Raw genomic sequence first — 57,671 nt, 5'->3', positions numbered from 1 at the left:
GCACCGACCAGAACCGCACCCGCTCCCGCACCACGGCCGCCGCGTCGCACGTCTCCCGCCCGGCCGAGCGGCGGCGCGCCCCGGTGATGACCGCGCTCACCGCCCGCTCCAGCGCGTCCACGCGGGCCCCCAGCCGGGCCGCCTCCTCGGGGTCGCGCAGCGACTCGGCGTCCAGCCGCAGCGCCGTCAGCGGCGTGCGCAGCCGGTGCGACAGGTCCGCCACCGACTCGCGCTCGGCCGTGAGCAGGTCGCCGATCCGCCCGGCCAGGTGGTTGAGCGCGAGCGCCACCGACCGCACCTCCGGCGGCCCGCCTGGCTCGGCCCGCGCCTCCAGGTCGCCGCCCGCCAGCCGGTGCGACACGCGGGCCAGCCCGTCCACCGGCCGCGTCACCGCGAGCGCGAGCCGGTCGGCCAGCAGGATGCCGAGCACCACCAGCGCCAGCCCGAGGCCCGCCAGCGCGCCCCACGCCTCGCGCACCCCGCGCGTCAGCTCGTCCTCGCTCACGAACACCCGGGTCACGACCGTGCCCTGCGGCGACTGGGCCGCGGCCAGCACCTCCCTGCCGCCCGGCGCCTCCGCCGTCACGCTGCGGCCCGTCGCCGCCAGCCGTACCGCCTCGGAGCGCGGGGCGGGGGCGCCCAGGGTGCGCCCGTCCGGCAGGAACACCGTGACCGGCAGCTCCACGCGCTCCACCGCCAGCGGCAGGTCGTCGGTGCCGGCCGCGACGCCGACCGACGCCGCCGCGCCCGTGGCGCGGCTCATCGCGCCGTTCTCGGCCACGGCGCGGATGAGCAGCGCCATCGGCACCAGCAGCGCGATGAGCACCACCGACGTGGTGGCCGCCACCAGCAGCGCGAGCCAGCGCCTCACGACGGATCGACCAGCTTCACCCCGACCCCGCGCACCGTGTGCAGGTAGCGGGGCTCGGAGGCGGTCTCGCCGAGCTTCCTGCGCAGCCACGACAGGTGGACGTCCACGGTCTTGTCGGCGCCGCCGTACGGGAGCTGCCACACCTCCGTCAGGAGCTGCCGCTTGGTCACCACCTCGCCCGGCCGGGCGGCGAGGTAGTGCAGCACGTCGAACTCGCGCGGCGTCAGGTCCAGCGGCGCGCCGTCGAGCGTGGCGGCGCGCCCCCGCGGGTCCACGCTGAGGCCGCCGACGCGCAGCGCGGCGGGCGCGGGCTCGCCGGCGCGCCGCAGCACGGCCCTGACCCGCGCGTCGAGCTGCGCCGCGCTGAACGGCTTGACCACGTAGTCGTCGGCGCCCGCGTCGAGCACCGGCACCATCTCGGCGTCGCCGTCGCGGGCCGTCGCCACGATGACCGGCACCCGGCTCACCGCGCGCAGCATGCGCAGCAGCTCCACGCCGTCGAGGTCGGGCAGCCCGAGGTCGAGGACCACCAGGTCGGGCCGGTCCTCGACGGCCAGCCGCAGCCCCTCGAACGCGGTGGAGGAGGAGGAGACGGCGTGGCCCAGGTCGCGCAGCCCGCGGCTGAGCGCGGTCCGGATCGCCCCGTCGTCCTCGATGAGCAGGATGTCAGCCATATGAGGAAACCGTAGACGGTGCGGACGGGTGGCCCGGCTCTCTTATCCTCGCGTTAACGGCGGCTTAGCGGCGGACGGGGGAAGCTGGGGCGGTGAAGAGGTACGTCGTGGCGTGGGCCGCCACCGCGGCTGCCGCGACCGGCGCCGCCGTGGCGGTGCTCGGCCTGCTGGGCGGCTCCCTGACGGCCGGTTCCGGGCGGGTGCTCGACCGGGACGACGTGCGGGCCGCGCTGGCCTCCGCGACCGCGCGCCCCCACCCCACGGGGACCGGCATCCCCGCCCCCTCGCCGGACACGCCCGCGTCTTCGCCGGCCACCCCCGAGCCTTCGCCGGGCACCTCCGCTCCGGCGGCGGGCGGGCGGCTCCTCCAGACGGCCGGCGGCACGGTCATCGCCTCCTGCGAGGGCGACCGGGTACGGCTGCGCTCCTGGAGCCCGGCGCAGGGCTTCTCCGTGGACGGCGTCGAGCCCGGTCCCGCGCTCCGCGCCAAGGTCGAGTTCGAGCCGGAGGAGGGCGAGGAGGTCGAGGTGACGATCGTCTGCTCCGGCGGCCGGCCCGTGAGCCTGCCCAGGCAGAAGTGACCGCGGCCCGCCGTCTCGTGGGGTGAGACGACGGGCCGCGGTCACCTGAGATCGGCCGCCCGCCCCAGGCGCGGGCGGCCGTCGAAGGTCAGCCGCAGTGCTCGAAGGGACTGGTGTAGGTGGACGACCCGGCGCTGCCGCCCCACTTGACGCACTTGCCGGACGCGCTGGCCTTGGCCGGGCCCGCGTAGTAGTCGAACTTGCCGCTGTCGGTGACGCGGGCCTTGCCCTTCACTTCCAGGAAGGCGCTGGTGGTGGTCTTGGCGCCGAGCGACGTCTTCTTGATCGTCGCCACGCAGTTCTGGCCGTTGCCGCTGTTGTAGGTGAGGTAGACGGTGCCGGCCGTGCCGAGCGCCTGCTGGTCGATCACCTTGAAGCCGCTGCCGCACACGGAGGCCGCGGTGTGCGGGTTGCCCGGGGTGCTGCCCCCGCCGCCGCAGTTCTTGGAGGTCAGCGTCTGGTTCGGGTAGCCGAAGGTGACGCCGTTGAAGACGGCCTTCTGGATGTTCGACGGGTAGCTGCTGCCCTTGCGGATCTCGAAGTGCAGGTGCGGGCTGATGTTGTTGCCCGGCTTGCTGGTCTTGCCGACCGTGCCGATCTTCTGGCCCTGGGAGACCTTGGCGCCGGCCGAGACGGCGCGCGAGTTCAGGTGCGCGTAGAAGGACGTGTAGCCGCCACCGTGGTCGATCTTGACGAGGTTGCCGTAGCCGTTGGTCGAGCCCTGGTGGGCCGAGATGACCACGGTGCCCGCCGCCGCGGCCACCACGGTGTCGCCGAGGTCGGCGTCGGCCGTGCTGCCCCGGTTCCAGTCGATCTCATAGGACCGGTGGGCGCTGCTGTTGCTGGAGTTGCCGGTCCACGACTGGCCGCAGGGGAAGGGAAGCTGGAACTTCGGCGCCGCCAGGGTGGCCGCGAAGGGGACGTTCACCTCGTCCGCCGGGTCGCCGCCCTCGCCCTCGTCCTCGGCGGGCGACGTCGCCGTCGCGGTGGGAGTGGGTGTGGGCGTGGTGGTCGCCGTCGGCGCCCAGACCGTGCTGGCTGACGCGGCGGCCTGGCCCGATGCAAGGCCGATTAACAGGGCGAAGCCCACCGTGAGCATCCCTTTGGATCTCATGCGAATTCCTTCCACGGACGCCGGGGACGGGTCCCGCACGGCGCCCGAGCTGTGTTGGCTCTGTCGAAACGCGCTTGCTGGGGACCAAGATTGCGGATCGCCCGTACAGAGAACGTCCAGAAAATCGCACAAGACCCGCGAACCCGCCCCTGACCGGCGGGAACGGCGTCGGAAACCGGCGATGCCGAGGCCGGCGACCCCCTCAGGACCGCGCGCCGAGCGCCGTCTTCGTCTCCTCCGCCTGCCGCCTGATCCCGCCGAGCACGATCGGGTTGACGCCCTTGTCCTCGAACAGCGCCACCATCCGGTCCAGCACGGCGCCGGCCCGGCCGAGGTCGCCCTGCCGGGCCTCGGCCCTGGCCAGCCGGCGCATCACCATGTTGAGCGTGATGTTGTCGATGAGCCCGCCCGACGCGGCCTCGCGGGCCACGGCCGAAAGCTGTTCGACCCCCTGCTTGGGGTCCGGGGGGCGGACCCGCAGCCGCTTGCCGGCCGTGATCGCCTTGAACTCCCGCTCGGCGTTGAGTCCCTTGACCATCCGGGCGTACACCGTGAGGGGGTGCCCGCCGTACCGGTCGATCAGCTCGTCCAGCGCCTCGTTGCCGGCGCGCAGCTCCGGCGAGTCGGAGCCGAGCAGCGAGAACAGCTTGCCCTGCTCCTCGCCGAGCATCAGCTCGGCGACCCGGTGGTCGTCGGCGCCGGCCGGGTAGCGCACCCGCACCAGGCACGGGTCGGAGACGATGCGCGAGCCGTCGGCGGCGATGTACTGGCCGCGCACGAGGTACTCGCCGGGCTGCTGGAAGTAGTGGCCGTCGCGGCCGTGCCCCACGTACGCGCTGCGGTACAGGGCCGGGTTGCCCGGGTCGAGCCGCACCTCGGCGGAGTCGTCCACGCAGTGGCGCATCATCGGCCGGTACAGGACGGTGCGCCCGCCCGGCCGGGTGATGGCGATCTGCGTGAACTCGGTGTCGGGGTGCAGGTGGCCGTGGGTGACGCGGGGCTCGCCGGTGTACGACAGCTTCAGCTCCACCACGACCGGTTCGCCGAAGCCGAACCGCTCCTTGGCCCGCACCTCCAGCCGCAGCCCCGACAGGTCCTCCACCGGCCGTTCGAACGGCGCGATCTCGGCCGCGCCGGTGCCGAAGGCGTTGGCGCCCATCGCGACGTCACGGTAGAAGCCGTGCCGCAGGTGCACGAGCTCGGCGTCGGTGAACTGGAACGGGAACGCCGCCCAGTAGCCCGGTTCGCCGCCGGGACGGTAGTTCTGGACGTAGTTCATCCACGACAGGTCGCCGAAGCCGCCGTCGGGGCCGAGCGGCTGCGGCGGGGCGGCCAGGTTCTTCTGCCAGGAGTGCAGCAGGTTGAAGGCGTGCCCGAGCTCGTGGACGTACGTGCGCAGCTGCGCCCGCTGGGCCTGCGGCGTGTCGCCCTTGATCGCGTCGTAGAACACGGCCGAGCCCTGCCGCTGGTGGGCGTCGTCGTAGTCGAACATGATGCCGCGGTAGCCGCCCACGTGCCGGCCGGCCACCAGCAGCCACACGCGCCAGGCCGGCGCGTCGGCGAACAGGCTGAACTGCTGCGTCATCGCGTGGTGCAGCTCGGCGTCGTCCCAGGCCAGGTCGGCGCCGGAGCCGTCGGCCGGGATGACGCCCGGCTCGGCCACGGTCAGCCCGATCCCGGCCTCGGCGTAGGCGGCGGCCACGCTCAGCTCGCGGGGCGGGCACCCGGCGGGCGTCGGCAGGGCCGAGGTCGCGTAGGAGGCGAACGGCACCGTCCCGGCGACCGAGTCGACCTCCAGCAGCACCTGCCGGAAGTGGGGCGAGGCGAACGCCACCGGGTAGACGTGACCGGCCACCTCGGCGGTGCCGGAGCCGCCGGTCAGCGTGACGGTGACGTCCTTGGCGGGCGTTTCGAAGGTGAACGCGCCCCGGCCCGCGATGCGCGCCTCGTCGCCCTCGGCCCGGACCGTGGGGGAGTGGACCACGAACGAGCCGGCGTACGTGGTGGTCGAGCCCGCCACGGAGAACAGGTCGCCGCTGACCCGGCCGGTGGGCCGCGCGCCGTCCACGTCGACCCGGAGCTCCAGCCGCGATCCGCCGTCCTGACCCTGATACAGCCCGCTGATCATGGCAGCTCCCTGGGAACCGATGGGGTACACCGGGGAGACTTCTCCCGGCGGGGGCCGCTGTCAACGACCCGCGCGGTCGCGGGCCCGTGGCGGGCGGCGGATCAGCGGGAGCCGCGGACCTTCAGCGCTCCCAGCAGCTCCTCCGAGGCCCGGGTGATCTCCTCGACCGCCCGCTCGAACGCCTCCGCGTTGTGCGGGGCGGGCGAGCGGAAGCCGGAGATCTTGCGCACGTACTGCAGCGCCGCGGCCCGCACGTCGTCCTCGGTGACGTCCTCGGCGTACGGCGGGCGCAGCGTCTTGATGCTTCGGCACATGCCTCAACCGTAGTGGCCGGCACCGTCAGAATCCGTGGTGGCCGGCACCGTCGGAATCCGTGGTGGCCGACGCCGTCAGCGCTCGCCCGTCACCGGCGCCAGCTCCACGCCGAACGCCCGCGCGATGCCCCGCATGCCCTCGGCCAGCTCCTCGCGGTCCACCGCGTCGATCCGCTCGGCCGGCCCCGACACCGACATGGCGGCCACCACCCGCTCGCCGTCGCTGACGGGCACGGCCAGGCAGTGCACGCCCAGCTCCTCCTCGCCCAGGTCCATGGCGTAGCCGAGCGCCCGCACCCGGTCCAGCTCGGCCAGCATCGCCCCGGCCTCGGTGATGGTGTTCGGGGTGCGGCGCGGCATGCCGGTGCGCTCCAGCAGCGTCACCGCGTCGTCGGCGGCGCGGTCGGCGAGCAGCACCTTGCCCACGGCCGTGCTGTGCGGCAGGACCCTCCGGCCCACCTCGGCGAACATCCGCAGCCGCCGCGGCGAGGGCACCTGCGCCACGTACACGACGAAGTCGCCCTCCATGACGGCGAGGTTGGCCGTCTCGCCGGACAGCTCCACCATCCGCGCGAGGTACGGCCGCGCCCACGCGCCGACCATGCCCTCGGCCACCCCGCCGAGCCGCATGAGGCCGGCCCCGAGCGCGTAGCGCCGGTCGGACTCCTGACGCACGTAGCCCCGGGCGAGCAGCGTGCGCAGCAGCCGGTGGATCGTCCCGTACGGCAGGCCGGTCTTGGCGGCGATCTCCGACAGGCCCGCCGCGCCGCCGTGCTCGGCCAGGCTCTCCAGCACGTCCAGCGCCCGCTCGATCGACTGCACGCTCACGCGGCCGTACCCCCGTCCCTCGCCTCGGTCACCGTCACAGCGCTCACAGCGGCACCCCGCGCAGCGAGGCGTCCAGCACCTCGGCCGTGTGCGCCACCCTGATCGACGCCCCGGCCCGGCGCATGGCGGCGGCGATCTGCATGGTGCAGCCCGGGTTGGCCGACACCAGCAGCTCGGCGCCGGTCGAGGCCACTCCCTTGGCCTTGCGGTCGCCGAGGTCGCGGGCGGCCTCGGGCTGGAAGATGTTGTACGTGCCGGCCGAGCCGCAGCAGATGGCCGCCTCGGGCACCTCGCGCAGCTCCAGCTCCGGGATGCCGGCCAGCAGGGCGCGCGGCTGGGCCCGTACCCCCTGCGCGTGGGCGAGGTGGCAGGCGTCGTGGTAGGCCGCGACGAGCGGCAGCGGATGCCGCGTGGCCACCGGACCCAGCTCGGCCAGGAACTCCGACAGGTCGCGCACCCGGAAGGCGGGCTCGGCGCCGAGCAGCTCGCCGTACTCCTTCATCGACGAGCCGCAGCCCGCGGCGTTGACCACCACGGTGTCCACCCCGGCCCGCTCGAACACGCGGACCGTGCGGCGGGCCAGCCGCCTGGCCTGCTCCTCGCGCCCGGAGTGGACGCTGAGCGCGCCGCAGCAGCCCTGGCCCGGCGGGATGACCACGTCGCAGCCCTCCAGCGCCAGCACCCGGGCGGTGGCGGCGTTCACCTGCGGGAAGAACTCCCGCTGCACGCAGCCCGTGAGCATGCCCACGACGGCGCGGCGCGGCCCCCTGGCGCGTACCAGGCGCGGCAGGCGCTGCCGCCGCTCGACGACGGGCGTGAGCGCGGCCATCGCGCCCAGGCTCGGGTGCGCCCGCTCCAGGAACGGCGCCAGCCGCCGCGTCAGGCCGGTCAGCGGCCGGGACAGCCGCAGCCGGCGCGGATAGGGGAACAGGCCGAAGACCAGCTCGCGCACGGCCCGCTCACGCGGCTCCCGCTCGTGGACGCGCTCCACCTCGGCCCGCGTCAGCTCGATCAGCCGGTCGTAGCGCACCCCGGACGGGCAGGCGGTGACGCAGGCCATGCAGCCCAGGCAGGCGTCGAAGTGCCCGGCCATCTCGGGCGTGACCGGTGTGCCCTCGACGTGCTGCTTCATCAGGTGGATACGGCCGCGCGGCGAGTCCATCTCCTCGCCCCACAGCACGTACGTCGGGCACGTGGGCAGGCAGAACCCGCAGTGGACGCAGTCGTCGATCAGCTCCGGGTCCATCTCAGATCCCTCCCGCGAACGGGTCCATGTCAGATCCCTCCCGCGAACCGTCCCGGCGACATCCTGCGCCCGGGGTCGAATTGCTGCTTGACCCGCCGCATCAGCGGCAGCGCGCCGACGGGACCCCACCGGTCCACGCCCTCGTACGGCGCGGCCAGCACGACCGCGGCGTGCGCCCGCTCCCGCAGCGCGGCCACGGCGGCGGCCAGCCGCTCCTCGGTGACCTCGCCCGCGGGGGACAGGCGCAGGCGGCCGGAGACCGGCGAGCCGCGCAGCCGCAGCGCGTGCGCGTCGGCGGCCTCCAGCACCCCGTCCAGCGCGCTCGGCAGGAACCGGGCCTCCACCAGCACCTCCTCGTCCGGCGGCGCGTCCCACCACGAGCTTTCCCACCACGGGGGCGGCTCCGGCGAGACCTCACCCGCTCCGGCGGCGTCGCGCAGGGCGCGCGCCCGCTCCTCGGCGGCCGTGCCCTCGACCAGCGCGGCCATCGCCACCGGGGCGCCGGGGCCGGGCCGGTCGAGCTCGACCGCGCTGGGCTCGGCCTGGGAGGCGGCCAGGACCGCGGCCAGCTCGCGGGGCCGCCGGGCGTCGCCCACCACCAGCCAGCGCCGGTCGGGGGGCAGCGGGTGCAGCCGGAACGCGGCCTCGGCGATCACACCCAGCGTGCCGTACGAGCCGGTGAACAGCTTGCCCAGGTCGTAGCCCGCGACGTTCTTGACCACCTTGCCGCCCGAGCGGGCCACGGTGCCGTCGGCCAGCACGACGGTGACGCCGATGAGCAGGTCGCGCGCCGCCCCGTACCGGAAGGCGCGCGGGCCGCACGCGGCGGTGGCCAGCGTGCCGCCCACGGTGGCCCCGGACGGCGCGTCCAGCGCCAGCTCCTGCCCCTCGGCGGCCAGCACGCCGGCGAGGGCGCCCATCGTCACCCCGGCCTGGACGCGCACCACCAGGTCGCCCGCCGCGTGCTCCAGCACCTCGTTCAGGCAGCACAGGTCGAGCAGCACGTCGCAGCGCTCCGGCGGCGCGCCCCAGTGCAGCTTCGTGCCGCCGCCCGCCGGCGTGAGCGCGAGGTCGCCCTCGGCGCAGGCGCGCAGCACGGCCGAGACCTCCTCGACCGTCTCCGGCAGCGCCACCCAGCGCGGCGTCACCCCCGCCACCGCGTCGTCGGCCACGGCGTCCCTGAGCGTCACGCCGGTCTTCTCCAGCAGCTCGCGCGCCATCAGAACTGCTCCGCCTTCCCCGACTCGACCAGCGGGTGGACGCCCTTGCGCACGCCCGGGACCTCGCCGCACAGCCGCGGCGTCGGGAACACCTTGCCCGGGTTGGACAGCCCCCTCGGGTCGAAGGCGCACCGGACGAGCTGCATGGTGTCCAGGTCGTCGCCGGTGAACATCTTCGGCATGTAGCGGGCCTTGTCCACGCCCACGCCGTGCTCGCCGGTGATCGAGCCGCCGTGCTCGACGCACAGGTCGAGGATCGCGCCCGACACCACCTCGGCCCGTTCGCCCGCGCCCGGCTCGGCGTCGTCGAACAGCACCAGCGGATGCAGGTTGCCGTCACCGGCGTGGAAGACGTTGGCCACCCGGATGCCGTGCTCGGCCGACAGCCGGTCGATGGCGGCCAGCACCCGTGGCAGCGAGGTGCGCGGCACCACGCCGTCCTGCACGATGTAGGCCGGGCTGATGCGTCCCACCGCCGCGAACGCCGACTTGCGGCCCCGCCACACGGCCGCCCGCTCGGCCGCGTCGGCCGCCACCCGCAGCTCGAACGCGCCCGAGCACAGCTCGCGCAGCCGCGCGAACTGCGCCTGCACCTCGGCCGCGGGGCCGTCGAGCTCCACGATCAGCACCGCGCCGGCGCCGGCCGGGTAGGAGCAGGCCACGGCCGCCTCGGCGGCCTCGATGGCCAGCGCGTCCATCATCTCGATCGCCGCCGGCACGATGCCCGCGCCGATGATCGCCGACACCGCCCGGCCGCCCTCCTCGATGCTCCGGAACGCGGCCAGCACGGTCGTCACCGCCTCCGGCGCGCGGCTCAGCCGTACCGTGACCTTGGTGGCGATCCCCAGCGTGCCCTCGGAGCCGACGAACGCGCCGAGCAGGTCGTAGCCGGGGTCCATGCGGTCGAGCCGGACCAGGGCGCCGTCGGGGGTGACGATCTCGCACGCCTCGACGTGGTTGACGGTGAAGCCGTACTTCAGGCAGTGGGCGCCGCCGGAGTTCTCGGCCACGTTGCCGCCGATGGAGCACACCTGCTGGCTGGACGGGTCGGGCGCGTAGTAGTGGCCCCGGTCGCGCACGGCCTCGGTGATGGCGAGGTTCGTCACGCCCGGCTCCACCACGGCCCGCCGGTCCGGCAGGTCGATCTCCAGGATGCGGCGCATCTTCGAGGTGACGATGAGCACGCCGTCCTCGCGCGGCAGCGCGCCGCCCGACAGCCCGGTGCCGGAGCCCCGGGCCACGAACGGCACGCCGTGCTCGTTGCACAGCCGCACCACCAGCGCCACCTGCTCGGCCGTCTCCGGCAGCGTCACCACGCCGGGGACGGCCCGGTGGTAGGTCAGGCCGTCGCACTCGTACGTGCGCAGCCGCACGGGATCGGTGATCACCGAGTCGCCGGGCAGGGCCGAGCGCAGGGCGGCCGTCAGGGGAGCGATCGCGGGGGACGGGCTCGGGGTCATACGGCTCCTTCTACGGCATGCGCGCGTACGCGGGAAGCGTGAGGAACTCGGCGAACTCGTCGTCCAGGGCGACCTCCTTGAACAGCGCCGTGGCCTGAGCGTACAGCTCCTCGTCGTGACCCGGCTCGGCGGCGATCGCCTCCAGCTCCTCGGCGATGATCCGCTCGACGAGCTCCTTGGTCACCCGCTCGCCGGTGTCGGCGAGCGTGATGTCGTTGTGGATCCACTGCCAGACCTGCGAGCGGGAGATCTCGGCGGTGGCGGCGTCCTCCATGAGGTTGTGGATGGCCACCGCGCCCAGCCCGCCCATCCAGGCGGCCAGGTAGCGCAGCGCCACCTCCACGTTGCCGCGCAGCCCCTTCTCGGTGATCTCGCCGGGCGTCTTGGACACCGACAGCAGGTCGGCGGCCGACACGCTGACGTCCTCGCGCTTGCGGTCGAGCTGGTTCGGCCGCTCGCCGAGGACCGCGTCGAACACCTCGCGGCAGACCGGCACCAGGTCGGGGTGCGCCACCCAGGAGCCGTCGAAGCCGTCGCCCGACTCGCGGGTCTTGTCCGCGCGGACCTTCTCCAGCGCCACCGCGTTGACCTCGGGGTCGCGCCGCGACGGGATGAACGCCGCCATGCCGCCGATCGCGTGCGCGCCCCGCTTGTGGCAGGTGCGCACCAGCAGCTCGGTGTACGCGCGCATGAACGGCGCCGTCATCGTGACCGCGTTGCGCTCGGGCAGCAGGAACTCCCGGCCCCGGGTGCGGAACTTCTTGATGACGCTGAACAGGTAGTCCCAGCGGCCCGCGTTCAGCCCCGCCGAGTGCTCGCGCAGCTCGTACAGGATCTCCTCCATCTCGAACGCGGCGGGGTAGGTCTCGATGAGCACGGTGGCCCGGATCGTGCCGCGGGGGATGCCGAGCAGGTCCTGGGCACGCACGAACACCTCGTTCCAGAGCCGGGCCTCCAGGTGCGACTCCATCTTGGGCAGGTAGAAGTAGGGGCCCTTGCCCTTGTCGAGCTGCCGCTGCGCGCAGTGGAAGAAGTAGAGGCCGAAGTCGAACAGCGACGCCGACACGGGCCGGCCGTCCACCTTGGCGTGCTTCTCGTCCAGGTGCCAGCCGCGCGGGCGCACGACGATCGTCGCCAGCTCGTCGTCCGGCCGCAGCGCGTACGTCTTGCCGCCCGACTCGAAGTCGATGGCGCGGTCGAGCGCGTCGCGCAGGTTGAGCTGGCCGCCGACGCAGTTGGCCCAGAGCGGGGAGTTGGCGTCCTCGAAGTCGGCCAGCCAGACCTTGGCGCCGGAGTTGAGCGCGTTGATGGTCATCTTGCGGTCGACCGGGCCGGTGATCTCGACCCTGCGGTCCTCCAGGCCGGGCGCGGGCGGGGCGACGCTCCACTCGCTCTCCCTGACCGTCCGCGTCTCGGGCAGGAAGTCGAGGGTGCCGCCGGCGGCCAGCTCCTCCTGCTTGGCCTGCCGGGCTTCGAGCAGTTCCAGGCGGCGGGGGCCGAACTCCTTCTGGAGCGCCGCCACGAAGCCGAGCGCCTCCGGCGTGAGGATCTCGTCGAACCGGTCGAGGATCGGGCCGTTGATCTCCATATCGCTCCTTTTTCGCATGGTGGAAATTCACTTCCGGGTTATGGAAGCGAAGCTACTTGACGCCCGTTCCAGGGTCAAAGGTGGGGGTACCCCGGGGACCGCTCAGGGGCGTCCCGGATGCCGGAAGGCCCGGCGCGCGCGAGGATCGGGGACATGAAGACGATCGTGATCGCGGGCGGACTGCTCGCCTCGACGGCGCTGCTGACCGGCTGCGGGCTCAAGAGCCTGGCCGGCCCGACCAACCAGGACACCGTGGACTACCAGGTCACCGACAAGGTCTCCCGGCTCCAGGTCAAGAGCGGCTCGGGCGACGTCGCGGTCACCGAGTACGACGGGACCGCCGTGCGCGTCACCGAGACCATCCAGTGGCGCGAGAACAAGCCGAAGACCGAGCACAAGGTCGAGGGCGACACCCTGCTGCTCACCTACACCTGTGGGAGCGGCATCAAGGGCTGGGGCGACTGCGACGTCAACTACAAGGTCGAGGTGCCCAAGGGCCTCGCGGTGACCGTGAAGAACGGCTCCGGCGACATCACGCTGCGCTCGCTCACCGGGCCCACCGAGGTCTCGACCGGCTCGGGCGACATCGACGGCACCGGCCTCGGCGCCAAGTCCACCATCGCCGAGGCGGGCTCGGGCGGCGTCGAGCTCAAGTACGTGGCGGCGCCCGACAGCGTCCAGGTCGACGCCGGCTCGGGCGACATCGGGCTGCGCGTCCCCGACGGCTCGTACGCGGTGACCACCAAGACCGGCTCGGGCGACGAGAGCATCTCCGTCAAGGACGACGACGCCTCGCCGCGCAAGCTCACGCTGGAGGCCGGGTCGGGTGACATCACCGTCTCGCCCGCCTAACCGCGTGTTGCCCCGATAACCAGGTGCTCGCATCGCGGATGTCGTGCCACCATCGGGGAAGACACCACGGTGTCCAGACGTTGCCTATTAGAGATGACACGAATGCACGAATACTCCGCGCTCGAACCGTTCGAGACCGGCGAGATGGACCTTGAGGAGCGCCAGGCGCTGCGGCGCGTGGCCGGCCTGTCCACCGAGCTCCAGGATGTCTCCGAGGTCGAATACCGGCAGCTGCGGCTCGAGCGGGTCGTCCTCGTCGGCGTCTGGACCTCGGGCACGGCGGAGGACGCCGAGAACTCCCTGCTGGAGCTGAAGCTCCTGGCCGAGACGGCCGGATCGGAGGTCCTGGAGGGCCTCATCCAGCGCCGTCAGAAGCCCGACCCCGCCACCTACATCGGCTCGGGCAAGGCGCTCGAACTGCGCGACATCGTCGAGTCGACCGGCGCCGACACCGTGATCTGCGACGGCGAGCTGACCCCCGGCCAGCTCCGCCAGCTCGAGGACACGGTCAAGGTGAAGGTCATCGACCGCACCGCGCTGATCCTCGACATCTTCGCCCAGCACGCCAAGAGCCGAGAGGGCAAGGCCCAGGTCGAGCTGGCCCAGCTGCAGTACCTCCTGCCGCGCCTGCGCGGCTGGGGCGGCAACCTGTCGCGCCAGGTCGGCGGCCGCGCGGCCGGCGGCGTCGGCATCGGCGGCCGCGGCCCCGGTGAGACGAAGATCGAGCTGGACCGCCGCCGCATCCGCGAGCGGATGTCCAAGCTGCGCCGCCAGATCAGCGGCATGTCCACCTCGCGCGAGACCATGCGCCAGCGGCGCGCCAAGCGCGAGGTCCCGGCGGTCGCGATCGCCGGCTACACCAACGCCGGCAAGTCCTCCCTGCTCAACCGCGTCACCGGCGCGGGCGTGCTGGTGGAGGACGCGCTGTTCGCCACGCTCGACCCGACCGTGCGCCGGGCGCGCACGCCGGAGGGCAGGCTGTTCACGATCGCCGACACCGTCGGCTTCGTGCGGCACCTGCCGCACCAGCTGGTCGAGGCGTTCCGCTCCACGCTGGAGGAGGTCGGCGACGCCGATCTGATCCTGCACGTGGTCGACGGCTCCCACCCCGACCCCGAGGGCCAGCTCGCGGCGGTCCGCGAGGTCATCGCCGACATCGAGGGCGCCTCCGAGCTGCCCGAGATCGTGGTGATCAACAAGGCCGACGCCGCCGATCCCGACGTGCTCGACCGGATCTCCCGCCGCGAGCGCGACAGCATCGTGGTCTCCGCGCGCACCGGCGCCGGCATCGCCGAGCTGATGGAGCTCATCGAGCGGCGGCTGCCCCGGCTCGACCACGAGGTCACGCTGCTCGTCCCGTACGAGCGGGGCGACCTGGTCTCGCGCGCCCACAAGGAGGGCGAGGTGCTCTCCGTGGACCACGTCGAGGACGGCACCGTGCTCCACGCGCGCGTGCTCGGCGGCCTGTTCCAGGAATTGGAGCGCGTGGGCAAGCCGGTGGAACGCGTCTCTTCTTGATGGGATGGTTGGGCAGCTCTGTCGAAATAGTTCGCAGGGCTGCCCAAAAGCGACAGTGGCCGTGGAACCCTCGGATTGCTAGGATATGCCGAGCCTTACCACACTAACGTCGCGGGTTTCAGATGACGATTCTTGGTGCCTGCGGGGGTCTCAGGGAACGATCGGGGCATGGTGACAGCTGGGATGATTGGGCTTTCTTCCGAATAACCCTGTACACCGAGCCAGCCTGTGAAATAACGTAACTGAACTGAAATCGCCGGATCATGAGTCCGGCGATACGGTCACCGCACAGCCGAGCGGATGAGATCAGGAGACTCCCCCATGTCGTCCCTACCCGGAGCCGACTCAGTGGGCGCCGCGCGTGCCGTGCGCTGGGTGATGTGCTCGTGCGGGGTGGTGATGCGGTGACCGTTCGGCTGCTGACCAACATCGGCCGCCTGTGGACCGGCAACGAGGTCCTCAGCAACGCGGCCATTCTCGTGCACAACGACCGGATCGCCTGGGTCGGACGGGCTCCCGACCTCCCGCAGAGCGTCCCCGGAGTCGTCGACGACATCGTCGACGTCGACCACGTCGAGAACCTCGGCGGCGCCCTGGTCACCCCCGGCCTCATCGACGCGCACACGCATCCCGTCTACGCCGGCAACCGCTACGCCGAGCTGGCGATCCGCACCAGCGGCTCCACCTCCTCGGCCATCACCGCCGCGGGCGGCGGCGTGGGCTCCACCGTCACCGTGACCCGCGGCACCGACCCGTGGACGCTGTGCAACGGCGTGCGCGAGCGCCTGCGCGGGTGGCTGCTCAGCGGCACCACGACCGTCGAGGCCAAGACCGGCTACCACCTCACCCGCGACGGCGAGCTCGCCGACGTGCGGCTCCTGCGCGAGCTGGAGAAGGAGCCGATGATGCCGCGGGTGCACGTCACGTTCCTCGCCGGGCACGTCGTGCCGCCCGAGTACTTCGGCCGTCAGCGCGAGTACGTCGAGGCCGTGGGCGCCTGGTGCGCCGACGCCGCGGCCGCGGGCGCCGACAGCGTCGACGTCTACTGCGACGAGGGCCACTTCACCACCGAGGAGTCCCGCTGGGTGCTCGCCTCGGGCCGCAACGTCGGCCTGCTGCCGCGCATCCACGCCGGCCTGTTCAGCCGCCGCGGCGCCGTGCAGCTCGCCGCCGAGCTGGGCTGCGCCTCCGCCGACGGCCTGCACCACATGTCCGACGAGGACATCGCGATCATGTCCCGGTACGGCGTGCCGGCCGTGGTCAGCCCCGCCACGGCGCTCCAGCGGGGCAAGCTCCCGCCGGTGCGCCAGATGATCAAGCACGGCGTGCAGATCGCGCTCGGCAGCGACCACAATCCCGGCTACTGCGGCATCACCTCGATGTCGCTGGTCATCGCGCTCGCGGTGTCGGCGTTCGGGATGAGCGTCAACGACGCCCTGCGCGCGGCCACGCTGGGCGGCGCCACGGTGCTCGGCGCGCCCGACCGCGGCGTCCTCGCCCCGGGCCGGCTGGCCGACATCGTCCAGTGGGACGCCGACCACGAGGGCGCCTTCGCCTGGTCCTTCGGCCTCAAGCCGCGCCGGGTGTGGCGGGGCGGCATCCCCGTCCAGTGACGCGGGGACGGCACGTCCTCCGACCGGCGCGGCTGAACGGGCTTTGATCGCCAGGGTTGAAATATCCCGAACTGGCTACTCTCCTGATATGCCGCCCTCGGTCGCCGTCGTCACGGACTCCACCGCCTACCTGCCCCCGACGCCGGGCGTCTCGGTCGTCCCCGTACAGGTGGTGTCGAGCGGCACGTCCTGCGACGAGGGGGCGTTCACCGGAGACCTGCACGCGGCCACCACCTCACGCCCCGCGCCCGCCCGCTTCGCCTCCTGCTACGCGGCCCTGGCCGCCGCGGGAGCCACGGAGATCGTGTCGATCCACCTGTCGGGGGAGCTGTCCGGCACGGCGGAGTCGGCCCGGATCGCCGCCAAGGAGGCGCCGCTGCCGGTGGAGGTGATCGACAGCGGCTCCATCGCCATGGGACTCGGCTTCCCGGTCCTGGCCGCCGCCGAGGCCGCCGTCCGCGGGGAGGAGCTGGAGGGGGTGGTCCGGGCGGCGCTGGGGTGCGCGGCCCGTACGCGGACGTTCTTCTACGCCGACACGCTGGAGTTCCTGCGCCGCGGCGGGCGCGTCGGGACGGCGGCGTCGCTGTTCGGGTCGGCGCTGGCCATCAAGCCGCTGCTGCAGTTCGTGGACGGGCGGGTGACACTGCTGGAGAAGGTCCGCACGGCCACGCGGGCCATCGCCCGCCTGGAGGACCTGGCGGTCGCGGCGGCCGGCCAGGGGCCGGCGCGGGTGGCGGTCCAGCACCTGGCGGCCTGGGACCGGGCCAGGGCGCTGGCGGAGCGCCTGCCGAAGAGGTTGGCCGGGGTGACGGACTTACAGCTCGTGGAGGTGGGGGCGGTGATCGGGGTGCACGTGGGGCCCGGCATGCTCGGCCTGACGGTGTGCCCGGAAGGCCGTCCGTAGGCGCGTGGACGTGTAGACGTGTAGACGTGTAGACGTGGGACGTGTGGACGTGTAGGGCGCCCGTCTGGTCGGCTGCCTGGGACGGCGTTTCTGAGCGGTTCTCCACAACGACGCGCGACGCTCCACCCCCCATCCCCAGAACCTCGTTCGCCCGATCCCGGAGGCGGGGTCCGGCCGTACGTTCTGGGGCGTGCGTTCCCAGGACCTGATCAACGAGCGGACCGTGGCCGAGGCGCGGCTGCGCTCCCTCACGGCTCCTGCCCGCCGCCGCCCCCGCCCCATCTCCGCCCTCCAGGACGCTCCAGGCGCGCCGGCACCCCTCGCCCCTCCGGCGGAGGGGCCCGTCGCGGCGCTCCCGTCCGCTCCGGGGCCGCAGCCCAATGCCGCGGAAGCGCACCAGGACCACCCTCGGTCCGCTGCCTCGATCGCCCCGCCGGTCCGCACCACCGAACGCCGGCACCCGTACAGGCAGCCCCCGAACCACGCCACCACCACCGACCAGCCGACCGCGCACACCGCCGACGCCCATCCCCAGGACGACGCCGACCCCCACCGTGTTCCCCTGCCGCAGACCCGCTCCCACACCCTCCACCCCACCTCCTCCCTTGACACCGTCGGCGCATCGGACGCCGACGAACCACACCGCCGACGTCCCCCCGCCCCGCTACGAGCCGCCCACCCCACAGACCCGCACCCTCTGACCGCTGCCTCCCGGGCCACCCATCCCGGCAACAACCACCCGACGAACGCCGACGCCCATGTCAGGCACAGGCTGAACGCCTATGCCGATGTCCCGCAGCTGGGCGACGCTGAGACTCATGCCGGGCACCCGTTGAACGCCCACGCCGATGTCCCACACGTGGGCGACGCCGACACCCATGTCGACCGGACCTTAGGCCCCCAAGCTCACGTCCCATACTCCTTGGACACCCACGCACCAACGCCGCACGGCCTCGCCCCGCACCGGCAAGACCCCGCCACGCTGAGCACCCATCGCCTGAGCCCCTACTCCCACACCACGCACGCCGTGAGCCCGAACGCTGCGGACCAGCACGCTGTGAGCCCGAACGCTGCGGACCCGAACTGTGCGGACCCGAACTGTGCGGACCCGAACTGTGCGGACCCGCACACTCTGGGGCCGCATGTCGCCGGCTTGCCACATGCCGCGGGCTCGCATCACCAGGGCGCCGGCGCTGCCAGTCTGAGCTCGCATCCTCTGGGCTCGCATGTCCTGAGCCGGCACGTCCGGCACGTCGCTGTCGGCACCGACGCCCCGCGCCATGAGACGACGACACCGGACCCACCCACGCTCCGACCACCAATGCCCCCGACCTTGCCCCCTTCCTTCGAAGCGTTCCGCGCAGCCATCACCGCCAAGGCCCCCGCCCTTGACCCCGGCCGTCCGGGCTTGCGCGTGCTCCTTCTCCTAGCCGTCCTGGCGGCCTTGGCCGCAGGCGTCTTCCTCTGGCGTTCAGCACCGACTCCGGAACCGCTGCCCGTCGCGTCCCCCGCGCCGCAAGAACGGGCGTCCCGTCCTGCGCCGCCACTCCCACCGACCCCCACGGGCGAGGTCACCGTCCACATCACCGGCAAGGTGCGCAAACCCGGTATGTACACCCTCCCGATGGGCGCCCGCGTGGCCGACGCGGTGAAGGCCGCCGGGGGAGTACGTCAGCCCGCCGCCGCGGCCTCGGTGAATCTCGCCAGACGCCTCGTCGACGGAGAGCAGATCACCGTCGGCGCTCCCGGCGTCGGCACCAGCCAAGCCCCGCCTCTCACGGACCCCGCCACCACGGTCCTCGACCTCAACACCGCCACCCCCGACCAACTGGATCAGCTCCCCGGCGTAGGGGAGGTCCTGGCAGCACGCATCGCCGAGTTCCGCACCGCCCACGGCGGCTTCACCAGCGTGACCCAACTCCAGGAAGTCCCAGGCATCGGCGCCAAGAAGTACGAGGAAATCAAGGACAAGGTCCGCATCTGACATGCCCCACCACTCCACCCCCAGGTCAGCCTCCGACATGCCGCGCGACTCCGTCCCCAGGTCGGCCTCCGACATGCCGCGAGACTCCATCCCCGGCCACGTTCCCGACGACCCTCGCGATGCTCCGCCTCGGCCCACCTCCGACGAGCCCCACGATTGCCCGCCCAAGACCGCCCTGGACAGGCCCGGCGATCCAACCACCAGCCCGCATCCAGTCACGACACCAGCCGAGGAAGCAGCCCCAACGGCCGTCGGAGCTCACATCTGGATCCTCACATGCCCTGCCCTGGCCACGTGGGCGGCGACCCTGGCACTCCTTCGCAGTTCGCCCGCCGCCGGCCTCACCGTGTCAGCGCTCGCCGCACTTGGAGCCCTCGCCACGGCGTTGATCACACGCAACCGCGACAACCTCTCCCAGGGAGCCGCTCCTCACCCTGCCGAACCCTCCAGAGCTGCCCGCCACACCGACCTCTCCCACGAAGCCACAAACAGGCCCTCCGGAGACAACACACAGCAGCACTTCGACCAACACCACCCAAACGAGCAGCCCCATACCGCCCAACTCCGCACAGAGGGCACCCCGCATCCAGGCGCCCGCCCGTACGCAGCGGGTCTCTTCCACGCGGAGGGTCATTCGCACATAGACGGCTGCCCGCACCCTCAGGGTGACGCGCACCTTCAGGGCGACCCGCACCCTCAGGGCGACATGCAGCCCCAGGGCGACCCGCACCCTCAAGCAGAAGACAGCCGCCGCGGGGGCATCCCTCACCCACGCGGTTACCGCCAAGATCACGGCCGTCGCCCCCGCCCCTGGCGCAACCTGATCATCGCCACCCTGGTCTGCACGGCCGCCGCCTCCGCGTCCGTGGCCGCGCGGGTTCACGCCGTCACCACGGGCCCCGTCGCCGTGCTCGCCCGTCAAGGGGCGACGATCACCGCCGAGATCACCCTCACCGACGACCCCAAGATCAAGCCTGGCCGGTTCGGGCAGGAGCAGGTCGTCGTCCATGCCACCCTCGACGCCTACCGGACAGCCCGTCGCCGCGAAGCCGTGAGTCTCCCCGTCCTCGTCCTCGCCCACGGCCCCGCATGGCGTCCCCTGCTCCCCAGCCAGCGCGTCCGGGTGACCACGCGCCTCGCCGAGCCCACCCCGGGCGAACTGACCGCCGCCGTCCTGCTCGTCCGCGGAAACCCCAGCGTCCTCACACCCCCGAGCCACGTCCAAGCCGTCGCCGGAACGCTGAGACAAGGTCTGCGCACGGCGGCCGACGTCCTCCCCGCCGATCAGCGGGGCCTCCTGCCCGGCCTCGTGGTGGGCGACGTCTCACGCATGGACCCCCAAGTCAGTGCGGACCTCAAGGACTCCGGCCTGAACCACCTCAATGCCGTGAGCGGCACGAACCTGTCCATCGTGGCGGGCGCGGCGCTCGCCCTCTCCCGCCTCGCCGGACTCCCGCTCACCGTCAGGGCGCTCTTCGCCGCCGTGGCGATGATCGGCTTCGCCGTGGTGGCCCGACCCTCGCCGAGCGTGCTCCGAGCCCTCCTCATGGGCCTGGTCGCCGCCGTCGCCCTCGGTACTGGGCGGCCCAAGGACGGGATCGCCGCTCTCTCGGCCGCGGTGCTGCTCCTGCTCCTCTTCTCGCCCGATCTGGCGATCTCGTACGGCTTCGCCCTGTCCGTCTGCGCGACGGCCGGCATCCTCCTCCTGGCGCCCCGATGGCGTGACCGGCTGAAGCTGAGGACCAGGTTGCCCGGGTGGGCGGCCGAGGCGGTCGCCGTGCCCTCCGCCGCGCAGGTCGCCGTGACACCCGTGCTCGTGCTCATGGCCGGTCAGGTGTCCCTGGCCGCGATCCCGGCCAACCTGCTCGCCGGCCCGGCGGTGGCGCCCGCGACGCTGCTCGGGTTCGCCGCCGCGCTGGTGGCGCCGTTCTGGCCGGAGGCGGCGCGGCTGATCGTCGTCCCCGCCGGCTACGCGGTGGGCTGGATCATCACGGTGGCCCGCTGGGCCGTGGGACTCCCGCTCGCGACCGTGCCCTGGCCCGGCGGCGTCACGGGTCTCGGGCTGCTCGCCCTGGCGGCTGTCGTCGTGACGCTGTTGATCAGGCGCCGAGCCTGGAGGGCCGTGGCGCTGGCGTTGGCGGCGGGCGCGCTGGTCGTGCTGCTGGTCTTCCGGCCGCTCGTCGCTCCCTGGCCGCCGAAGGCGTGGCTGATGGTGGTGTGCGACGTCGGCCAGGGCGACGGCCTGGTCCTGGCGGCGGGCCCGGGACGGGGCGTCGTGGTGGACACCGGCCCCGATCCCGTCACCATGGACCGCTGCCTGCGCCGCCTCGGCGTGACCGACGTCCCGCTGGTCATCCTCACCCACCCGCACGCCGACCACATCGACGGGCTGTCCGGCGTCCTCAGGGGCAGGCGTGTGGGCGCCGTCGTCGTCAGCCCGCAGCGCACTCTCGAACAGCAGGCGTCCCGGCTGTCGGCGGACCTCGCCCGGCGCCGCATCCCGCAGTGGACGGCGCCGCCGGGGGCTCGCTGGCGGCTGGGCCCGTCCGAGCTGACCGTCCTGGCCCCCGAACCCACCCGTGCCGCGCCCGCCGGCCAGGGCGAGGGCAGCGCCGCCAACAACTCCAGTGTCGTCGTCCACGTACGCTGGCGGGCCGGCTCGGCGCTGCTGAGCGGCGACATCGAGACGGAGGCCCAGGACGACCTGCTGCGCGGCGGACTGCTTCCCCAGGCCGACATCCTCAAGGTCCCGCACCACGGCTCACCCAGACAGGACCCCGCCTTCTTCGCCGCCGTGGGCGCCCGCGCCGCCCTGATCAGCGTGGGCGCGGGCAACGACTACGGCCATCCGGCGCAACCCACGCTGTCGCTTCTGCAGCGCCTGGGGGTCCGCGTCCACCGTACCGATCGGTCGGGAGATGTCGCAGTGGTGGAACGGGAGGGACACCTGGCCATCGTGTCCCGGGGCAGGCAGGAGGACGCCCGGCCTCCTCCGTGATGCCGGAGCAGTTCGGTCGGGTGGTGGTCTCGGCCTCTTTGCCTGTCGGGTCGTGATTTTGAGCCCCTGCCTGTCGGGCGCTGGTTTGCGCTTTGCGGGTCAGCAGGTGGTTTGGAGTTCTTGCCCGTCAGGTGTGGTCCGGGTCCCGGTGGACTCACGCTTGCGCCCGGGGGCCCGGGGGCCCGGGGGTCCGGGGGTCCTTCGCCGCCGGTGCCCCTTCCCGGCTGCCCGTCATGCGCTGGTGGGTTCGGAGACTGGCCAGGAGTTCACGGGGGTCGGAGGATCGGCAGCGGTGCGCACGCTTCTTGCAGTACTCCCGCGCACTCGCGTCTTCGCCAAGGGCGGGGGGTGTGGGGGACGTAGTTCTCGCTGGTGGTGTCTCGGGCTCGGGGTGAGGCGCTCGGTGTCCCAGCCCGTGCCCGGCTTGGGTGTCGTGCGCGCCGGCCTGTGAACGGGGCTCGTCCGCAGGAGGGGCGCGGCCCGTGCCCGTCCTGGCGCGGTGACAGCGGCGATGCGGTGGACGGCGTCGCCGAGTACCCGGTTGTCGGTGGAGCGTGGGATGCTGCTCGACATGGCGGGAAGCGATCCAGCACTGGTGACCCTGGTCGTCGGCGACGAGGAGTTGCTGGCCGAGCGGGCCGTCGGCGCCGTCGTGGCGGCGGCGCGGGCCGCCGACCCGGGAGCCGAGGTGCATGACCTCGTGGGGTCCAAGGTGGGGACCGGGGAACTGGTCCAGCTCACCTCGCCGTCGCTGTTCGGCGACCGGTCGGTGGTGGTGATCCGGTCCGCGCAGGACCTGGTCAAGGAGGTCGCCGCCGAGGTCGTCGCCTACGCCGCCCACCCGTCGGGTGACACCGTGCTCGTGCTGGCGCATCCGGGCGGCGCGAAGGGCAAGGCGCTGGTCGACGGGCTCAAGAAGGCCAAGGCGCACGTCGTCACCGTGGCCAAGCCGACCAAGGCGGGGGAGCGGCTCGACTTCATCAAGAGCGAGTTCAAGCGGGCGGGCCGCTCGATCGCCTCCGACGCCGCCCAGGCGCTGCTCGACGCCGTGGGCAACGACCTGCGTGAGCTGGCCGCCGCGTGCAGCCAGCTCATCTTCGACACCGAGGAGAAGACGGTCGGCGTCGCCGCTGTGGCCCGCTACCACAAGGGCCGGGCGGAGGTCACGGGGTTCAACGTGGCGGACGCCGCGGTGGAAGGGCGGCTGGCCGAGGCCCTGGAGCAGTTGCGCTGGGCGCTCGGCACCGGGGTCGCCCCCGTGCTGCTGGTCAGCGCGCTGGCGGGCGGGCTGAGGTCGATCGCCAAGGTCGCCGGGGCTCCGCGCAACCTGCGGGGTGGTCAGCTGGCGAGCCATCTGGGCATGCCTCCCTGGAAGATCGATCGCGTCAAACGGCAGCTCAACGGCTGGGGGCCGCAGGGGTTGTCGCGGGCCATCCAGGCCGTGGCCGACGCCGACGAGCAGGTGAAGGGTGGCGGCGCCGACCCGGCGTACGCGCTGGAACATGCGGTCCAGATCATCGTGGCCAGCCGCACGGGCCGCTAGGGCCTCCATCGAAGTGTGTTCTGCCAGTACCCTCGGGTGCTCGGGTGCTCGGGTGCTCGGGTGCTCGGGTGCGCGCGGGCTCGCGGGCTCGCGGGCTCGCGTGCTCGCGTCAGGGTGCGCAGACCCGCACTCGCCGGCGGATCCCGCGATCGCCCGCCGCTCGCCGGCGGGTTCCATCGATCGAGCGCCGCTCGCCGGACAACGGAGGCCGCCCCGGCCGCCGCGGTATCGGCAGCGGTGGTTCCGGCGCCGCCCGCCGTGCATCGGTCGGGGCGCATCGCCTCGACCGATGAGGTGCCCAGGAGGTCTCCGACAGGCAGGGGTGTTCGTGGGCGACCAACCGGCTACCGGAGACCTCTTCCGTCGTCGATCCACGACCCGGTTGACGCATCAGGCCGAAGCGCGGCTGGGGACTTGGTGCTCGCACGCTCTGCAGGTCAGCGGTGGGACTCCGCCTGTACCAGGAGGCGTTTGAGCAGGGCGTCCAAGGTCTGCTGCTCGCCCGCGTCCAGCACCGACACCAGCTCCGACTCCACCCGTCCCCGGATGGCCATCGCCTCCGTCCACAGCTCGCGTCCCTTGGGGGTCAGCTCCACGTCCACCCGGCGGCGGTCGTCCGCCCCGCGGACGCGACGCACCAGGCCCGAACGCTCCAGCGTGTCGAGGCGGCCGGTCATGCCCGCCGGTGACAGCAGCATCTCGGCCGCGAGCTTCGACGGCGTGGCCGACCCGCCGGCCGCCACCAGCCGGTGCAGCGTCTCGAACTCGAAGTCCTGCATCCCCACCTGAGCCAGCGCCGCCTCCTTGAACTGCTTGAGGTGCTTGACCAGGAACTGCATCCGCGTGACCACGCCCTCGACCCGCTCGTCGTAGGGAGCCTTGCCGCGCCAGCGCACCAGGTGTCGATCGACCGAGTCCTCCACGCGCCCGATCATACGTCGGCCGAGGCGGGAAAGTTCGGTGGCGAAGCGTTCGGCGGCGAAAGATCCGAAGCGTCGTAAGGGTGACGACACCTTACGCCGCCGTAATGTTCGTTGACGAAACATTCGCTGGCGAAATATGCTCGCGGCCCATGACACGTCGCCTGCTCGTCGGGCGCGGGCTGTCCGCCCTGGCCACCGCGCTCATCCCCACGACCCTCACCCTTGCCGTCCTGCGCACCCACGGATCCGAGTCCGGCGCGCTCGGGGCGGTGCTGGCCTGCGAGCTGGTCCCACTGCTCGTGTTCCTGCCCGTCGGCGGGGTGCTGGCCGACCGGCTGCGTCCCGAGCGGGTCATCCTGCTGGCCGATCTCGTACGCTGCCTGGCCCAGGTCGGGATCGGCGCCGAGCTGATCGCCGGGTCCGGGCGCCTGCCCGTGCTCGCCGTGCTGTCGGCGGTGTCCGGCGTGGCCATCGCGTTCGGCATGCCGGCCGTGCCGCGCCTGGTGGCGGCCGTGGTGCCGGGGCCCGACCGGCTGCGCGTGAACGCGCGCATCGGCGTCGTGACGAGCGTGTCGGGCGTGGCCGCCCCCGCGGTGGCCGGTGGCATGGCGCTGGCCGTGGGCCCCGGCTGGGCCGCCGCGCTGACGGGCCTGCTGTTCGCCGGCTCCGCTCTCACTCTGGGCGGCATCCGCACCTCCGGGGACGCCACGCCCGAGAAGCGCAGGAACGCGGAGCAGCCACCGAACGTGGAGGAGCGCCCGAACGGCGAGGAGCGCCGGAGCGCGGAGCAGCGCCGGAGCGCGAACCAGGGCCGGAGCGCGGAGAAGCGGTTCGGGCGGGAGTTGGCCGACGGGTGGCGGGAGGTCAGGGTGCGGCCCTGGTTCCTGCGGAGCGTGCTCGGCCACGGCGTCTGGCACTTCACCGCCGGCCTCTTCCTCACCCTCGGCCCGCTGACCGCCGTCGCGAGCCTCGGCGGCGAGGCCGCGTGGGTGCTGGTCGCGCAGGCCGGCACGGCGGGCCTGGTCCTGGGTGTGCTCGCGGCGCCGCGCCTGCCGATCCGCCGGCCGATCGTCGTGGTGCAGGTCGCCGCCGCCCTGTACGGCCTGCCACTGGCGGCCCTGGCCGTCCCGGCGCCCGCCTGGGTCGTCGCGGGCGCCTACTTCGCGGCCATGTGCGGCCTCGGCGTGCTGAGCCCGCTGTGGGAGACCGTCGTGGCGCAGGAGATCCCGGAGGCTGCGCTCGGCCGGGTACGGTCCCTGGACCAGCTCATCTCGTTCGCGGCCCGGCCGCTCGGGCTGGCCGTGGCGGTGCCGCTGGCCGGGCTGGCCGGCGCGACCGGGCTGCTGCTCGCGGCCGGGGCGCTGGTGGCCGCGGCGAACCTCGCGGCGATCGTCAGGACTCCTGTGGAACCACCTCGCGCAGCACCCCGTCGGCGATCTCCAGCACCCGGTCCGCGAGCGTGATGAGGCCGAGGTCGTGGGTGGCGACCAGCGCCGTCACGCCCTCGCCGCGCACCAGCGCCCGCAGCAGCTCCATGATCTGCCGCCCGGTCTGCGAGTCGAGCTGCGCGGTGGGCTCGTCGGCCACCAGCAGCCGCGGCCGGTTGGCCAGGGCCCGCGCGATGGCCACGCGCTGCCGCTGCCCGCCCGACAGCTCGTACGGCCGCTGGTTGCCGTGCTTGTCCAGCCCCACGAGGGCGAGCAGCATCCGCACCCGCTCCTCCCGCTCGCCGGCCGGCAGCCGGTTGAGCCGCATCGGAACGCCGACGTTCTCCGCCGCCGACAGCACCGGCACCAGCCCGAACGACTGGAACACGAACCCGACCACGTCCCGGCGCAGCCCCACCAGGTCGTCCTCGGCCATCGCCGTGACCTCCTGCCCGGCGACGAGCACCCGGCCGGCGTCGGGCCGGTCGAGGCCGCCGATCTGGTTGAGCAGCGTGGTCTTGCCCGACCCGGACCGCCCGCGGATCGCGATCAGCTCGCCGGGGAACGCCTCGAACGTCACCTCCCGCAGCGCCACGACCTCCTTGGGCCCGGTCCGGTAGACCTTGCGCAGCCCCTCGACCACGACCAAGGGCTCACTGCTCACCCGAGGGCTCCTCTCTGGCCGGCCATACGCCGATATGGTCGGATTCGAGCTCCAGGCGTACCCGGCGCTCCATGTTCAGGGCGTTCATGAAGTCGCGCGGGAGCTGCAGCCGCCCGACCCGGTCGAGCACGGCGTACTCCTCGGCGACGACCTGCCCCTCCGCGCCCTCCCGGCGCAGCGTCTCGCTGCTGGTACGGCCGTCGCGGATGCCGATCGTCCGGTCCACCTGCTCGGCCACGAGCGGGTCGTGGGTCACGATGACCACGGTCACGCCCAGCTCCCTGTTGGCCTTGCGCAGGGCGTCGAACACCTCCTCGGAGGTGTCGCTGTCCAGCTCGCCGGTGGGCTCGTCGGCCAGGATGAGCTGCGGGGAGTTGGCCAGCGCGACGGCGATGGCCACCCGCTGCTGCTCGCCGCCGGACAGCTCGCCGGGTCTGCGCCCGGCCCGGTCGGCGACGCCGAGCAGGTCCAGCAGCTCCATCGCCCGGCCCTTGCCGCGGCGGCCGGCCAGCCGTACCGGCAGCTCGGCGTTCTCGCGCGCGGTCAGGTACGGCAGCAGGTTGCGCGCCGTCTGCTGCCAGATGAACCCGACCACCTCCCGCCGGTAGCGCAGCCGGTCCTTGGCCGTCATCGACAGCAGGTCCATGCCCGCCACCCTGGCCACGCCGGCGGTGGGCACGTCCAGGCCGGACAGCACGTTGAGCAGGGTCGACTTGCCGGAGCCGGACGCGCCGACGACGGCGACCAGCTCGCCCTCGTCGATCAGCAGGTCCAGGCCCTGGAGGGCGACCACCTCGACGCCCTCGGTCTTGTAGATGCGCACGAGGTTGTCGCACACGATGTGGGCGTCGCCGCCGAAGGCGGCCCGGGGCGCGCCGGCCTGGGCCTCCAGCTCGGACAGGGTGGGGTTCATGGCGGGATCACCTGCTCGCGACGTGATGGGGGTGGGGATCGGTCATGAGGAGCCTGCTCGCGACGGTGCGGGGGCGGGACATGAGAGCTTGCGTGGGGAGGCGGGCGTGGCCGGTCATGTGAGCTCGCCCGTCCGCAGGAGCGTCGCCCCGGTGCCGCGTCCGCGCCCGGCCGCTGTGTGGACGTACGCGCCGAGCCCGGCGGCCACCGCGAGCCCCGCCGCCAGCAGCACCGGCACGGCCAGGTCCGGGGCGTACCCCTGCACGGCCACCCCGCCCGCGTACGACGACAGGTCGATGCCGGGCCCGAGCGCCGCCGGGAGGGCGAGCCCCAGCCCCAGGCCGACCAGGGCGGTGACGAGCACCAGAGGCAGGATCTCCAGCGTGGTCAGCCCGCGCGCCTGCCGCTCCGACAGCCCGAGCGGGCGCAGGAAGGCCAGCGCCCGCGTCCGGTCCGCCGCCCCCATCACCAGCATGACGACGACGGCGACCAGCGCGTACGCGGCCAGCGCCACGGTGGTGATCGCGAGGACGGCCCGCACGGTGCCGGTGAGCGGGGCGTCGCGGATCGCGGCTAGCTCGGATGACTGGGAGGTCACGACCGCCAGCGGCTGCCGGACGGCCCGGGCCACCGCCGCCGGGTCGGCGTCGCCCTTGACGAGCAGCGTGTTCACGGACGGCCGCGCGTTGACCCGCAGCGGCGTCACGAGGAACTTGCCGCGGGTGAAGAACCCGGGCACGGCCGTGACCACGCCGGCCTCGGTGATCTTCGCCCGGGCGTGCCAGCCGATGTCCATCGTGCCGCGCCCGTGCAGCTCCGGCGAGACCAGCGCGGGCAGCCCGGAGGCGGACGCGGGCAACGCGGGCAGGCCGACCGGCGAGTCCGCCAGCACCCGCCGCCAGGCGGCCACGTCCACCGCGATGGCCTCGGCCCGCTCGCCGGTGTAGCCGAGCTGCACCTGCCCGGTCTGCGCGGGCACCACCAGCTCCACACCGGGCACGGCCCTGACCCGTTCCACCACGTCGGCGGGCAGCTCCACGCGGGACGTCACCTTGATCGGCGCGCCGACGGCCTGCCAGGCGGCCTGCCGCTGCGCCGTCCCCACGCCACTGGAGATCACCGAGGCGAACACCGACACGGCCAGCGCCGGCAGCAGGATGAGCACCGGCAGCACGCTGGCCGGCCGGGCCCGCGCCGCCCGGGTCAGGCCGAGGAACGGCACGGCCGCCCGGCCGCGCGAGGCCAGCCGTACGAGGAGGCGGAGGGGGTAGGGGTAGCAGCGGATCGTGACCAGCGCGGCGGCCACGGTCAGCGCAACCGGCACGACCAGCAGGAACGGGTCGTCGCCGGCCTCGCCCGCGAGGCTGCGCGAGCGCAGCAGGTACGCCCCGGCCAGCGCGAGCAACACGACCAGCGCCTCCAGCGTGGTCCGGCGCAGCGGCGGCCGGGCGGCGGCCACGTCGTCGCGGCGCTCGCGCAACGGCGTGCGGTGGGCGACGACCGGCCGCCCGGCGGCGTAGCCGAGCGCCACGGCGAGCACCAGCGCCGGCCCGGCGTGGACGACGAGCGTGGGCGGTCCGGGCACCAGCCAGGACAGGGCGTACCCGGCGACGGCGGCCGGCACGGCGGCGAGCGCCACCGGTCCGGCCCCGGCCGCCGCGAGGCGCGGCAGCGACGCGCCGCGCGCCCGGGCGAGCGCCAGGGCGGTGTCCGCGCGTTCGGACAGCAGCCGTACGGCCAGCACGATCACGCCGGCGGCCACGGCCAGCAGCCCGCCGAGGACCAGGATCGTCACGGTCCGCGCCGTGTTCTGCGCGGTGAGGAACTTGCCGAGCAGCTCGGGCAGCCGGGTGTTGAGCTGGTAGCGGCCGGCGGCGGTGCCCGGCTCGACCGTCACGGCCCGCTCGTAGTCGGTGATGGCCGCCTCGACGTCGGCGACGCCGAGCGAGGTGGGCGCGCCCGGGTCCAGCCCGAGCGTCCAGGTGTAGACGAGGTTGCGGTCGTCGCCGTCGAGCCGGGTCAGGCTCGCGGCCGAGACGAGGGCGGTCGCGCGGCGCTCCAAGTCCAGGCCGCCGGGCGGCAGCGTCTCGATCACCCGGGGGACGTCGCTGTGGAGGCTCCAGTAACGGTCGGCCGGGTCCACGGCGGCGAACACGCCGACGACCTTGACGGCCGCGTAGTCGCTCTCGCCGAGGATGTGCGTGGTGCCGACCTTCAGTCCCATCTTGGCGCGGGCGTCCTCGGAGACGCCGACCTCGAACACGGGGATGGTCTCCCGCTCGTACGTCATGGAGCCCGGGGCGCCGGGCGGGCGGCCCTCGGTCCAGCGCACCCGCCGGTCGGCGTCGGACAGCCAGCCGACGTTGAGGTAGCGCTTGCCGCTGGAGCCGTGGACCGGCGTGTCGTACGTCACGGCGCTCATGTGGCTGGTGCCCTGGCCGGCGGGCAGCACGAGCGGCCGCAGCGCCGGGGGCAGCAGGGCGCGCAGCCGCGCGTCGGCGGCGGCGAACTGGGCGGGGTCGCGCAGGCTGTTCTCCGCGGCGGGCGGCTCCACCTGCGCCAGCAGGTCGGTCTGGAGCGCCGGCGCGCCGCGCAGCGCCGCGTGGAGGGCGTCGTCGAAGGACGCCTGCAGGGCGCGCGGCAGCCCGCCGACGAGCAGGCACGCGCTCAGCGTGAGGACGCCGAGCAGCACCACCGGACCGAGGTGGACGCGCGCCGGGACCAGTGACCTCACAGCGGCCTCCCAGGATGGACGCGCGCCGGGACCAACGACCTCACAGCGCCCTCCCACGATGGACGCGCGCCGGCACCAAGGGCTTCACTGCAGCTCCCCGAGGCGGGCGCCGCGCCCGCGCACGCTGCGCGCGAGCCCGGCGACGATGACGAACAGCAGGGCCGTCACGAGCGCCAGCATGCCGGCGGTCGCGGCCCAGGGGACGTCGAGCACCACGTCCGGCGTGACCGCCGACGCCTGCCCGGTCAGCACGATGTGCGGCACGACCAGCACGCCCATGACGGCGGCGAGCGCGGTGCCCGCGACCAGCGACAGCCCGACCACGAACGCCTGCTCGACGGCCAGCAGCCCGAGCAGCTGCCGCGAGCTGACCCCGAGGGCCCGCAGGACCGCGAACTCCGCCGACCGCTCGCGTGCCGCGACCGTGGCGTTGACGAGGAACCCGAGCACCGCGAACACCAGCGCCGCCACGAAGCCGAGGATCAGCGCGCCCTGCAGGCCGCCGGCGAGCGGGTCGTCGCGCAGCGCGGCGGTCACCTCGCGCCGGTCCACCGCGGTCACGTCCCACTGGGGATGGCGGCCGAGGGCGGCGCGGGCGGGCCCGGTGTCGCCCTCGCGCACGGCCAGCCACCACTCGGTCGCGGGCCTCGGCTGCTGTCCCGCCGCCAGCGCGCGGGCCTGGAGCGCACCCCAGTCGGCGAGGACGGCCTGCTGGTCGCCGGCCGTCGTGGGCATCCGCTCGACGATCCCCGCCACCTCCACCTCGATCACGTCCCGGTCCAGCGTGACGCGCCCGATCTGCCCGGTGCGCAGCTTCAGCGACTTGGCGAGCCCGGCGGTGAGCACCACGGGCAGCGGTTCCCGGGCCGGCGCCCGGCCCGGGGTGAAGACGACCGGCCGCGCCGCCGTGACCTCCAGGGTCCCGGCTCCCGGCAGGGCGACCGTACGGCCGCCGGCGACCAGGCCGGACAGCGTCACCTCGGCCGTGCCCTCCGTGACCGGCCCGATGGTCAGGCCGCGGACGCTCAGCGGGTAAGCGATCTTCCCGCCGCGGCCGGCCAGCCCGTCCAGGGACGCCTCCAGCCGGTTGGCGCCGGCCTTCAGCATGCCGAGCGGGAGCTCGCGCCACACGCCGAGCGCGTCGGAGACGGTCAGCCGCAGCGGCGCCGCGGCGTCGGAGCGGGCCTCGACGGCGAGCGCGGCCGGCTCGCCGGGCAGCTCCACCCCGCCGGAGCCCTGCCCGGCGGGCCGCAGGGCGCGCGACAGCTCGCCCGTGCCGCGGTCGGTCAGGTCAGGGCGCAGCCGGAACAGCTCGGTCAGCCGCGCGGCGTCGAGCCCGAGCAGGACCGCGTCACCGCCGCCGAACTCCGCCTGTCCCCGGAACGCGGGGGAGACCGCCGTGACGCCCGGCAGCGCGGCGAACGCCGTCCCGCGCCCGAGGGCGCCCAGCTCCGGCCCGTCGGGCGGCCCCGACAGCCGCAGGTCGGCGCCGGCCCGGTGGTCGGCCTGGTCCTGCTGGGAGGTGCGCCAGGTGGCCGCCGTGGCCATCGACATGACGCCGATCGCGACGGCCATGGTCAGCAGCAGCGCCGGCCCGGAGTACCGCAGCGGGCGCCGGCTCACCTGCCAGGCGCCGAGCGCCGGGGCGAGCGAGCGGCGGCGGGCGGTCAGCCGCTCGGCGAACCGGGAGATCCGCGGCACCAGCCGCAGTCCCAGCATGCCGCCGGTGAGCAGCGCCAGCGCGGGCCCGGAGACGATCAGCGGGTCGATGCCCAGCTCGCCGGTGGCCGTGGTGGTGACGGGCGCGCCGTACCGGCGCAGCTGCCAGATGGCCAGCGCCGCCACGACGAGCAGCGCGACGTCGGCGCCCGCCCGCTCGACCAGGCCGCGCCCGCCGCGCCCGCGGGCCGCCTGCTCCTCCACGTACGTACGGCGGGCGCCGGCGAGCGCGGGCAGCACGAGCAGCACCGCCGAGGCCAGCGCCACGCCCGTGGACACGAGGAACGTGCTCAGGTCGGCCCGCGGCGCCAGCCGCACGCCGGAGGCGGCGATCCACGGCAGCGACCCGACGAGCGACAGCAGCGGCGGGGCCAGGAACGGCGCGACGAGCGCGCACGGCAGCGCCACCAGCAGCGCCTCGCCGGCCGCGAGCGCGGCCAGGCGCGGCGTGCCCGCGCCGCGCGAGCGCAGCAGCGCGACCTCCATCCGGCGGTGGTCGGCGAGCAGCCGCGCGGTGAGCATGAGGGCGTACGCGGCGAGCAGCAGAAGCTGGAGCACCGGGATGAGCATGGTGGAGCGCGCGACCAGCGCGGCCGTGCCGAGCTGGGTCAGCAGCTCCGGCAGGCGGCTGGTGACGGTGCAGGAGCCGCAGCCGCCGTCCTGGAGGGCCTGGCGCAGCCCCGCCACGCGCGCGGCGAACGGCCGCAGCGCCTCGGGGGTGATGCCGCGCAGGTCGGGGACCGCCGTCCAGGTGGTGTTCACGTTGGTGGCGAAGCGGGCGAGGAAGGTCTCGCGCACCACCATGAGCGGGCCGTAGGTGGTGAAGCCGCCGCTCTCCACGCCCCGGCTGAGGAGCTGCTCGCCGGCCCAGCGGTCGCCGAACGGGTCGTCGAGCTGGAAGACGCCGGTGATCCGCACCCGCACCGTCCGGTGGTCGAGGCGTCCCTGGGTGGTGAACTCCTGCCCGCTCTCCCACCCGGCCGCCGACGCCGCCGAGAGGGACACGGCCGCCTCGACCACGGGGGTCCCGGCGGGGGCGGGACGCGGCCAGGAGCCCGTCACCAGCCTGGCGTGCCGGTCCAGGGAGTCGTAGGAGCCGAACCTGAGCAGTCCGGGCCGCTCCCGGTGCTCCTGCCCGGGCAGCACGTACGAGTCGGAGCGGAAGGCCGTCGTGATCGTGACCGGGGCCCCGGCGTAGGCGGAGCCGATCCGCTCGCGCACGGCCGCGTCGAGCCGGGGGAACGTCTCGGCCGTCACGGGGGTGGAGACGGTCGCGGCCACCTGGCGCAACGACGCGGTCTCCATCGCCCGCCGCACGCCCGCCTCGGCCGTGGACGTGGCGTACAGGGTGAGCGAGACCAGCGTGGTCGTCGCCAGGAGGATCGAGCCGAACGCCGCCAGCAGCAGCAACGGCTCGCTGAGCGCGCGCCTGAGCACCCACGGCCCCCGCACCGTGCCCCCCTTCCGCCGGTTTCTCAGAGAACTCTGGGGAACGGCGGGGGGCGGGGCAAGCGATCTTGTCAACGGTGACGGAGCCGATACGGCCCGGCGATACCGATGTGATATCGAAACTGTGACACAGAGCCGCTGGACATCGCCGTCACGGGGCGATATCGCGCGCGGGAACACAAACGCCGCACTTCACGAGGAAGTGCGGCGCTCGGAAGAACCGTCTTACTTGGCGGCCAGGGCGGCGGCCTGCTTGGCGATCGCCGACTTGCGGTTGGCGGCCTGGTTCTTGTGGATGACGCCCTTGCTGACGGCCTTGTCGAGCTGACGGGCGGCGTCGCGCTGCAGCGCCGCGGCCTGCTCGACGTCGCCCTGCTCGGCGGCCTCGCGGAACTTGCGAACGGCCGTCTTCAGGGACGACTTGACCGCCTTGTTGCGCAGGCGGGCCTTCTCGTTCTGCTTGTTGCGCTTGATCTGGGACTTGATGTTCGCCACGAAGAAGCCTCGGTGAAAGTCTGGGTGATGGATGGGGCGCGCGGGCTCGAGAGAGGGCGCGCCACACGCAGTTGAACAGATTACCAATAACCCAGGTGGCTGCTCAAATCAACGACCTGGGTGGGCTCCATTGACGAGCCACCCCGAAGCGTACTCCCTCCAGTCCTGCTCCGTGGCAGCGAAGTCCACGTACAGGGCGAGGCCGAACCGGTCGCGGCGGCCGTGCTCCGACAGGGCCAGCCGGGCGGCGCGCGCCGCGTCGGCCACGCTCTCCGCGTCGTCGCTCCAGGAGATGCCGTGGTCGTGGTAGGCGGGGGCGCCGACGAGCAGCAGCCGGTCCTCCGGCACCAGGTCGAGGGCCAGTTCCGCCTGGCGCGCGACGTACCCGCCGTAGAGCGGGCGCGTCGGCATGCCCGTGTCGTACGTCATGACCGCCACCTGGTCGACGCGCTCGGCCACCTGCCGGAAGTAGTCCTGCGACCAGTACTTGTCGTGGGAGAGGGCGACGCGGGCCGCCGGGCGCATGAGCGGGTACGGCTCGATCTGCGGGGTCGAGGTGGACAGCAGCCTCGTCAGGGGGCGGGTGCGCGTCAGCAGGTCGAGGAACTCCTCGTCGCCGCTGCCGATCGGCTCGAAGTTGTAGTGGACGCCGTCGAACCCGGCCGCGACCACCGCGCGGACACCGTCCAGGACGTTGGCCCGGGACCGGGCGTCGTCCAGGTCGAGGACGCCGTCCACCTTCTGGCCGAGCCAGGCGGAGACGCGGACCCCGGGGAGCGCCTCGTGCACCCATTTCACGAAATTTCCGGCGGCGGGATACTTGGCGGGATCCAGGCGTCCATCGGCCTCGAACGGCCCCGAATGGACGTACAGCTCCCTGATGCCCGTGCCCCTCAGCCGCTCCGCGAGCTCGTCCACGTCGGCCCGGTCACGGCGGCCGTCCACCCACATGTGGCCGAGCCAGAGGGCGTCGTTGCCCGTGCTCTTCGCCCAGCCTGCCGCGTCGCCGGTAAACTGGACGCGGAACGCGGCGGCCAGGAGGCCGACCAGCGCGACCACGACGACCAAGGCAAGCGCGAGCAGGCGCAGGCCGCGGCGGATGACGGTTCGGGAGATCACCCGGGCATGTCACCATGAAAGACGCTTGACCTCAACCCTGTCGAAACGGACTTCGGTGCGCACTCAGCCTGGCCAGACCGACCCCGCGTTGATCCGCAACTTCTGCATCATCGCGCACATCGACCATGGCAAGTCGACCCTTGCCGACCGGATGCTGCAGATCACCGGCGTGGTCGACGACCGGTCCATGCGCGCCCAGTACCTCGACCGGATGGACATCGAACGCGAACGCGGCATCACGATCAAGTCCCAGGCCGTGCGGCTGCCGTGGGACGGCCACGTGCTCAACATGATCGACACGCCGGGCCACGTCGACTTCACCTACGAGGTCTCGCGCTCGCTCCAGGCGTGCGAGGGCGCGATCCTGCTGGTCGACGCCGCGCAGGGCATCGAGGCGCAGACCCTGGCCAACCTCTACCTGGCCATGAACGCCGACCTGCACATCATCCCGGTGCTCAACAAGATCGACCTGCCCGCCGCGCAGCCCGAGAAGTTCGCCGAGGAGCTCGCCGGCCTCATCGGCTGCGAGCCGTCCGACGTGCTGCGCGTGTCCGGCAAGACCGGCGTGGGCGTGCGCGAGCTGCTCGACCACGTGGTCGCCTCCGTGCCCGCGCCGGTGGGCAAGGCCGACGCCGCGGCCCGCGCGCTGATCTTCGACTCGGTGTACGACACCTACCGCGGCGTCGTCACGTACGTCCGGGTGATCGACGGACACCTGAGCAAGCGCGAGCGCATCCTCATGATGTCCACCAGCGCCACCCACGAGACGCTGGAGATCGGCGTCATCTCGCCCGAGCCCAAGCCGTCCGACCTCGGCCTCGGCGTCGGCGAGGTGGGCTACCTCATCACCGGCGTGAAGGACGTCCGCCAGTCACGCGTCGGTGACACCGTCACCTCCGCCGCCAAGCCCGCCGCCGAGATGCTGGCCGGCTACGAGCACCCCAAGCCCATGGTGTTCTCCGGCCTCTACCCGATCGACGGCGACGAGTACCCCGAGCTGCGCGAGGCCCTCGACAAGCTCCAGCTCAACGACGCCGCGCTGGTCTACGAGCCCGAGACCTCGGCCGCGCTCGGCTTCGGCTTCCGCGTCGGCTTCCTCGGCCTGCTGCACATGGAGATCGTGCGCGAGCGGCTGGAGCGCGAGTTCGGCCTGTCGCTGATCTCGACCGCGCCCAACGTCGTCTACCGCGTGGTCATGGAGGACGGCTCCGAGCTCACGGTCACCAACCCGTCGGAGTTCCCGTCCGGCGGCAAGATCGCGCAGGTCTTCGAGCCGGTCACCAAGTCCACGATCCTGGCCCCGGCCGAGTTCATCGGCGCGATCATGGAGATCTGCCAGGGGCGGCGCGGGCAGCTCCAGGGCATGGACTACCTGTCGGAGGACCGCGTCGAGATCCGCTACACGCTGCCGCTCGGCGAGATCATCTTCGACTTCTTCGACCAGCTCAAGTCCCGCACCCGCGGCTACGCCTCCCTCGACTACGAGCCCGCCGGCGAGGCCGAGGCCGACCTGGTCAAGGTCGACATCCTGCTGCAGGGCGAGGCGGTCGACGCCTTCAGCGCGATCGTGCACAAGGACAAGGCGTACGCCTACGGGGTCGACATGGCCAAGAAGCTGCGCGAGCTGATCCCGAGGCAGCAGTTCGAGGTGCCCATCCAGGCGGCCATCGGCGCCCGCGTCATCGCCCGCGAGAACATCCGCGCCATCCGCAAGGACGTCCTCGCCAAGTGCTACGGCGGTGACATCTCCCGTAAGCGGAAGCTGCTGGAGAAGCAGAAGGAAGGCAAGAAGCGCATGAAGATGGTCGGCCGGGTGGAGGTGCCGCAGGAGGCGTTCGTCGCCGCCCTGTCCACCGACTCCAGCGCCGACAAGTCCAAGCGCTAGCCGCCGTCGCGGTCCCGTGGCGGCTCACCGATCGTTCCTGGGCTTGCGGGCTCTCACCAGGTAGGCCGCGAGGGCCGTCGCGCCGGCGACGGCCTGGAGGGTGAGCGGCACGGCCAGGTCGTCCGGTGGCGTCAGGAGGGCGACGAGCGCCGGCAGGCAGCCCGCCAGGGCGACGTCGGCACCCGTCAGCGCCCAGATCACCGGCCCCGTGGGGATGGCCCCGCCCGGGGTGTCGATGATCGGCATGGAGTGGTCGACCGGCCGCCGCCGCGCCATCCGCAGCGCCCCGGCCGCCAGAGCCGGGGCGATCGCCGGCCCGAACGCCCACCACGCCCCGGCCGGCAGCGCGCCCACCAGGGTCAGACCGGTCAGCGCGGCGGCCGTCCAGGCGGCGGCGAGCAGCGCGGGCAGCACCGCGCGGGCGGCCAGCGCCGGCCGCAGGCCGACGGCGGCGAGCCTGCTCAGGGCGGGGTTGTCGGCGTCGCGCCGGGCGCCCGCCGCGACGGCCGCCGCCATGGCCAGGGCTCCGGCCAGCACGGCCCCGGCGGTCACGGCCACGGCGGCCGACGACGGAGCCGCCGCCGTGACGCCCAGGGCCCGGGACAGGACGGCGGGGAGCGCGGCGGAGGCCGCCATCGCGGCCAGGCGGCCCGGACGGCGGGCCAGGCGGCGCCAGTCGTGCCAGGCCAGCGCCGCCGGAGCCGGGAGCGACGGCCACCTCCTGGACCGGAGCCTCCTGGCCCGCCAGTGGTTGTCCTCGGCGATCCAGGTCAGCGCTCCCGGGTCCAGCAGCGCGGCCGCGCGGGTGACGTGCGCCGTCCGGGTGGAGGCGGCCAGCACCGCCCGGGCCGGCATGCGTCCCAGGGTCGCCCGTGCCCGCCGTACGAGGAGGGCGGCGACCAGGGCGGCCGCGGTGGCGACGGCCGCGACGACCGCCGGAGGAGTGGCGGCCACGGCGCCCACGGCCCCCAGAACCCCGTGAACTGCCGCCGGGACGATGCCCGCGGCGCTCGCGACCGTCCCGGTGGCCGACCCGCTCCCGGGCAGCGGGCCGGTCCCGGTGGCCAGGCCGGCGCCGGTCAGTGCCGGGCGGGCCGTCTGGGCGGCGACGGCCGCCGCGCTCAGGACCGCGGCCAGCGTCACCAAGGCCGTCAACGCGATCCCCAGCCAGCCGTCCCAGACCCTCGACGCCTGCTCCAGCACCGCCAGGGCCATGGCGCCCGCCGTCATGGACACGCCGAGCACCAGCGCCCCGGCCAGCCGCCAGAGGAACGCGTCAGGAGCGCCCAGCACCGCGAGCAGCCCCAGCCCGAGCAGCGCACCCGCCACCACGGCGGTCACCACGAGCACGCGGGGCGTCCGGCCGAGGACCCCGCGCCGGTCCAGCGGCGACAGCAGCAGCCAGGACGCGTCCGAGGCGGGCAGCGCGACGGGCCCCGCGGCGCGGGCGGCGGCGACGAACCCGGCGAAGGCCAGCAGGACCAGCGCCAGCCCCGCGCTCATGCGGGCCGGGGCCGGCTGCCCGGCCATGCTCGCGATGAGCGAGGACACCGGCTTCCCGGCGATCGCGGCGACCAGGGCCAGGCCGAACCAGGTGACGTACCGGTCCAGGGCGCCGGCGGAGCCGCGCCGCTGCCGCAGGAACTGCCGGACGGAGGCCGGGGTGGGGGAGTGGGGAGGGTTCACGCGGTGGTCCTTCGAACGGGGGCGTGCAGTCAGGCGGGCGAGTGGGCGGGCCGGGGCGTCACGCCGTCGCCTGGCCGGCGGGGGAGACCCGGCGTGCGCGGTCCGCCAGGGCCGGGTCGTGCGTGGCCATGACCACCGTGCCGCCCTCGGCCGCGTACGCGTCGATCAGCTCCGCGAGCCGTACGCGGAAGGAGGCGTCCAGGCCGCGTTCGGGCTCGTCGAGAAGGAGGAGCCGGCTGGGCCGGAGGAAGGCGGCGGCGAGGGAGAGACGCTGGCGCTGCCCGGTGGAGAGGTTCTGCGGCGGCGCGTCGGCGCGCCCGGCCAGCTCGAACAGGCCGAGAGCCGTCTCGGCTGTCATCCGGGGCGTCCCGTGGACGGCCTCCACGAGCTCCAGGTGCTCGCGGCTGGTCAGGCCCGGGTACCAGGCGGGCTCGTCGGTCAGCAGCGCCACGTCCCGCCAGAACGCGGCGTCGTCGGCGGGCGCGACCCCGAACACGGTGACCCGTCCACGTTCGACCGGCTGCAGCCCCGCCAGGCAGCGGAGCAGGGTGGACTTGCCCGAGCCGTTCGGGCCCACGACGGCGACGATCTCGCCGGGGGCGGTGCTCAGCGAGAATCCCTGGAGCACGGGGTCGCCGCCGAGGGCGACATGGAGGTCGTCGGCGACGACGGACTTCTCGTACACCGTTCGAGCCTAATCGGCGGATCTTGCCGTGCGCGCCCGGGGGCGGGGTTCCGGCGCGCGGATTCTGTCGGTGGCGCAGGCTAGCTTGGGTGTTCCCGAACACCTGTGCGACTGGAGAGTTCCATGCTTGCTGCTGAGAAGTTCGAGCGCGCGGCCGTGCTGGGGGTCGCCATGGCCGAGGAGATGCGCCGGCTGCTGCGGCTGCACCTGCTGCCCGCCGACCGGGCCAAGGACGGCGCCATCGTGATCGACGTGCCGTATCCGGACGCGGCGGTGGTCATGGCCGTGCTCGACGTGGCGGCCGACTGCTTCGGCGAGCGGGGCGAGACCGTGGAGGAGACGCGGCAGGCCGCGCTGGAGAAGCTGTTACAGCTCGCGGGCTTCGACGCCGAGTCGCAGCTCAACTTCGCGGCCCCGGCGGCCCGCGACCGCGACGGCACCCGGGGCTGACGCCCGCCCGTCGGCGGGCGGCCTTCGGGTGAGAGCCGCGGCCGACGGGCCCGGCCCCCGCCTCGCGTCCCGCTGAGGCCGGTCCGGGCGCGACGCGGTTCTGGTGGCGGGGGCGGCTCAGGGGCGCGGCAGCAGGCCGCGGACCAGGGCTCGGATCCCCTTGTCGTACGTGTCGCGGGAGGTCAGCTCCTCCCAGCGCGGGCCGAGCGCGGCCAGGCGGGGCAGCCGGGTCGCGTCGAGGTCCTCGAACACCCGGCCCCGGTGCGTCGGCCGGTCGTCCTCGCGGCGGCGGGCGGCGGCCGAGCGCGCACTGATCTCCCCGGCCGTGTAGTGCCAGATGATCCGGTACGCGTCCACGGCGTCCTCCGGTGTCAGCCCCGCCTGGACGGCCGCGTCGATGATCTCCTCCGGGTACCACAGGGCGCGGGCCGACATCAGGTCGTCGGCCCTGAGCACCTCCACGATCCACGGCACCCTCGTCAGCGCCTCGCGCATGGCCACGGCGGCGGCCACCACCCGCTCGCCCGGCCCCGCCCCGGCCGGCGGCTCCGGCCTCGGCACTCCGGCGGCGTACTCGTCGAGCAGCAGCAGGAGCAGCTCGTCCTTGTCGCGTACGTGGTGGTAGAGCGCCATCGGCGTCGTGCCGACCTCGCGGGCCAGCCGGCGCATGGTCAGGGCCTGCGTGCCCTCCTCGTCGATCACGCGGTGGGCCGCGGTGAGGATGTCCGTCTTCGAGATCTTGGGGGGCCGCCCCGTGCGCGCCGGCATGCTGTCATGTTACTTTCTATACATGTATAAAAAGTCACCGTGGGCGGCCGTGTGCGTCCTCGCCTTCGGCGTGGCCGTCGGCACCCTGCAGATGACGGCCGTGGTGCCGCTGCTGCCCGCGCTGCAACGCGACCTCCATACGTCGATGACGTCCGCCTCCTGGACCGTGACCGCCTCGCTGCTCTCCGGGGCGATCTCCATCCCGCTCCTGTCGCGCCTCGGCGACCTGTACGGGCGGCGGCGCGTCGCCATCGTGTCGCTCGGCCTGCTCGTCGCCGGATCGGTCGTCGCCGCGCTGGCGACCACGCTCGCCGGGGTCGTCGTCGGCCGCGTGCTCCAGGGCTTCGCCGCGCCGCTGCTGCCCCTCGCCATGGGGATCGCCCGGCACGAGGTGCCGCGTGACCGGCTGCCCACGGCGATCGGCGTGCTGAGCGCCATGATGGGCGTCGGCAGCGGAGGCGGCATGATCCTCGCCGGGCTGGTCGGAGGCGGCTACCAGGCGCTGTTCTGGGTGCTGGCCGGACTCGCGGCCGCCGGAACAGGGCTCGTCGCCGTGTTCGTCCACGAGCCCCTCCGGCCCGCGCCGGGCGCGCGCCCCGACTTCGCCGGCGCGGCGTTGACGGCCGCCTGGCTGGTCTGCCTGCTGCTGGCCGTGAGCAAGGGGACGGTCTGGGGCTGGACGTCGGCGGCGACCCTGGGGCTGCTGGCGGGGAGCGTCGTGCTGTGCGCGGCCTGGGTGCTGTCGGCCCGGCGCGTCGCGGCGCCGCTCATCGAGCTGCCGATGCTGCTGCACCGGGGGACCGTCGGGGCGACCGTGGCCTCGCTGCTGCTCGGGTTCGCGCTGTTCGGCGTCATCACCACGCTGTCGTCCGTCGCCCAGGGCCGGCTCGGCGCCTCGGTGCTCCAGGTCGGCCTGTACCTGCTGCCGACGGCGCTGCTGATGCTGGCCGTCTCGCTGCTCGCCGGCCGGCTGATGCGCCGCTTCAGCGCCTCGTCGCTGGTCGGCGCGGGCTCGTCGGTCGTGGCCGTCGCGGCGCTCTGGCTGAGCGTCTCGCACGGGTCTCCGGCGACCCTGTACGGGGCGGCGACCGTGCTCGGGCTCGGGATCGGCCTCGGGTACGCGGCGCTCGGCACGATGGCCGTCCAGCACGTCGAACCCGCCAAGACGGCGGCTGCCGGAGGGGTGAACTCGCTGGTCCGGGTGGTCGGCAGCAGCGTGGCCGGCGCGGTCACGGCGGCGGTGTCGTCCGGCGCGGGGGCGGGGTGGAGCTTCGCCGTCTCGGCGATCGCGGCCCTGGTCTCCGCGCTGTTCGCCTTCGCGCAGGGAGCGCTCGCCCGCACGCCGGCCCTCGTGACGGCGGAAACCCCACGGGCGACGGCAGGCGGGGCGGCGTGAGCGTGAGAGGACAGGACGTGACAGGAGACGGGGAACGCGGCGTGACCGGCGACGAAGAGCCCGGTGTGAGGGGCGACGGGGAGCGCGGTGTGAGGGGCGGCGGAGGAGACGACGTGAACGGCGGCGAGGGGGCCGAGCGCGCGATCGCCTGGGGCGACGAACTGGTGAAGCTGCACGACACGTTCCGCCGCGACCTCGCGGAGCTGCGGAGCGGGTCCATGCGGGCGCCCGCCCTGCGGGAGCACTGCCTGACGTTCTGCGAGGCCCTGCACGCCCATCACAGCGGCGAGGACGACGTGCTCTTCCCGCACCTGGACGGCCTGCACCCCGAACTCGCCGCCGTCCTCGACCGCCTGCGGGACGAGCACCGGGTGGTGGCCCGGCTCCTGGCCCGCATCAGGACCCTGGCCGGCTCAGGCGAACCCCCGGAGGGCGGGGCGGACGTCGCGGCCGAGGTGGGGGAGGAACTGGAGCGGCTCGCCCGCGAGCTGGAGGCGCACCTCGACTACGAGGAGGAGCAGCTCGTCCCCCTCCTCAACGCGATGACCGACATGCCGGAGGACCTCTGACCCCGCCTCCGGCCGCTCCCCGGGCCTGGCCGCGACCGTGCTGACCGGCGGAAAAGGAGTCGCCGTCGGCTGATCGCTCGGTTAGCGTCAGCGCCATGCGGGTCATCTCGGTAAATGTCGGGAAAGTGGTGGATGCTGCCTGGGCGGGCAAGACCGGGCGCACGGCGATCGACAAGTCCCCGGTGCTCCACCGGGTGGAGGCGCGTCCTGAGGGACTGGCCGGAGACGGGCGGGGCGACCTGGTCAACCACGGCGGCGAGGACCACGCCGTCTACGCGTACGCCCGCGAGGACTACGACTGGTGGGAGGGCGAGCTGGGGCGCCGGCTCCGTGACGGCCGCTTCGGCGAGAACCTGACGACCGAGGGACTCGACGTCAACGGCGCCCTGCTCGGGGAGCGATGGCGCGTCGGGTCGGCCGTGCTGGAGGTCAGCGGTCCCCGGGTGCCGTGCGTCGTGTTCCGCAACTGGATGGACGAGCCGGGATGGGTGCGCCGGTTCACGGACGCCGGACGGCCGGGCGCGTACCTGAAGGTGGTGGAGGCCGGCGAACTCGGCGTCGGGGACGGTGTGCGCGTCCTCCACAGGCCCCGCGACGGGGTGACGGTGGCCGAGGCGTTCCGGGCCTTCCACGGCGACAAGGAGCTGATGCGGCGCGTGCTCGCCGTCCCCGAGCGCGCCGCGTTCTGGGACGACGTGGCAGCCCGGGTGCTGGGCGGCTCCCTGGCCTGAGCCCGCGGACGGCGCGGCGGCGCGGCGGTCCGGGACCGGCGGTGGTCAGGGCAGTCGCCGCGGACGGGCAGACTGGAGGCGTGCCATCCACCCTGCCCGACGGCGAAGCCGCGCCCGCCTCGGGCGAGCTGCCCGAGAGCGCGCTGCGCGGCCTCGGCGAGCGCCCGTTCGGCTTCTACGTCCACGTGCCGTTCTGCGTGACGCGCTGCGGCTACTGCGACTTCAACACCTACACCGCCGCCGAGCTGGGTCCCGGCGCCTCGCAGCGCGACTACGCCGACACGGTCCTGCAGGAGGTGCGGCTGGCGCGGCGGGTGCTCGGCGACGCCGATCTCCCGGTCCGGACGGTGTTCTTCGGCGGCGGCACGCCCACGCTGCTCCCCCCGGCCGACCTCGCCCGGATCCTCGCGGCCATCGGCGCGGAGTTCGGCCTCGCGCCGGGGGCGGAGGTCACCACCGAGGCCAACCCCGAGTCCGTCGACCCCGCGTACCTGGAGAGCCTGCGCGAGGGCGGCTTCACCCGCGTCAGCTTCGGCATGCAGAGCGCCCGCGAGCACGTGCTCAAGGTCCTCGACCGCCACCACACCCCGGGCCGGGCCGCGCAGGCCGTCCAGGAGGCGCGCAAGGCCGGGTTCGAGCACGTCAACCTCGACCTCATCTACAGCACGCCCGGAGAGTCCGACGACGACTGGCGGGCCTCCCTCGCGGCCGCCGTCGAGGCCGAGCCCGACCACGTCTCCGCGTACTCCCTCATCGTCGAGGACGGCACCCGCCTGGCGGCCCGCATCCGGCGCGGCGAGCTGCCCATGCCCGACGACGACGTGGCCGCCGACCGCTACCAGATCGCCGACGCGATGCTCGGCGAGGCCGGGTTCCAGTGGTACGAGGTGTCGAACTGGGCCACGTCCGAGGCCGCCCGCTGCCGGCACAACCTGCTCTACTGGACCGGCGGCGACTGGTGGGCCGCCGGCCCCGGGGCCCACAGCCACGTGGGCGGCACCCGCTGGTGGAACGTCAAGCACCCGGCCGCCTACGCCCAGCGCCTGGCCGCCGGCACCTCGCCCGCCCACGCGCGCGAGGTGCTCTCCGAAGACGACCGCGAGACGGAGCGCCTCATGCTGGAGCTCCGGCTGGTGTCCGGCTATCCGCTCGCCGACGTCGCGCCGCGCGCCCGTACGGCCGTCGCCGCCGCGCTCGCGGACGGGCTGCTGCGGCCCGAGGAGTTCAAGGCCGGTCGCATGGTGCTCACCCTGAAGGGCCGGTTGCTCGCGGACGCGCTGGTCCGCGACATGGTCAGCTGACCAGGCGGACGGACAGCGGGTAGCGGTAGTTCTCGCCCCGGTTGGCGGCCACGACCGCCTGCAGGTGGAAGATCAGCGACACGATCCACACGACGGGGAACAGGAGCAGCCCGATCACGAAGATCGACAGGATCCCCGCCACCACGTAGCCGATGAACATCGTGATCTGGAAGTTCAGGGCCTCGGCCGCCTGGTCCCGGACGTAGGGGGCCTCGTCCTTCTTCATCAGGTAGATGATCAGCGGGCCGACCCAGGAGACCAGCAGTCCCAGCAGGTGGGAGAGCATCGCCATCGTGGTGTCGTCCGTGCCGGGACGGGGGCCGTACACGCCGGGCCGGTGCGGCGGGCGCTGGTACGGGTTCGCGTAGCCGGGACCGGGCTGCTGGTGTCCCGGGTCGCCGGGGTAGCCGGGCCCGCTCGGCTGCTGGTAGCCGTAGCCGTAGCCGGGGCCGGGCTGCTGGTGGCCGGATTGTTGCTGGCCGGGCGGCTGGTGGCCGGGCGGCGGGTATCCGGGTGGTTGGTATCCGGGCGGCGGGGGCGGCTGCTGGCCGTAACCGTGGCCCTGGCCGCCGGACCGCGGCCCGGCGCCGTAGCCGGGCTCGGGTTCCGGGCGGGGGACGCGCCGGGTGGCGTCGTCGTCGGGCTGGTGGTGCGGCGGGTCCTGACTCATCCTGCCTCCGTGACGAAGTCGATCAGCTCTTCCACCCGGCCGAGCAACTCGGGCTCCAGGTCCGCGAACGAGGAGACGGAGCCGAGGATGCGCCGCCACGCCTCGGCCGGCTCCACGCCCCAGCCCAGGGCGGCGATCACACCCTCCTTCCACGGCACCCCGCGCGGCACCTCCGGCCAGGCGGGGATGCGCAGCACGGACGGCTTGACCGCCTGCCAGACGTCCACGAACGGGTGTCCCACCACGAGCACGTCCGGCGAGGTCACCTGGGCGGCGATGCGGCTCTCCTTGGAGCCGGGCACCAGGTGGTCGACCAGCACGCCCAGCCGGCGTCCCGGACCGGGGCCGAACTCGTCGACGATCGCGGGCAGGTCGTCGACGCCCTCCAGGTACTCGACCACCACGCCTTCCACCCGCAGGTCGTGGCCCCAGATCTTCTCGACGAGGGCGGCGTCGTGGACCCCCTCGACGTAGATGCGGCTCTCCTTGGCGACCTTGGCGCGCAGCCCCTCCACCGCGATCGACCCGGACGCGCTGCGCCTCGCGCCGCGCGGCGCAGCGGCCGGCCGCACCAGCGTCACGACCTTGCCCTCCAGCAGGAACGCGGCGGGCGCCAGCGGGAACAGCCGCCGCCTGCCGAAGCGGTCCTCCAGCGTCACGGCCTCCTTGTCACAGGCCACGACCGCGCCGCAGAAGCCGCTCTCGGCGTCCTCCACGACGAGGTCCGCTTCGGCGGGCACCTTCGGGATCGTGCCCTTGCCCGGACGCCGCCAGTTTCCCGCGAGAACATCACCGTCGTACACACCGGGGACCGTAGCAAATCACCCGCCCGCGGTGAGGCGCCTGCGGTGGGAGCTGCGCCGTACCAGGACGACCACCGTCACGACGAGCGCCAGCAGGATCCCGGCGCCCGGCAGCAGCACCAGCGCCGCCACGCCGCCCGCGATCCCGCCGGCGTCCACGGACGGGCCCACCGCGAAGCGCGCCCCCACGGACTGCAGGGTGCCGCACTTGAGCACGTAGCCGCCCGTCCTGGACACGTTCAGGGCCAGGATGGCCTGCCACCGGGTCGTGCCCTGGGTGACGGTCATGGTGCCGGGCAGCCTGGCCAGCAGGCCCCTGCCGTCGCCGCCGGTGACCGAGCAGGTGTACTGGACGGGGGTGGCGCTGGCCAGGTACACGACCGGGTCGTCGGCGGGGTCCACGGTCACCGAGACGGTCTCGTCCGCCGCGAACGTCTTCGTCGGCAGCGCGCCGTTCACCGTGGCGCTCACGCCGCCGGCGAACAGCGCCACCCCGGCCACCACGCACACCAGCGCGACCCCCCAGGCGGCCCACGCCCACCACAGCGGGGGACGCAGCAGCTTGGGGCTCACCCACGGCGTGGACAGCGGGCCGCCGCCGTACGGGCCGGACCCGCCGAAGGGCTGCCCGGCGTACGCCCCCTGCCCACCCGCCCCGGGGTACGGGCCCTGCGGCCCTGACCCGGGGTACGGGCCCTGCGGTCCCGATCCGCCGAACGGACCCCGCGGCCCCGGCCCGGCGTACGGACCCTGCGCACCCGGCGGCGAGCCGTGAGGCGGGAAGGGGGCGTGATCGCCCGTCATGGGTCCCGGCCCGTAGGGCGGCGGCGGGTAGGCTCGCTGCTCACCCGACGGCCCGCCGTGGGGCGGCGGCGGGTACGGGGCCTGCGGCGGCGGCGCGCCGTGGGGGTCCGTCCCGTACGGCTGCCGCCCGTACGGCGGGGGAGCGGGCTGACCGGGCTGCGGTCCGGATCCGGGCGCCGGACCGGACGGCTCGGACTCCGGCGGCTGGGACGGGGAATCGTCGGTCATGTCGGCCAGTGTGATCCCTGACCGCGGGCCCGCGCCAGCAGCAGGATGGTCAGCTGTTATCGCACCTTGTGGGTGAGAGCCGTACACTTGGCACTCGGGAACACAGAGTGCTAGACGGTCGTTCCCGCAAGGCAGAGGCAGGAGGTGAGCACGTGCTCGACGATCGTAAACTGGCGGTGCTCCGCGCCATTGTCGAAGACTACGTGTCCACCAACGAACCGGTGGGCTCCAAGGCGCTGGCAGAGCGCCACAACCTCAAGGTCTCCCCCGCCACGGTCCGCAACGACATGGCCGCGCTGGAGGAGGAGGGCTACATCACCCAGCCGCACACCAGCGCCGGCCGCGTGCCGACCGACAAGGGCTACCGGTTGTTCGTCGACCGGCTGTCCCAGGTCAAGCCGCTGTCCGCGGCGGAGCGGCGGGCGATCGAGACGTTCCTGGCCGGCGCGGTCGACCTCGACGACGTGGTCACCCGCACCGTGCGGCTGCTCGCGCAGCTCACCCGGCAGGTGGCGGTCGTGCAGTACCCGACGCTGACCCGCTCGACCGTGCGCCACGTCGAGCTGGTGCCGCTGACGGACCGGCGGGTCATGCTGGTCCTCATCACCAACACCGGCCGCGTCGAGCAGCGGGTCGTCGAGCTGCCGGAGGTCGTCGAGGACACCCGCATCGCGCACCTGCGGGCGGTGCTCAACGCCTGCCTCGACGGGTGCGGCCTGAGCGCCGTGCCCGAGCTGGTCGCCGACCTTCCCGAGCGGCTGCCCGCCGAGGACCGGCCGGCCGTGGCCACGATCCTGTCGGTACTGCTGGAGACCCTGGTCGAACGGCACGACGAGAAGATCGTCTTCGCCGGGGCGGCCAATCTCGCCGGCGCCGACTTCACCACCGGTCTGCGCGCCGTGCTGGAGGCCCTGGAGGAGCAGGTCGTGCTCATGCGGTTGCTCGGCGAGACGTCCGGCGACACCCCGTCCGCGCTCACCGTGCGCATCGGCTCGGAAAACCCCTATCTGCACGGCACGTCCATCGTCGCCACCGGATACGGTTCTGGCGACAACCAACTGGCACGGCTCGGCGTGCTGGGTCCCACGAGGATGGACTACCCCGTGACGATGGGCGCCGTACGCGCGGTGGCACGCTACGTCAGCCAGATCCTGGCTGCATCATAAGAGGTCGATAAGTGGCAAACAGCGACTACTACGCCACCCTCGGGGTGCGCCGTGACGCCAGTCAGGACGAGATCAAGAAGGCCTACCGCAGGCTGGCCCGCGAGCTCCATCCTGACGTGAACCCCGACCCTGAGACCCAGGAGCGGTTCAAGGAGATCACGCAGGCCTACGAGGTGCTGTCCGACACGAACAAGCGCCAGATGTACGACCTGGGCGCCGACCCGTTCGGCGGCGCCGCGGCGGGCGCGGGGGCCGGCGGCTTCGGCGCGGGCTTCCCGTTCAGCGACATCATGGACGCGTTCTTCGGCTCGGCCGGCGGCTCCCGTGGTCCCCGCTCGCGCGCCCGCAGGGGCCGCAACGCGACCATCCGCGTGGAGCTCGACCTGCGCGAGACCGCGTTCGGCACCACGAGGGAGCTGGTCGTCGACACGGCGGTGCTGTGCGAGGTCTGCCAGGGCGCGGGCGCCGCTCCCGGCACCCACCCCGACACCTGCGACATGTGCAACGGCCGCGGCGAGATCTCGCAGGTCACCCGGTCGTTCCTGGGCCAGGTCATGACGTCCCGGCCGTGTCCCCAGTGCGGCGGCTTCGGGTCGATCATCCGCCACCCCTGCCAGGAGTGCTCCGGCGACGGCCGCGTGCGCACCCGCCGTACGATCAAGGTGCGCATCCCGGCGGGCGTCGAGGACGGCACGCACATCCAGCTCGCCGGCGAGGGCGAGGTCGGCCCCGGCGGCGGCCCGCCCGGCGACCTGTTCCTGGAGATCGTCGAGCGCCCGCACGAGATCTTCGAGCGGCGCGGCGACGACCTGCACTGCACGGTGCAGATCCCGATGACGGCCGCGGCGCTCGGCACCGTGCTCACCGTGGAGACGCTCGACGGCGCCGAGGAGATCGACGTGCGGCCGGGCACCCAGTCGGGGCAGGTCATCACGATGTTCGGCCGGGGCGTGCAGCGGCTCAACGAGAGCGGCCGCGGCGACCTGCTGATCCACGTCAACGTCGAGACGCCGTCGCGGCTCGACCCGGCGCAGGAGGAGCTGCTGCGCGAGCTGGCCAAGCTGCGTGGCGAGGAGCGGCCCCCCGGCAAGTTCGCGCCGGGGCAGCAGGGGTTCTTCTCGCGGCTGCGCGACGCCTTCAACGGCCGATGACCCGGACCGGGGCCGAGCGGGGCGGGCGGGCGTGAGCGTTCCCGTCTTCCTGTCCGATGCCCTGGACGGCCCCGAGCTGGTGCTCGACGGCCCCGAAGGGCGCCACGCCGCCGCCGTGCGCCGGTTGCGCGCCGGTGAGCGGGTGGATCTGACCGACGGCGCCGGCGCGGTCGCCGAGTGCGTCGTGCGCGAGGCGCTGAAGGACTCCCTGCGGCTGGACGTGGTCGGACGCCACGACGTGCCGGCCCCCCGGCCCCGGATCGTGGCCGTGCAGGGCCTGCCGAAGGGCGAACGCGGCGAGCTGGCCGTCGAGATGATGACCGAGGCTGGCGTGGACGTGATCGTCCCGTGGTCCGCCTCCCGCAGCATCACGCAGTGGAAGGGCGACCGGGCGGCCAAGGCCCTGGCCCGCTGGCGCTCCACGGCCCGCGAGGCCGGCAAGCAGGCCCGCCGCTTCCACCTGCCCGAGGTGACCGAGCCGGCGTCCACGGCTCAGGTGGAGAAGCTGCTGCGCGCCGCGGCCCTGGCCCTGGTGCTGCACGAGGAGGCCGCCGAGCCGCTGTCGCGCCTGGAGGTCCCGGCCGGCGGCGACATCGTCATGGTCGTGGGGCCGGAGGGCGGGGTCGCGGACGAGGAGGTGGCCCGGTTCAGGGCGGCCGGCGCCGTGCCGGTGCTGCTCGGGCCGACGGTGCTGCGCACCTCGACGGCCGGGGTGGCGGCGGCCTCGGTGCTCATGGCCCGCACCGGCCGCTGGTGACCGCCTGAAGCCAGCGGTGCCCGGAGGCAACGGTGCCTGAAGCCAGCGGCGCCTGAAGCCAGGAGCGCCTGAAGCGTTTACTGCGGCGCGATCGGCTGGGTCTCCAGGATCGTGGTGACGGCCTGGGTGGGCTGCGTCGGCTGCGGCTCGTCGCTCGGGCAGTCGTCGGCCGGGCACGCGACGACCGTCGGCGTCGCGTCCGTCACCGTGAGGGACGGGGTGGGCGTCGGGGACGGCGTCACGTCAGGGCAGTCGTCGCCCCGCGTGGCCGGCACGTCGGCCGTCGAGGCGCACGGGGTCGGGGACGGGGTCGGGGTCGGGCGCGACGGCTTGCTGGTGGACCGCGCGGTCTCGGGGATGCGCCGGGGCGGCCGGGTCGTGGGATCCGGCACCACCACGACCTCGCGCGGCTCGCTGCGCTGCGGCGGCTCGGGCGACACGGCCCGGGTGGTGGAGGAGCCGGCGGGCGGCGTGGAGGTGCTGCGCACGTCCTGCACGGTCTCGCGCAGCACCTGCTGGCGCAGGTCGGGCACCACCATGACGATCGTGCCGGCCACCAGCACGGCGCTGGCGGCGGCGGCGCCGGCGCGCCACCAGAACAGGTTGCGGACCCCGCGCCGCTCGATGCGGGCGCGGATGACCTCCAGTCCGTCCGGCGAGGGCACGACCGTGTCCGCCTCCGCGCGGAGCACACGGCGCAGTACGTCGCCGTACTCGTCGGGGGGCTGGGTCATGACATCTTCTCCAGGACGGAACGCAAAGCGGCCATGCCACGTGCGGTGTGGCTCTTGACCGCTCCCTTGCTGATGCCCATGGCGTGGGCGATCTCAGCCTCGGACAGGTCACCGTAGTAGCGAAGGACGAGCGCCTCTCTCTGACGTGCCGGCAGGGCCCGCAGCGCCTCGATCACGGCCGAGCGTTCGAGCTCGCCGATCGCGCCGTTCTCGGCGCTCGGGGCGTCGGGCAGACCTTTGGGAGCATACTTCTCGACGACCGCGCGGTGGCGCAGCACGGATCGGGAACGGTTGACGACGGACTGACGCAGGTAGGCGAGTGCCTTGTCCGGGTCGCGCAGCCTGCGCCAGGCGCCGTGGATGGCGACGAACGCGTCCTGCACGACCTCCTCGGCGGTCGCCATGTCGCGGACGAGCAACACGGCGAGACGCACCAACGACCGGAAGTGCGCGCTGTAGAGCGCGGTCACGGCCATGTCGGCGTCCCACCCGACCGGCACCGCCCCTAACGACCTGTCGGCCAGAAGGGTCTCGGTGGTCACCTCATGAGGACGCGCGGCCTTCCGAGAGGGTTTACGTTCCTTGAAGGGCATTACCCAGTCGTGTCCTCGCCAGGTGGCCGTGCCCGACCCCGATATGTCCTGCTGTGCTTGAAGTCTCGCACACCCACCCTAACCGCGAGGATCTTCCCTTGCACGGCGCGCTCGGTCACCGATTCGCAACGGGTTCCTGGATGTCGGGAACGGTCCAGGTGGGCCCATCGCGGTGAAGGGCACGGGCCGTCTCGGTAGGGTGAGCGGGTGACCGACTGCCTCTTCTGCAAGATCGTCGCCAAGGAGATCCCGGCCGAGGTCGTCCTGGAGACCGACCGGGCGCTCGCGTTCCGCGACGTCAACCCGCAGGCCCCGACCCACGTGCTGGTCGTCCCCAAGGAGCACCACGCCGACGCGGCGGCGCTGGCCGCGGCCGACGACGGGCTGGCCGACGACGTCCTCAAGGCCGCGCACGCCGTGGCCGTCCAGGAGGGCGTGGCCGGCACCGGCTACCGCGTGGTCTTCAACACCGGCCCCGGCGCGGGCCAGACGGTCTTCCACGTCCACGCGCACGTGCTCGGGGGCCGCGACCTGACCTGGCCGCCCGGCTGACGGCGGCCGGCTGATATTGGCGAGAACGGTTCGCGTGGGCCCGGCTACCATGGGCGAAGAAGCACACACGAACAGACCGGGAGGCATCAGGCCGCTGGCCTGCCCATGTCCGAACTACACGAAACCCGCCGGACCGCACCTCCGACGCGCACACAGGCCAAGGTGCTGATTCCGGACGAATACCCGATGGTCAGCCTCCTGGGCTCCCGTGACGAGCTGCTGCGTGTCATCGAGGGCGCCTTCCGGGCCGACATCCACGTCCGAGGAAACGAGATCACCGTCACCGGCAGCCCCGACGAGAGCGGGGCCGTGGTGCGGCTGTTCGAAGAGCTCGTCGAAGTGCTCAGGAGCGGCGGCGAGCTCACGCCCGACGCGGTCGAGCGGAGCATCGCCATGCTGCGCATGACCTCCGACCGGCCGGCCGAGGTGCTCTCCCTCGACATCCTCTCCTCGCGCGGCCGGACGATCCGGCCCAAGACCGTCAACCAGAAGCGCTACGTCGACGCGATCGACAAGCACACGATCGTGTTCGGGATCGGTCCGGCCGGCACCGGCAAGACCTATCTCGCCATGGCCAAGGCCGTGCGGGCGCTCCAGGAGAAGCGGATCAACCGGATCATCCTCACCCGTCCCGCCGTCGAGGCGGGCGAGCGGCTGGGCTTCCTGCCGGGCACGCTGTACGAGAAGATCGACCCCTACCTCCGGCCGCTGTACGACGCGCTGCACGACATGCTCGACCCCGACACCATCCCCAAGCTGATGGCGGCGGGCACGATCGAGGTCGCGCCGCTGGCGTACATGCGGGGCCGCACCCTCAACGACGCCTTCATCATCCTCGACGAGGCCCAGAACTCCTCCGCCGAGCAGATGAAGATGTTCCTGACCAGGCTCGGCTTCAACTCCAAGATCGTGGTGACCGGCGACGTGACCCAGGTGGACCTGCCGACGGGCACCACCAGCGGGCTGCGCGTCGTGCAGGAGATCCTCGACGGCATCGACGACATCCACTTCGCCCGCCTGACCAGCGCCGACGTGGTGCGCCACAAGCTGGTCAGCGAGATCGTCGACGCCTACGGGCGCTACGACGCCCTTCAGGAGGCGGCCGGGCCCGCCAAGCCGATCCAGCACCGGGGTAAGCGGCGATGAGCATCGAGATCAACAACGAGTCGGGCGTCGAGGTCGACGAGGAGAACATCGTCCGCCTCGCCGCCCACGTGCTCGGCGAGATGGGCGTCAACCCGCTCGCCGAGATGTCCATCATGGTGGTCGACGAGAACGCCATGGCGGAGCTGCACGAGAAGTGGATGGGCGAGCCCGGTCCCACGGACGTCCTCGCCTTCCCCATGGACGAGCTGCGCCCGGGCGGCGGGGCGCGCGGCGACGGCGACGCGCCCGCCGACCCGGCGCTGCTCGGCGACGTGGTGCTCTGCCCGCAGGTCGCGGCCCGGCAGGCCGAGGAGGCCGGCCACACCACCCGCGACGAGCTGGAGCTGCTGTGCACGCACGGCATCCTGCACCTGCTGGGCTACGACCACGCCGAGCCGGAGGAGCACAAGGAGATGTTCGGCCTGCAGGCCCAGCTCCTTGAGGCGTGGCAGGAGGTGCGCGACCCGCGGTGAACGCCTGGTTGCCCCTGGCCATCGCGCTCGTGGTGATCGGTGGCCTGATCGCCAGCGCGGAGACGGCTCTGACCCGCATCTCACGGGTGCGGGCGGAGGAGTTCGTGCGCGAGGGCAGGCGCGGCGCCGTGCGGCTGCAGGCCATCGTCACCGACCCGCCGCGCTACCTCAACCTGCTCCTGCTGCTCAGGCTGAGCTGCGAGCTGGTCGCCACGGTGATCGTCACCCTGCTGAGCATCGGCCGGCTGGGCGACCAGGGATGGGCGTACGTGACGGCCGCCGCCGTCATGATCGTGGTCAGCTACGTGATCGTCGGCGTCTCGCCGCGCACCCTGGGCCGCCAGCACGCCGAGCCCATCGCGCTGGCCGGGGCGCCGATCGTCTACGGGCTGACCCGGATCTTCGGCCCGCTGCCCAAGCTGCTCATCCTGCTGGGCAACGCGCTGACCCCCGGCAAGGGGTTCCGCGAGGGCCCGTTCACCTCCGAGGCCGAGCTGCGCGACCTGGTCGACCTGGCCGAGGAGCGCCGGGTCATCGAGCCGGACGAGCGCGAGATGATCCACTCGGTGTTCGAGCTGGGTGACACGCTGGTGCGCGAGGTCATGGTGCCGCGTACCGACATGGTGTTCATCGAGCGCGGCAAGACGCTCAGCCAGGCTCTGTCGCTGGCGCTGCGCAGCGGCTTCTCCCGCATCCCCGTCGTCGGGGAGAACGAGGACGACGTCGTCGGCATCGCCTACCTCAAGGACATCATCCGCCGGGTGCACGAGTCGGGTCAGGACGGCGGCGGCGAGCGGATCGACTCGATCATGCGGCCGGCCACGTACGTGCCCGAGAGCAAGCCGATCGACCAGCTCCTGCGCGAGATGCAGGCGCGGCAGACCCACCTCGCGATCGTCATCGACGAGTACGGCGGCACGGCCGGGCTGGTCACGATCGAGGACGTCCTGGAGGAGATCGTCGGTGAGATCGCCGACGAGTACGACCAGGAGGCGCCCCGGGTCGAGCCCATGCCCGACGGGGCGCTGCGGGTCACCGCCCGCATGCCGGTGGACGAGCTGGGCGAGCTGTTCGACACGGAGATCGAGGTCGACGACGTCGAGACGGTCGGCGGGCTGCTGGCCCACGCGCTCGGCCGGGTGCCGATCGCCGGCTCGCAGGCGGAGGTGGCCGGGCTCCAGCTCACGGCCGAGAGCCTGGCGGGCCGCCGCAACCGCATCAGCACGGTCGTGGTCCGCCGGATCACGCGGCCGGAGGACGAGACCGTCCCGGCCTCCGCCGAGCAGCAGGACTGACCTCCGCCCCACCACGGCTGATGCCGGCGATCGCAGCGGTGCGGCATTTGTTGGCAGTTGTGGCAAGTGTTCTACAAGTCAGCTGCAAGCCGGGCGCCCCAGTCTGGTCTCGACGCCCAGTGCGGAGGGCGTCGAACGAGGGAAGCGTCCGAACGCCGGGTGGGGTTCGCGGCCGGAGGGCGCTCCCTGGGGGGTGGCAACGTCTCGATCATCCCGATCGCGGCGTTGCTTGGCGTAAGGGTGCTCTCGTCCGTAAAGCCGGACGAGAGCACCCTTACAGCGTTTGAGGCTTTATTGGTGACTGTGGTGGGTTGTCCAGTTCGACCCCCGGGGAGATCCGCGAGCGGAGGTAATCATGCGACGCGGACTGCGGATCATCGGGCTCACCACGGCCGCTGCGCTCCTGGCCGGATGTCTGGCGGCCTGCGAGGCGCGGAGGAGCGGCGGGCACGCCGGCACGTACACCACCTCGCGTGCCAGCGTCCGGTCGTCGGTGCGGCTGCACGCGCTGCTGGAACGGCCGCAGGCGCTGCCCGACGGGTTCTCCCCCCGGGCCGGCGCGGCGTGGCGGATGCCGGTCAAGGTGGCCGACCGGGACTGCCGCGCCGTCCTGGAGCCCGCGGGTGGCCGGGCGCCCCTGCGGGCGCTCACCGGGCAGGCGGCGGTCAGCTACCAGGGGGACGAGCTGGGCGAGCAGGTCGCCGTGGGCCTGGCCCGCTACGAGGGCTCCGAGGCCGGCAGCCACCTCGACGCGCTCGCCGGCTCGCTGGCCCAGTGCCGGACCGTGCGGGCGCCCGGCGGCACGCGGCTCCGGCTGCGCCCGCTGCCGGTCGAGGCGCCCGGCGACGAGGCCGTGAGCGCCCGGCTGCGCGGGAAGCTGCGCGGATACCCGTACACGATGGACGTGGTGCTCGCCCGCGCGGGCGACACGCTCGTCTCGATCGTGCACACCGGCATGGCGCGGCTGGAGCGGGAGAGCACCGAACGACTGGTCGGCGCCGTCCTGAAGATGGCCAGCGCCTAGTCTGGTGCCCGTGACTCTCGATCCCGAAGACAACAAGATCATCACTCTGGCCCGCGCCGCGCGCGCCCGCAACGGCTCCGCCGAGGGGGCCGCCGTGCGCGACGAGACGGGCCGCACCTACTCCGCGACCGACGTCGCGCTCTCCTCGCTGCGGCTGTCGGCCGTGCAGGTGGCCGTCGCGATGGCCGTCTCCAGCGGCGCGCGGTCCCTGGAGGCCGTCGCGCTCGTCACCGCCGGCGACGGGCCGGCCGCCGCCGACGAGGAGGTCGCGCGGGAGCTGGGCGTCAAGGCGCTGCTCGTGGCCGGCCCCGACGGCACCCTGCGGAGCTGACATGCCGATGTCGCCGTACCTCGCCGGGCTGCGCGCGAAGGTCGGCTCCGACCTGCTGTTGCTGCCGTCGGTGTGCGGGTGCGTGTTCGACGGGTCGGGGCGGCTGCTGGTGGCCCGCCACGGCGACGTCGGGCTGTGGGCGGCGCCCGGCGGCGCGCTCGACCCGGACGAACGGCCCGAGGAGGCCGTGGTCAGGGAGCTGCGTGAGGAGCTGGGCGTTGAGGTCGAGGTGCGCGGCGTGATCGGCGTGTACAGCGGCCCCGAGTTCCACGCCGTCTACCCCAACGGCCACCGGTGCCAGTACATGATCGCCGTGTACGGCTGCGCGCTCGCCTCCGGCGTCCCGGAGCCCGACGGCGACGAGATCACCGACTACCGGTGGGTCACCGAGGAGGAGCTGGCGGGGCTGACGATGACGCCGTGGTCGCCCCGCGTGCTGCCCGAGGTGTTCGCCTGGTGGCGCGGGCAGACCCGCTGATGGGCGACAATGCACTAGTGACCTCGCCAGACAACCATCGCGCCGGATTCGCCTGTTTCGTGGGAAGGCCCAACGTCGGCAAGTCCACGTTGATGAACGCCCTGGTGGGCACGAAGGTCGCGATCACCTCGTCCAAGCCGCAGACCACCCGCCGGGTCATCCGCGGCATCGTCCACCGGCCCGACGCGCAGATCGTCATCGTCGACACCCCCGGGCTGCACCGGCCGCGCACCCTGCTCGGCGAGCGGCTCGACAGCCTGGTGCTGTCCACGCTGACCGAGGTCGACGTCATCGGGTTCTGCGTGCCGGCCAACGAGCCGATCGGCAAGGGCGACCGGTTCATCGCCGACAAGCTCGCCGCCGTCAAGCGCACCCCGGTGGTCGCCGTGGTCACCAAGTGCGACCTGGCCACCAAGGAGCAGATCGCCGAGCAGCTCCTGGCGGTGTCGCAGGTCGCGGAGTTCGCCGCGATCGTGCCCGTGTCGGCCGAGCGGGGCGACCAGCTCGACGTGCTGGGCGACGTGCTGATCGAGCACCTGCCCGAGTCGCCGCCGCTCTACGAGGGCGGGCAGCTCACCGACGAGCCCGAGCAGGTGCTGGTGGGCGAGCTGATCAGGGAGGCGGCGCTGGAGGGCGTCCGCGACGAGCTGCCGCACTCGATCGCCGTGGTGGTCGACGAGATGCTGCCGCGCGAGGGCCGCGACGACCTGCTCGACATCTACGCCCACATGTTCGTCGAACGGCCGTCGCAGAAGGCCATCGTCATCGGGCACAAGGGCGAGCGGCTGCGCGACGTGGGCACGCGGGCCCGCAAGCAGATCGAGGCGCTGCTCGGCACCCGGGTCTACCTCGACCTGCGCATCAGCGTCGCCAAGGACTGGCAGCGCGACCCCAAGCAGTTGCGCCGGCTCGGCTTCTACGACTGATCGGCCTCTGCGACCGATCGGCCCCTGCGAGTGATCGGTCTCTGCGGCTGATCGGCGGGCCTTCGCGCCGCCGTCAGCGGGTCGCGGGGGAGCGGCGCGCGGCGGTCAGCACGGCGAACAGGACCAGCGCCAGCGAGCTGCCCAGCGCCGCGAACCACCCGTACCTGATGACCGGCCCCACCGACAGCATC

General features: G+C 73.5%; 52 protein-coding genes (2 of these 52 only partly in view). 26 read left to right on the top strand and 26 right to left on the bottom strand.

Features of this window, described 5'->3' with window-relative positions:
* Positions 1-871, bottom strand: the 5' portion of a protein-coding gene (locus tag HT134_RS09605) for a sensor histidine kinase (protein ID WP_175599777.1). Its footprint begins 368 nt before the window's first position; only the first 871 of its 1,239 coding nucleotides appear in the window; it begins with the start codon at positions 869-871; the stop codon falls past the left edge of the window.
* Entirely contained in the window at positions 868-1,545 is a 678-nt protein-coding gene (locus HT134_RS09600) for a response regulator transcription factor (RefSeq protein WP_175599776.1), read from the bottom strand. Before HT134_RS09600 ends, HT134_RS09605 begins: the two co-directional genes overlap by 4 nt.
* A gap of 92 nt (positions 1,546-1,637) precedes the next feature.
* Here HT134_RS09600 and HT134_RS09595 point away from each other — a divergent pair, with 92 nt between their 5' ends.
* Positions 1,638-2,126 (top strand): hypothetical protein, encoded by a 489-nt coding sequence (locus HT134_RS09595; RefSeq protein WP_175599775.1) that lies wholly within the window; start codon positions 1,638-1,640, stop codon positions 2,124-2,126.
* Positions 2,127-2,214: 88 nt separating this feature from the next.
* On the opposite strand, the gene HT134_RS09590 is transcribed toward HT134_RS09595, so the two are convergent.
* The 8 genes from HT134_RS09590 to aceB form a co-directional block, all read right to left on the bottom strand.
* The gene (locus tag HT134_RS09590) at positions 2,215-3,240 is read right to left on the bottom strand and encodes a M23 family metallopeptidase (RefSeq protein WP_175599774.1); all 1,026 of its coding nucleotides are present in this window, start codon (positions 3,238-3,240) and stop codon (positions 2,215-2,217) included.
* Between the two features lie 202 nt (positions 3,241-3,442).
* Entirely contained in the window at positions 3,443-5,368 is a 1,926-nt protein-coding gene (locus HT134_RS09585; protein ID WP_175599773.1) for a zinc metalloprotease, read from the bottom strand.
* A 101-nt stretch (positions 5,369-5,469) separates the two neighbouring features.
* On the bottom strand, positions 5,470-5,682 hold the full coding sequence (locus tag HT134_RS09580) for a DUF2277 domain-containing protein (protein ID WP_175599772.1): 213 nt from the start codon (positions 5,680-5,682) through the stop codon (positions 5,470-5,472).
* Between the two features lie 75 nt (positions 5,683-5,757).
* On the bottom strand, positions 5,758-6,510 hold the full coding sequence (locus HT134_RS47585; protein ID WP_175599771.1) for an IclR family transcriptional regulator: 753 nt from the start codon (positions 6,508-6,510) through the stop codon (positions 5,758-5,760).
* A 43-nt stretch (positions 6,511-6,553) separates the two neighbouring features.
* Positions 6,554-7,756, bottom strand: a complete 1,203-nt coding sequence (locus HT134_RS09570) for a (Fe-S)-binding protein (protein WP_175599770.1) — start codon at positions 7,754-7,756, stop codon at positions 6,554-6,556.
* A gap of 29 nt (positions 7,757-7,785) precedes the next feature.
* Positions 7,786-8,976 (bottom strand): FAD-binding oxidoreductase, encoded by a 1,191-nt coding sequence (locus HT134_RS09565; protein WP_175599769.1) that lies wholly within the window; start codon positions 8,974-8,976, stop codon positions 7,786-7,788.
* Positions 8,976-10,436 carry an FAD-linked oxidase C-terminal domain-containing protein gene (locus HT134_RS09560; RefSeq protein ID WP_246363602.1) on the bottom strand — a complete coding sequence of 487 codons (1,461 nt, stop codon included), beginning with the start codon at positions 10,434-10,436 and terminating at the stop codon, positions 8,976-8,978. Before HT134_RS09560 ends, HT134_RS09565 begins: the two co-directional genes overlap by 1 nt.
* Positions 10,437-10,446: 10 nt before the next feature.
* Entirely contained in the window at positions 10,447-12,024 is a 1,578-nt protein-coding gene (gene aceB / locus HT134_RS09555) for a malate synthase A (RefSeq protein WP_376768077.1), read from the bottom strand.
* A 153-nt stretch (positions 12,025-12,177) separates the two neighbouring features.
* On the opposite strand from aceB, the gene HT134_RS09550 reads away from it, so the two are divergent.
* The 7 genes from HT134_RS09550 (at position 12,178) to holA (ending at position 23,436) form a co-directional block, all read left to right on the top strand.
* Positions 12,178-12,876, top strand: a complete 699-nt coding sequence (locus tag HT134_RS09550; protein WP_175599767.1) for a DUF4097 family beta strand repeat-containing protein — start codon at positions 12,178-12,180, stop codon at positions 12,874-12,876.
* A gap of 93 nt (positions 12,877-12,969) precedes the next feature.
* Positions 12,970-14,394 (top strand): GTPase HflX, encoded by a 1,425-nt coding sequence (gene hflX / locus HT134_RS09545; protein ID WP_376768076.1) that lies wholly within the window; start codon positions 12,970-12,972, stop codon positions 14,392-14,394.
* A 404-nt stretch (positions 14,395-14,798) separates the two neighbouring features.
* On the top strand, positions 14,799-16,007 hold the full coding sequence (gene hutI / locus HT134_RS09540; RefSeq protein WP_175594966.1) for an imidazolonepropionase: 1,209 nt from the start codon (positions 14,799-14,801) through the stop codon (positions 16,005-16,007).
* 88 nt (positions 16,008-16,095) lie between these two features.
* Positions 16,096-16,911: a DegV family protein gene (locus HT134_RS09535; protein ID WP_175599766.1), complete on the top strand. Its 816-nt coding sequence runs from the start codon at positions 16,096-16,098 to the stop codon at positions 16,909-16,911.
* A gap of 1,321 nt (positions 16,912-18,232) precedes the next feature.
* Positions 18,233-18,895, top strand: a complete 663-nt coding sequence (locus HT134_RS46815; protein WP_175599765.1) for a ComEA family DNA-binding protein — start codon at positions 18,233-18,235, stop codon at positions 18,893-18,895.
* Positions 18,896-19,760: 865 nt separating this feature from the next.
* On the top strand, positions 19,761-21,893 hold the full coding sequence (locus HT134_RS09525; RefSeq protein WP_217707257.1) for a ComEC/Rec2 family competence protein: 2,133 nt from the start codon (positions 19,761-19,763) through the stop codon (positions 21,891-21,893).
* A gap of 559 nt (positions 21,894-22,452) precedes the next feature.
* Positions 22,453-23,436: a DNA polymerase III subunit delta gene (holA, locus tag HT134_RS09520; RefSeq protein WP_246363598.1), complete on the top strand. Its 984-nt coding sequence runs from the start codon at positions 22,453-22,455 to the stop codon at positions 23,434-23,436.
* A 437-nt stretch (positions 23,437-23,873) separates the two neighbouring features.
* Here holA and HT134_RS09515 read toward each other — a convergent pair whose 3' ends face one another.
* The gene (locus HT134_RS09515) at positions 23,874-24,359 is read right to left on the bottom strand and encodes a MarR family winged helix-turn-helix transcriptional regulator (protein ID WP_217707256.1); all 486 of its coding nucleotides are present in this window, start codon (positions 24,357-24,359) and stop codon (positions 23,874-23,876) included.
* Between the two features lie 149 nt (positions 24,360-24,508).
* Here HT134_RS09515 and HT134_RS09510 point away from each other — a divergent pair, with 149 nt between their 5' ends.
* A complete protein-coding gene (locus HT134_RS09510) occupies positions 24,509-25,822 on the top strand; it encodes an MFS transporter (RefSeq protein ID WP_217707255.1) in 1,314 nt (437 codons plus the stop codon).
* Here the strand turns inward: HT134_RS09510 and HT134_RS09505 are convergent.
* The 6 genes from HT134_RS09505 to HT134_RS09480 all read right to left on the bottom strand — a co-directional run bounded on the left by HT134_RS09505 (position 25,752) and on the right by HT134_RS09480 (position 34,878).
* Positions 25,752-26,450: an ABC transporter ATP-binding protein gene (locus HT134_RS09505; protein ID WP_312888046.1), complete on the bottom strand. Its 699-nt coding sequence runs from the start codon at positions 26,448-26,450 to the stop codon at positions 25,752-25,754. The genes HT134_RS09510 and HT134_RS09505 overlap by 71 nt on opposite strands.
* Positions 26,440-27,363 carry an ABC transporter ATP-binding protein gene (locus HT134_RS09500; protein ID WP_175599761.1) on the bottom strand — a complete coding sequence of 308 codons (924 nt, stop codon included), beginning with the start codon at positions 27,361-27,363 and terminating at the stop codon, positions 26,440-26,442. Before HT134_RS09500 ends, HT134_RS09505 begins: the two co-directional genes overlap by 11 nt.
* A 114-nt stretch (positions 27,364-27,477) precedes the next feature.
* Positions 27,478-30,096, bottom strand: coding sequence for an FtsX-like permease family protein (locus HT134_RS09495; RefSeq protein ID WP_175599760.1), 2,619 nt, complete (start codon positions 30,094-30,096; stop codon positions 27,478-27,480).
* Between the two features lie 84 nt (positions 30,097-30,180).
* On the bottom strand, positions 30,181-33,267 hold the full coding sequence (locus HT134_RS09490; protein ID WP_175599759.1) for an ABC transporter permease: 3,087 nt from the start codon (positions 33,265-33,267) through the stop codon (positions 30,181-30,183).
* A 222-nt stretch (positions 33,268-33,489) separates the two neighbouring features.
* Entirely contained in the window at positions 33,490-33,759 is a 270-nt protein-coding gene (gene rpsT, locus HT134_RS09485) for a 30S ribosomal protein S20 (RefSeq protein WP_175594977.1), read from the bottom strand.
* Between the two features lie 108 nt (positions 33,760-33,867).
* Positions 33,868-34,878, bottom strand: a complete 1,011-nt coding sequence (locus HT134_RS09480) for a glycoside hydrolase family 18 protein (RefSeq protein WP_175599758.1) — start codon at positions 34,876-34,878, stop codon at positions 33,868-33,870.
* 55 nt (positions 34,879-34,933) lie between these two features.
* Between HT134_RS09480 and lepA the strand changes: the two genes are divergently transcribed.
* Complete coding sequence (gene lepA / locus HT134_RS09475) at positions 34,934-36,763, top strand: translation elongation factor 4 (RefSeq protein WP_175599757.1); 1,830 nt, start codon at positions 34,934-34,936, stop codon at positions 36,761-36,763.
* 24 nt (positions 36,764-36,787) lie between these two features.
* Here lepA and HT134_RS09470 read toward each other — a convergent pair whose 3' ends face one another.
* Both HT134_RS09470 and ccmA read right to left on the bottom strand, forming a co-directional pair.
* Positions 36,788-38,449, bottom strand: a complete 1,662-nt coding sequence (locus HT134_RS09470; RefSeq protein ID WP_175599756.1) for a DUF6297 family protein — start codon at positions 38,447-38,449, stop codon at positions 36,788-36,790.
* Positions 38,450-38,507: 58 nt separating this feature from the next.
* A complete protein-coding gene (gene ccmA / locus HT134_RS09465) occupies positions 38,508-39,134 on the bottom strand; it encodes a heme ABC exporter ATP-binding protein CcmA (protein ID WP_175599755.1) in 627 nt (208 codons plus the stop codon).
* A 123-nt stretch (positions 39,135-39,257) separates the two neighbouring features.
* Here ccmA and HT134_RS09460 point away from each other — a divergent pair, with 123 nt between their 5' ends.
* Positions 39,258-39,584 (top strand): hypothetical protein, encoded by a 327-nt coding sequence (locus HT134_RS09460; protein ID WP_175599754.1) that lies wholly within the window; start codon positions 39,258-39,260, stop codon positions 39,582-39,584.
* A gap of 117 nt (positions 39,585-39,701) precedes the next feature.
* Here the strand turns inward: HT134_RS09460 and HT134_RS09455 are convergent, their stop codons facing one another.
* Positions 39,702-40,352, bottom strand: coding sequence for a TetR/AcrR family transcriptional regulator (locus tag HT134_RS09455; RefSeq protein ID WP_175599753.1), 651 nt, complete (start codon positions 40,350-40,352; stop codon positions 39,702-39,704).
* 22 nt (positions 40,353-40,374) lie between these two features.
* Here HT134_RS09455 and HT134_RS09450 point away from each other — a divergent pair, with 22 nt between their 5' ends.
* The 4 genes from HT134_RS09450 to hemW all read left to right on the top strand — a co-directional run bounded on the left by HT134_RS09450 (position 40,375) and on the right by hemW (position 44,349).
* Positions 40,375-41,748, top strand: a complete 1,374-nt coding sequence (locus tag HT134_RS09450; RefSeq protein ID WP_175599752.1) for an MFS transporter — start codon at positions 40,375-40,377, stop codon at positions 41,746-41,748.
* Positions 41,749-41,861: 113 nt separating this feature from the next.
* Entirely contained in the window at positions 41,862-42,317 is a 456-nt protein-coding gene (locus HT134_RS09445) for a hemerythrin domain-containing protein (protein WP_175599751.1), read from the top strand.
* Positions 42,318-42,412: 95 nt separating this feature from the next.
* Positions 42,413-43,048, top strand: coding sequence for an MOSC domain-containing protein (locus HT134_RS09440; protein WP_175599750.1), 636 nt, complete (start codon positions 42,413-42,415; stop codon positions 43,046-43,048).
* 80 nt (positions 43,049-43,128) lie between these two features.
* Complete coding sequence (hemW, locus tag HT134_RS09435) at positions 43,129-44,349, top strand: radical SAM family heme chaperone HemW (RefSeq protein ID WP_175599749.1); 1,221 nt, start codon at positions 43,129-43,131, stop codon at positions 44,347-44,349.
* On the opposite strand, the gene HT134_RS09430 is transcribed toward hemW, so the two are convergent.
* From HT134_RS09430 to HT134_RS46810, 3 genes are read right to left on the bottom strand one after another with little or no spacing between them, the layout of a single operon-like run.
* Positions 44,342-45,019, bottom strand: coding sequence for a DUF4870 domain-containing protein (locus HT134_RS09430; RefSeq protein ID WP_175599748.1), 678 nt, complete (start codon positions 45,017-45,019; stop codon positions 44,342-44,344). The genes hemW and HT134_RS09430 overlap by 8 nt on opposite strands.
* A complete protein-coding gene (locus HT134_RS09425; RefSeq protein WP_175599747.1) occupies positions 45,016-45,822 on the bottom strand; it encodes a DUF3097 domain-containing protein in 807 nt (268 codons plus the stop codon). Before HT134_RS09425 ends, HT134_RS09430 begins: the two co-directional genes overlap by 4 nt.
* An 18-nt stretch (positions 45,823-45,840) precedes the next feature.
* Positions 45,841-46,854: a hypothetical protein gene (locus HT134_RS46810; protein WP_281387388.1), complete on the bottom strand. Its 1,014-nt coding sequence runs from the start codon at positions 46,852-46,854 to the stop codon at positions 45,841-45,843.
* Between the two features lie 152 nt (positions 46,855-47,006).
* Here HT134_RS46810 and hrcA point away from each other — a divergent pair, with 152 nt between their 5' ends.
* Genes hrcA through HT134_RS09405 form a run of 3 tightly spaced genes read left to right on the top strand, consistent with a single transcriptional unit; the run spans position 47,007 to position 49,928 of the window.
* A complete protein-coding gene (hrcA, locus tag HT134_RS09415) occupies positions 47,007-48,020 on the top strand; it encodes a heat-inducible transcriptional repressor HrcA (protein ID WP_175599746.1) in 1,014 nt (337 codons plus the stop codon).
* Between the two features lie 11 nt (positions 48,021-48,031).
* Positions 48,032-49,171 (top strand): molecular chaperone DnaJ, encoded by a 1,140-nt coding sequence (dnaJ, locus tag HT134_RS09410; protein WP_175599745.1) that lies wholly within the window; start codon positions 48,032-48,034, stop codon positions 49,169-49,171.
* A 31-nt stretch (positions 49,172-49,202) separates the two neighbouring features.
* Positions 49,203-49,928, top strand: a complete 726-nt coding sequence (locus HT134_RS09405; protein WP_175599744.1) for a 16S rRNA (uracil(1498)-N(3))-methyltransferase — start codon at positions 49,203-49,205, stop codon at positions 49,926-49,928.
* Between the two features lie 77 nt (positions 49,929-50,005).
* On the opposite strand, the gene HT134_RS09400 is transcribed toward HT134_RS09405, so the two are convergent.
* Positions 50,006-50,662 (bottom strand): hypothetical protein, encoded by a 657-nt coding sequence (locus HT134_RS09400; RefSeq protein WP_175599743.1) that lies wholly within the window; start codon positions 50,660-50,662, stop codon positions 50,006-50,008.
* Positions 50,659-51,138, bottom strand: a complete 480-nt coding sequence (locus HT134_RS09395) for a SigE family RNA polymerase sigma factor (RefSeq protein WP_175595049.1) — start codon at positions 51,136-51,138, stop codon at positions 50,659-50,661. The genes HT134_RS09400 and HT134_RS09395 overlap by 4 nt, the downstream gene beginning before the upstream one ends.
* Before the next feature lie 324 nt (positions 51,139-51,462).
* Between HT134_RS09395 and HT134_RS09390 the strand changes: the two genes are divergently transcribed.
* From HT134_RS09390 to era, 8 genes are all read left to right on the top strand, one after another.
* Entirely contained in the window at positions 51,463-51,807 is a 345-nt protein-coding gene (locus HT134_RS09390) for a histidine triad nucleotide-binding protein (RefSeq protein WP_175599742.1), read from the top strand.
* Positions 51,808-51,912: 105 nt separating this feature from the next.
* The gene (locus HT134_RS09385; RefSeq protein WP_175599741.1) at positions 51,913-52,953 is read left to right on the top strand and encodes a PhoH family protein; all 1,041 of its coding nucleotides are present in this window, start codon (positions 51,913-51,915) and stop codon (positions 52,951-52,953) included.
* Entirely contained in the window at positions 52,950-53,426 is a 477-nt protein-coding gene (gene ybeY, locus HT134_RS09380) for an rRNA maturation RNase YbeY (RefSeq protein ID WP_175599740.1), read from the top strand. Before HT134_RS09385 ends, ybeY begins: the two co-directional genes overlap by 4 nt.
* A complete protein-coding gene (locus HT134_RS09375; RefSeq protein ID WP_175599739.1) occupies positions 53,423-54,721 on the top strand; it encodes a hemolysin family protein in 1,299 nt (432 codons plus the stop codon). Before ybeY ends, HT134_RS09375 begins: the two co-directional genes overlap by 4 nt.
* Positions 54,722-55,076: 355 nt before the next feature.
* Positions 55,077-55,745, top strand: a complete 669-nt coding sequence (locus HT134_RS09370; protein WP_175599738.1) for a hypothetical protein — start codon at positions 55,077-55,079, stop codon at positions 55,743-55,745.
* Between the two features lie 10 nt (positions 55,746-55,755).
* Positions 55,756-56,076, top strand: coding sequence for a cytidine deaminase-like protein (locus tag HT134_RS09365; protein WP_175599737.1), 321 nt, complete (start codon positions 55,756-55,758; stop codon positions 56,074-56,076).
* A gap of 1 nt (position 56,077) precedes the next feature.
* Positions 56,078-56,554, top strand: coding sequence for an NUDIX domain-containing protein (locus HT134_RS09360; RefSeq protein ID WP_281387387.1), 477 nt, complete (start codon positions 56,078-56,080; stop codon positions 56,552-56,554).
* Positions 56,554-57,480, top strand: a complete 927-nt coding sequence (era, locus tag HT134_RS09355; RefSeq protein ID WP_175600247.1) for a GTPase Era — start codon at positions 56,554-56,556, stop codon at positions 57,478-57,480. Before HT134_RS09360 ends, era begins: the two co-directional genes overlap by 1 nt.
* A 73-nt stretch (positions 57,481-57,553) precedes the next feature.
* Here the strand turns inward: era and HT134_RS09350 are convergent, their stop codons facing one another.
* Positions 57,554-57,671, bottom strand: partial view of a hypothetical protein gene (locus HT134_RS09350; RefSeq protein ID WP_175599736.1) — the end only. It continues 365 nt past the right edge of the window; 118 of the gene's 483 nt are visible here — the last part of the coding sequence; its start codon lies beyond the right edge, outside the window; its stop codon occupies positions 57,554-57,556.

The organism is Nonomuraea rhodomycinica (assembly GCF_013363995.1).
In the GTDB taxonomy this organism is placed as follows: Bacteria; Actinomycetota; Actinomycetes; order Streptosporangiales; family Streptosporangiaceae; genus Nonomuraea; species Nonomuraea rhodomycinica.
The sequence above is the reverse complement of the archived record's forward strand: the minus strand, read 5'-3'. Positions and strand labels throughout refer to the sequence as shown.

Excerpts from the sequence above, each read along its gene's own strand:
- HT134_RS09600 (WP_175599776.1), bottom strand. The coding sequence starts at position 1,545 with ATGGCTGACATCCTGCTCATCGAGGACGACGGGGCGATCCGGACCGCG.
- HT134_RS09590 (WP_175599774.1), bottom strand. The coding sequence starts at position 3,240 with ATGAGATCCAAAGGGATGCTCACGGTGGGCTTCGCCCTGTTAATCGGC.
- HT134_RS09585 (WP_175599773.1), bottom strand. The coding sequence starts at position 5,368 with ATGATCAGCGGGCTGTATCAGGGTCAGGACGGCGGATCGCGGCTGGAG.
- HT134_RS09580 (WP_175599772.1), bottom strand. The coding sequence starts at position 5,682 with ATGTGCCGAAGCATCAAGACGCTGCGCCCGCCGTACGCCGAGGACGTC.
- HT134_RS09570 (WP_175599770.1), bottom strand. The coding sequence starts at position 7,756 with ATGGACCCGGAGCTGATCGACGACTGCGTCCACTGCGGGTTCTGCCTG.
- HT134_RS09565 (WP_175599769.1), bottom strand. The coding sequence starts at position 8,976 with ATGGCGCGCGAGCTGCTGGAGAAGACCGGCGTGACGCTCAGGGACGCC.
- HT134_RS09560 (WP_246363602.1), bottom strand. The coding sequence starts at position 10,436 with ATGACCCCGAGCCCGTCCCCCGCGATCGCTCCCCTGACGGCCGCCCTG.
- aceB (WP_376768077.1), bottom strand. The coding sequence starts at position 12,024 with ATGGAGATCAACGGCCCGATCCTCGACCGGTTCGACGAGATCCTCACG.
- HT134_RS09550 (WP_175599767.1), top strand. The coding sequence starts at position 12,178 with ATGAAGACGATCGTGATCGCGGGCGGACTGCTCGCCTCGACGGCGCTG.
- hflX (WP_376768076.1), top strand. The coding sequence starts at position 12,970 with ATGACACGAATGCACGAATACTCCGCGCTCGAACCGTTCGAGACCGGC.
- HT134_RS09535 (WP_175599766.1), top strand. The coding sequence starts at position 16,096 with ATGCCGCCCTCGGTCGCCGTCGTCACGGACTCCACCGCCTACCTGCCC.
- HT134_RS46815 (WP_175599765.1), top strand. The coding sequence starts at position 18,233 with ATGCCCCCGACCTTGCCCCCTTCCTTCGAAGCGTTCCGCGCAGCCATC.
- holA (WP_246363598.1), top strand. The coding sequence starts at position 22,453 with ATGCTGCTCGACATGGCGGGAAGCGATCCAGCACTGGTGACCCTGGTC.
- HT134_RS09510 (WP_217707255.1), top strand. The coding sequence starts at position 24,509 with ATGACACGTCGCCTGCTCGTCGGGCGCGGGCTGTCCGCCCTGGCCACC.
- HT134_RS09500 (WP_175599761.1), bottom strand. The coding sequence starts at position 27,363 with ATGAACCCCACCCTGTCCGAGCTGGAGGCCCAGGCCGGCGCGCCCCGG.
- HT134_RS09460 (WP_175599754.1), top strand. The coding sequence starts at position 39,258 with ATGCTTGCTGCTGAGAAGTTCGAGCGCGCGGCCGTGCTGGGGGTCGCC.
- HT134_RS09455 (WP_175599753.1), bottom strand. The coding sequence starts at position 40,352 with ATGCCGGCGCGCACGGGGCGGCCCCCCAAGATCTCGAAGACGGACATC.
- HT134_RS09450 (WP_175599752.1), top strand. The coding sequence starts at position 40,375 with ATGTATAAAAAGTCACCGTGGGCGGCCGTGTGCGTCCTCGCCTTCGGC.
- HT134_RS09440 (WP_175599750.1), top strand. The coding sequence starts at position 42,413 with ATGCGGGTCATCTCGGTAAATGTCGGGAAAGTGGTGGATGCTGCCTGG.
- HT134_RS09430 (WP_175599748.1), bottom strand. The coding sequence starts at position 45,019 with ATGAGTCAGGACCCGCCGCACCACCAGCCCGACGACGACGCCACCCGG.
- HT134_RS46810 (WP_281387388.1), bottom strand. The coding sequence starts at position 46,854 with ATGACCGACGATTCCCCGTCCCAGCCGCCGGAGTCCGAGCCGTCCGGT.
- HT134_RS09400 (WP_175599743.1), bottom strand. The coding sequence starts at position 50,662 with ATGACCCAGCCCCCCGACGAGTACGGCGACGTACTGCGCCGTGTGCTC.
- HT134_RS09395 (WP_175595049.1), bottom strand. The coding sequence starts at position 51,138 with ATGGCCGTGACCGCGCTCTACAGCGCGCACTTCCGGTCGTTGGTGCGT.
- HT134_RS09385 (WP_175599741.1), top strand. The coding sequence starts at position 51,913 with ATGTCCGAACTACACGAAACCCGCCGGACCGCACCTCCGACGCGCACA.
- ybeY (WP_175599740.1), top strand. The coding sequence starts at position 52,950 with ATGAGCATCGAGATCAACAACGAGTCGGGCGTCGAGGTCGACGAGGAG.
- HT134_RS09370 (WP_175599738.1), top strand. The coding sequence starts at position 55,077 with ATGCGACGCGGACTGCGGATCATCGGGCTCACCACGGCCGCTGCGCTC.
- HT134_RS09360 (WP_281387387.1), top strand. The coding sequence starts at position 56,078 with ATGCCGATGTCGCCGTACCTCGCCGGGCTGCGCGCGAAGGTCGGCTCC.
- era (WP_175600247.1), top strand. The coding sequence starts at position 56,554 with ATGGGCGACAATGCACTAGTGACCTCGCCAGACAACCATCGCGCCGGA.